The 57671-nt window shown below is 71.8% G+C and carries 53 protein-coding genes and 1 riboswitch (1 of these 54 cut by a window edge); of the genes, 39 read left to right on the forward strand and 14 right to left on the reverse strand.

The features are described 5' to 3' along the window. A protein-coding gene (locus OG580_RS30360; RefSeq protein ID WP_267046835.1) for a DJ-1/PfpI family protein crosses the window boundary here: on the forward strand, positions 1-93 show its end. 552 nt of this gene lie to the left of the window's left edge; only the last 93 of its 645 coding nucleotides appear in the window; its start codon lies off the left edge, out of view; it ends in the stop codon at positions 91-93. On the opposite strand, the gene OG580_RS30365 is transcribed toward OG580_RS30360, so the two are convergent. Then, positions 94-837: an enoyl-CoA hydratase/isomerase family protein gene (locus OG580_RS30365; protein ID WP_267046836.1), complete on the reverse strand. Its 744-nt coding sequence runs from the start codon at positions 835-837 to the stop codon at positions 94-96. It abuts the gene before it with no gap. Between the two features lie 318 nt (positions 838-1155). Between OG580_RS30365 and OG580_RS30370 the strand changes: the two genes are divergently transcribed. Continuing rightward, positions 1156-1677 (forward strand): ATP-binding protein, encoded by a 522-nt coding sequence (locus tag OG580_RS30370; protein WP_267048187.1) that lies wholly within the window; start codon positions 1156-1158, stop codon positions 1675-1677. On the opposite strand, the gene idi is transcribed toward OG580_RS30370, so the two are convergent. The 3 genes from idi to OG580_RS30385 all read right to left on the reverse strand — a co-directional run bounded on the left by idi (position 1643) and on the right by OG580_RS30385 (position 4816). After that, positions 1643-2263 carry an isopentenyl-diphosphate Delta-isomerase gene (idi, locus tag OG580_RS30375; protein WP_267046837.1) on the reverse strand — a complete coding sequence of 207 codons (621 nt, stop codon included), beginning with the start codon at positions 2261-2263 and terminating at the stop codon, positions 1643-1645. The genes OG580_RS30370 and idi overlap by 35 nt on opposite strands. Before the next feature lie 151 nt (positions 2264-2414). Beyond that, a complete protein-coding gene (locus OG580_RS30380) occupies positions 2415-3677 on the reverse strand; it encodes a bifunctional class I SAM-dependent methyltransferase/N-acetyltransferase (RefSeq protein ID WP_267046838.1) in 1263 nt (420 codons plus the stop codon). Between the two features lie 197 nt (positions 3678-3874). Then, entirely contained in the window at positions 3875-4816 is a 942-nt protein-coding gene (locus OG580_RS30385) for a cation diffusion facilitator family transporter (RefSeq protein WP_267046839.1), read from the reverse strand. A gap of 413 nt (positions 4817-5229) precedes the next feature. Here OG580_RS30385 and OG580_RS30390 point away from each other — a divergent pair, with 413 nt between their 5' ends. The 18 genes from OG580_RS30390 (at position 5230) to OG580_RS30475 (ending at position 24027) form a co-directional block, all read left to right on the forward strand. Continuing rightward, a complete protein-coding gene (locus OG580_RS30390; RefSeq protein WP_267048188.1) occupies positions 5230-7035 on the forward strand; it encodes a DUF5941 domain-containing protein in 1806 nt (601 codons plus the stop codon). After that, complete coding sequence (locus OG580_RS30395; RefSeq protein ID WP_267046840.1) at positions 7032-7769, forward strand: phosphocholine cytidylyltransferase family protein; 738 nt, start codon at positions 7032-7034, stop codon at positions 7767-7769. The genes OG580_RS30390 and OG580_RS30395 overlap by 4 nt, the downstream gene beginning before the upstream one ends. Continuing rightward, positions 7757-8818 (forward strand): iron-containing alcohol dehydrogenase family protein, encoded by a 1062-nt coding sequence (locus OG580_RS30400; protein WP_267046841.1) that lies wholly within the window; start codon positions 7757-7759, stop codon positions 8816-8818. Before OG580_RS30395 ends, OG580_RS30400 begins: the two co-directional genes overlap by 13 nt. Continuing rightward, the gene (locus OG580_RS30405) at positions 8796-9575 is read left to right on the forward strand and encodes a CDP-alcohol phosphatidyltransferase family protein (RefSeq protein ID WP_267046842.1); all 780 of its coding nucleotides are present in this window, start codon (positions 8796-8798) and stop codon (positions 9573-9575) included. The genes OG580_RS30400 and OG580_RS30405 overlap by 23 nt, the downstream gene beginning before the upstream one ends. A 47-nt stretch (positions 9576-9622) precedes the next feature. Beyond that, positions 9623-10468, forward strand: a complete 846-nt coding sequence (locus OG580_RS30410) for a glycosyltransferase (protein ID WP_267048189.1) — start codon at positions 9623-9625, stop codon at positions 10466-10468. A gap of 49 nt (positions 10469-10517) precedes the next feature. After that, on the forward strand, positions 10518-11447 hold the full coding sequence (locus OG580_RS30415) for an ABC transporter permease (RefSeq protein ID WP_267046843.1): 930 nt from the start codon (positions 10518-10520) through the stop codon (positions 11445-11447). Beyond that, positions 11440-12225, forward strand: a complete 786-nt coding sequence (locus tag OG580_RS30420) for an ABC transporter ATP-binding protein (protein WP_267046844.1) — start codon at positions 11440-11442, stop codon at positions 12223-12225. The genes OG580_RS30415 and OG580_RS30420 overlap by 8 nt, the downstream gene beginning before the upstream one ends. 180 nt (positions 12226-12405) lie before the next feature. Then, positions 12406-13068: a TetR/AcrR family transcriptional regulator gene (locus tag OG580_RS30425; RefSeq protein WP_267046845.1), complete on the forward strand. Its 663-nt coding sequence runs from the start codon at positions 12406-12408 to the stop codon at positions 13066-13068. A gap of 313 nt (positions 13069-13381) precedes the next feature. Beyond that, positions 13382-14293, forward strand: coding sequence for a squalene synthase HpnC (gene hpnC / locus OG580_RS30430; RefSeq protein ID WP_267046846.1), 912 nt, complete (start codon positions 13382-13384; stop codon positions 14291-14293). After that, entirely contained in the window at positions 14290-15240 is a 951-nt protein-coding gene (gene hpnD / locus OG580_RS30435) for a presqualene diphosphate synthase HpnD (protein WP_267046847.1), read from the forward strand. The genes hpnC and hpnD overlap by 4 nt, the downstream gene beginning before the upstream one ends. A 127-nt stretch (positions 15241-15367) precedes the next feature. After that, positions 15368-16768 (forward strand): hydroxysqualene dehydroxylase HpnE, encoded by a 1401-nt coding sequence (hpnE, locus tag OG580_RS30440; RefSeq protein WP_267046848.1) that lies wholly within the window; start codon positions 15368-15370, stop codon positions 16766-16768. Then, complete coding sequence (locus OG580_RS30445) at positions 16765-17865, forward strand: polyprenyl synthetase family protein (RefSeq protein ID WP_267046849.1); 1101 nt, start codon at positions 16765-16767, stop codon at positions 17863-17865. Before hpnE ends, OG580_RS30445 begins: the two co-directional genes overlap by 4 nt. Before the next feature lie 108 nt (positions 17866-17973). Further along, positions 17974-20001 (forward strand): squalene--hopene cyclase, encoded by a 2028-nt coding sequence (shc, locus tag OG580_RS30450; RefSeq protein WP_267046850.1) that lies wholly within the window; start codon positions 17974-17976, stop codon positions 19999-20001. Further along, the gene (locus tag OG580_RS30455) at positions 20001-20675 is read left to right on the forward strand and encodes a 1-hydroxy-2-methyl-2-butenyl 4-diphosphate reductase (RefSeq protein WP_267046851.1); all 675 of its coding nucleotides are present in this window, start codon (positions 20001-20003) and stop codon (positions 20673-20675) included. Before shc ends, OG580_RS30455 begins: the two co-directional genes overlap by 1 nt. A 7-nt stretch (positions 20676-20682) precedes the next feature. After that, a complete protein-coding gene (gene hpnH / locus OG580_RS30460; protein ID WP_267046852.1) occupies positions 20683-21705 on the forward strand; it encodes an adenosyl-hopene transferase HpnH in 1023 nt (340 codons plus the stop codon). A gap of 13 nt (positions 21706-21718) precedes the next feature. Then, positions 21719-23119 (forward strand): aspartate aminotransferase family protein, encoded by a 1401-nt coding sequence (locus tag OG580_RS30465; protein ID WP_267046853.1) that lies wholly within the window; start codon positions 21719-21721, stop codon positions 23117-23119. Between the two features lie 75 nt (positions 23120-23194). Beyond that, positions 23195-23824, forward strand: a complete 630-nt coding sequence (locus OG580_RS30470; RefSeq protein ID WP_267046854.1) for a helix-turn-helix domain-containing protein — start codon at positions 23195-23197, stop codon at positions 23822-23824. Positions 23825-23874: 50 nt separating this feature from the next. Then, on the forward strand, positions 23875-24027 hold the full coding sequence (locus OG580_RS30475; protein ID WP_267046855.1) for a DUF6126 family protein: 153 nt from the start codon (positions 23875-23877) through the stop codon (positions 24025-24027). Positions 24028-24121: 94 nt separating this feature from the next. Here OG580_RS30475 and OG580_RS30480 read toward each other — a convergent pair whose 3' ends face one another. Then, on the reverse strand, positions 24122-24943 hold the full coding sequence (locus tag OG580_RS30480) for a tyrosine-protein phosphatase (RefSeq protein ID WP_267046856.1): 822 nt from the start codon (positions 24941-24943) through the stop codon (positions 24122-24124). A 361-nt stretch (positions 24944-25304) separates the two neighbouring features. Next, a riboswitch (cyclic di-AMP (ydaO/yuaA leader) is annotated at positions 25305-25494 on the forward strand. Positions 25495-25498: 4 nt separating this feature from the next. Between OG580_RS30480 and OG580_RS30485 the strand changes: the two genes are divergently transcribed. Together OG580_RS30485 and OG580_RS30490 are read left to right on the forward strand one after the other, a co-directional pair. Continuing rightward, positions 25499-26521, forward strand: a complete 1023-nt coding sequence (locus OG580_RS30485; protein ID WP_267046857.1) for a LysM peptidoglycan-binding domain-containing M23 family metallopeptidase — start codon at positions 25499-25501, stop codon at positions 26519-26521. Between the two features lie 194 nt (positions 26522-26715). Further along, a complete protein-coding gene (locus tag OG580_RS30490; RefSeq protein WP_267046858.1) occupies positions 26716-27510 on the forward strand; it encodes an SGNH/GDSL hydrolase family protein in 795 nt (264 codons plus the stop codon). Here OG580_RS30490 and OG580_RS30495 read toward each other — a convergent pair. The 5 genes from OG580_RS30495 to OG580_RS30515 are packed head-to-tail and all read right to left on the reverse strand — an operon-like array spanning position 27497 to position 32738. After that, positions 27497-28411: an STM4011 family radical SAM protein gene (locus tag OG580_RS30495; RefSeq protein WP_267046859.1), complete on the reverse strand. Its 915-nt coding sequence runs from the start codon at positions 28409-28411 to the stop codon at positions 27497-27499. The genes OG580_RS30490 and OG580_RS30495 overlap by 14 nt on opposite strands. Positions 28412-28421: 10 nt before the next feature. Beyond that, complete coding sequence (locus OG580_RS30500) at positions 28422-29756, reverse strand: STM4012 family radical SAM protein (protein WP_267046860.1); 1335 nt, start codon at positions 29754-29756, stop codon at positions 28422-28424. Then, positions 29753-30574: an STM4013/SEN3800 family hydrolase gene (locus OG580_RS30505; RefSeq protein ID WP_267048190.1), complete on the reverse strand. Its 822-nt coding sequence runs from the start codon at positions 30572-30574 to the stop codon at positions 29753-29755. Before OG580_RS30505 ends, OG580_RS30500 begins: the two co-directional genes overlap by 4 nt. Positions 30575-30585: 11 nt before the next feature. Continuing rightward, the gene (locus OG580_RS30510) at positions 30586-31758 is read right to left on the reverse strand and encodes an STM4014 family protein (protein WP_267046861.1); all 1173 of its coding nucleotides are present in this window, start codon (positions 31756-31758) and stop codon (positions 30586-30588) included. Next, complete coding sequence (locus tag OG580_RS30515; RefSeq protein ID WP_267046862.1) at positions 31755-32738, reverse strand: STM4015 family protein; 984 nt, start codon at positions 32736-32738, stop codon at positions 31755-31757. The genes OG580_RS30510 and OG580_RS30515 overlap by 4 nt, the downstream gene beginning before the upstream one ends. A 188-nt stretch (positions 32739-32926) precedes the next feature. Between OG580_RS30515 and OG580_RS30520 the strand changes: the two genes are divergently transcribed. From OG580_RS30520 to OG580_RS30530, 3 genes are all read left to right on the forward strand, one after another. Beyond that, positions 32927-33253, forward strand: coding sequence for a hypothetical protein (locus OG580_RS30520; RefSeq protein WP_267046863.1), 327 nt, complete (start codon positions 32927-32929; stop codon positions 33251-33253). Positions 33254-33403: 150 nt separating this feature from the next. After that, positions 33404-34441 (forward strand): DUF6745 domain-containing protein, encoded by a 1038-nt coding sequence (locus tag OG580_RS30525; RefSeq protein ID WP_267046864.1) that lies wholly within the window; start codon positions 33404-33406, stop codon positions 34439-34441. Between the two features lie 141 nt (positions 34442-34582). Then, positions 34583-35347 carry an SIMPL domain-containing protein gene (locus tag OG580_RS30530; RefSeq protein ID WP_267046865.1) on the forward strand — a complete coding sequence of 255 codons (765 nt, stop codon included), beginning with the start codon at positions 34583-34585 and terminating at the stop codon, positions 35345-35347. 121 nt (positions 35348-35468) lie between these two features. Here the strand turns inward: OG580_RS30530 and OG580_RS30535 are convergent, their stop codons facing one another. Then, on the reverse strand, positions 35469-36122 hold the full coding sequence (locus OG580_RS30535) for a TetR/AcrR family transcriptional regulator (RefSeq protein ID WP_267046866.1): 654 nt from the start codon (positions 36120-36122) through the stop codon (positions 35469-35471). Positions 36123-36186: 64 nt separating this feature from the next. Continuing rightward, positions 36187-37365 carry a glutamate dehydrogenase gene (locus tag OG580_RS30540; RefSeq protein ID WP_267046867.1) on the reverse strand — a complete coding sequence of 393 codons (1179 nt, stop codon included), beginning with the start codon at positions 37363-37365 and terminating at the stop codon, positions 36187-36189. Positions 37366-37478: 113 nt separating this feature from the next. On the opposite strand from OG580_RS30540, the gene OG580_RS30545 reads away from it, so the two are divergent. Beyond that, on the forward strand, positions 37479-38678 hold the full coding sequence (locus OG580_RS30545; RefSeq protein WP_267046868.1) for an MBL fold metallo-hydrolase: 1200 nt from the start codon (positions 37479-37481) through the stop codon (positions 38676-38678). Positions 38679-39026: 348 nt separating this feature from the next. Further along, positions 39027-40193 carry an SGNH/GDSL hydrolase family protein gene (locus tag OG580_RS30550; RefSeq protein WP_267048191.1) on the forward strand — a complete coding sequence of 389 codons (1167 nt, stop codon included), beginning with the start codon at positions 39027-39029 and terminating at the stop codon, positions 40191-40193. A gap of 273 nt (positions 40194-40466) precedes the next feature. Here OG580_RS30550 and OG580_RS30555 read toward each other — a convergent pair whose 3' ends face one another. Then, the gene (locus OG580_RS30555) at positions 40467-41705 is read right to left on the reverse strand and encodes a serine hydrolase (protein WP_267046869.1); all 1239 of its coding nucleotides are present in this window, start codon (positions 41703-41705) and stop codon (positions 40467-40469) included. Between the two features lie 200 nt (positions 41706-41905). Here OG580_RS30555 and OG580_RS30560 point away from each other — a divergent pair, with 200 nt between their 5' ends. The 12 genes from OG580_RS30560 to OG580_RS30615 all read left to right on the forward strand — a co-directional run bounded on the left by OG580_RS30560 (position 41906) and on the right by OG580_RS30615 (position 56299). Next, positions 41906-43042 carry a sensor histidine kinase gene (locus OG580_RS30560; protein ID WP_267046870.1) on the forward strand — a complete coding sequence of 379 codons (1137 nt, stop codon included), beginning with the start codon at positions 41906-41908 and terminating at the stop codon, positions 43040-43042. Then, positions 43033-43698, forward strand: coding sequence for a response regulator transcription factor (locus tag OG580_RS30565; RefSeq protein ID WP_267046871.1), 666 nt, complete (start codon positions 43033-43035; stop codon positions 43696-43698). Before OG580_RS30560 ends, OG580_RS30565 begins: the two co-directional genes overlap by 10 nt. Positions 43699-43926: 228 nt before the next feature. Then, positions 43927-44259, forward strand: a complete 333-nt coding sequence (locus tag OG580_RS30570) for a hypothetical protein (protein ID WP_267046872.1) — start codon at positions 43927-43929, stop codon at positions 44257-44259. Next, positions 44256-46493: a SpoIIE family protein phosphatase gene (locus OG580_RS30575; RefSeq protein ID WP_267046873.1), complete on the forward strand. Its 2238-nt coding sequence runs from the start codon at positions 44256-44258 to the stop codon at positions 46491-46493. The genes OG580_RS30570 and OG580_RS30575 overlap by 4 nt, the downstream gene beginning before the upstream one ends. Before the next feature lie 199 nt (positions 46494-46692). Then, a complete protein-coding gene (locus OG580_RS30580; RefSeq protein ID WP_267046874.1) occupies positions 46693-47784 on the forward strand; it encodes a substrate-binding domain-containing protein in 1092 nt (363 codons plus the stop codon). A 135-nt stretch (positions 47785-47919) separates the two neighbouring features. Beyond that, the gene (locus OG580_RS30585) at positions 47920-49233 is read left to right on the forward strand and encodes an ABC transporter substrate-binding protein (protein ID WP_267046875.1); all 1314 of its coding nucleotides are present in this window, start codon (positions 47920-47922) and stop codon (positions 49231-49233) included. A gap of 104 nt (positions 49234-49337) precedes the next feature. Further along, positions 49338-50234, forward strand: a complete 897-nt coding sequence (locus OG580_RS30590; protein WP_267046876.1) for a carbohydrate ABC transporter permease — start codon at positions 49338-49340, stop codon at positions 50232-50234. Further along, complete coding sequence (locus tag OG580_RS30595) at positions 50231-51184, forward strand: carbohydrate ABC transporter permease (protein ID WP_267046877.1); 954 nt, start codon at positions 50231-50233, stop codon at positions 51182-51184. The genes OG580_RS30590 and OG580_RS30595 overlap by 4 nt, the downstream gene beginning before the upstream one ends. An 84-nt stretch (positions 51185-51268) precedes the next feature. Continuing rightward, a complete protein-coding gene (locus OG580_RS30600) occupies positions 51269-52240 on the forward strand; it encodes a hydroxyacid dehydrogenase (RefSeq protein WP_267048192.1) in 972 nt (323 codons plus the stop codon). A gap of 120 nt (positions 52241-52360) precedes the next feature. Further along, positions 52361-54385 (forward strand): PQQ-binding-like beta-propeller repeat protein, encoded by a 2025-nt coding sequence (locus OG580_RS30605; RefSeq protein ID WP_267046878.1) that lies wholly within the window; start codon positions 52361-52363, stop codon positions 54383-54385. A gap of 2 nt (positions 54386-54387) precedes the next feature. Continuing rightward, complete coding sequence (locus OG580_RS30610; protein WP_267046879.1) at positions 54388-55239, forward strand: heparin lyase I family protein; 852 nt, start codon at positions 54388-54390, stop codon at positions 55237-55239. A 127-nt stretch (positions 55240-55366) separates the two neighbouring features. Further along, positions 55367-56299, forward strand: a complete 933-nt coding sequence (locus OG580_RS30615; protein ID WP_267046880.1) for an ROK family protein — start codon at positions 55367-55369, stop codon at positions 56297-56299. Positions 56300-56402: 103 nt separating this feature from the next. Here the strand turns inward: OG580_RS30615 and OG580_RS30620 are convergent, their stop codons facing one another. Then, positions 56403-57587 (reverse strand): ROK family protein, encoded by a 1185-nt coding sequence (locus tag OG580_RS30620; protein WP_267046881.1) that lies wholly within the window; start codon positions 57585-57587, stop codon positions 56403-56405. Positions 57588-57671: the final 84 nt, after the last annotated feature.

Genomic DNA, 57671 nt, shown 5'->3' on the forward strand with positions numbered 1-57671 from the left:
CCGTACGACGCGGGCTCCCCGGAGAAGGCCCCGGCCGCGATCGTCGCGTACTGGCGAGACGGCGGCGACAAGGCCGCCGCGCAGGAGCGGTGATCAGAGCCCGTACGTGAAGCGGGGCGCGCGGCGCTCCAGGAAGGCGGCGACCCCCTCCGCGGTGTCGCCGCTGCCGCGCGCCTGCTCCGCCCAGTGGGCGTCCCGGTCCACGCGTCCGTCGGCGAACTCCTTGGCCGCCGCCTGGGTGAGCAGCGAGCGGGAGGTGAGGACCCGGCCGAACTCGGCCACGCGCTTGTCCAGTGCGCCCGCCGGGTGCACCTCGTCCACGAACCCGGTCCGCAGCGCCCGCTCGGAGTCCATCAACTCACCCGAGAACAACAGGTACTTGGCGGTGGAGGGGCCCACGAGCGCGGTCAGTCTGCGGGTCGACGAGGACGGATAGACGATGCCGAGCTTCGAGGGCGTGATCCCGAACCGGGCCCCTTCCTCGGCGAATCGCAGATCGCAGGCGCCGGCGAGCTGGCTGCCACCGCCGACGCAGAAGCCCCGGACGGCCGCGAGCGTCGGCTTCGGGAAGGCCGCGAGCGCCTCCTCCGCCCGTACCGCGAGACTCTGCTGCTCGTCGCCGGGCTCCCGCAGCGCCGAGATGTCCGCCCCGGCGCAGAAGGTGTCGCCCTCACCGGTCAGGACGAGGGCCCGCACCGCGCGGTCGGCGGCAAGCCGGTCCAGCACCCCGGGCAGCGCCCGCCACATGCCGACGCTCATCGCGTTGCGCTTCGCGGGGTTGGCGATGACGACGGTGGCGACCCCGTCCGTGACGCTGTGCTTCAGCTGCGGCTCCATGGGCCGGATGCTATCCGTCCTACCCGAACGTACGATCAGGAAGGGGCGCTCCGAGGAGGCTCCATACGGCGAAGGATCGTCGGTAGGGTGACGCCGCCGCTCCCCGTATCGAGGGGGCCGCCGGAGCCGTCGCCGGAGCCCCGGATCCGGACCTCTCGGAAAGCGCACGCGATCAGTCGAACAACTGACATTGGCATACCCACCCGATCAGAAGGTGGCCGATAAGTGTCGACTTCTGGTCAGTAGGCCGGTCTGCCCGCGCGCATTGCCAAGACTCGATCCGTGGCGAGAATCGAGCACGAGGGTGGGAACCGGACCGTGGACACCCACGGAGGTGTGCCCACCCGGTCACCGTCCTACGAAGGAGTCTGGCGCTTCACCGCACCCGCGGTAGACGTCTCCGTCCCGCAGGCCCGGCACGCCGTACGCGACCTGTTGGTCCGCCAGGGAGTCCCCGTCCATGAGGAGATCATGGACGGACTGCTGCTGATCGTCTCCGAGCTGGTCACCAACGCCGTGCGGCACGCGGCGCTGCTGTCGCCGGAGATAGCGGTGGAGGTCGCGATCGGTCCCGAGTGGATCCGGGTGTCGGTCGAGGACAACCACCCGTACCGCCCCAAGGCGTTGGAGGCGGACTACGGGCAGACCGGGGGGCGCGGGCTGCTCCTGGTCCGGGAGGTCGCCCAGGAGGCCGGCGGCACCTGCGACGTCGAGCACACGGCGAGCGGCGGGAAGATCATCTGGGCGGCGCTGCCCCTGGCCCCGATGGCACCGGGGCCGGGGGGCGCACCGCAGGAGGCGACGGTCACCAGCCCCCGGACGGACCCGTCAGCTCCCTGACGGCCGGACGCGCCGCGTCGAGCACCGTCATGAACCAGGCGGAGAACGGCGCGGCGGCGTGCCGCTCGGCCAGCTCGGCGGCGGTCACGAAGGCGGTGTCCTCGATCTCCTCCGGGTCCGGCCGCGGTTCGGCCTGCACCAGGCCGACGAAGAGGTGGTTGAACTCCTGCTCCACCAGGCCCGAGGCCGGGTCCGGATGGTTGTAGCGGACGGTGCCCGCCTCGGCGAGCAGCGTCGGGGAGACGCCGAGCTCCTCGAACGTCCGCCGTGCGGCGGCCGCGAACGGCGCCTCGCCCGGGTAGGGGTGGCCGCAGCAGGTGTTCGACCAGACGCCGGGGGAGTGGTACTTGCCGAGCGCCCGACGCTGGAGCAGCAGACGACCGGACTCGTCGAAGAGGAAGACGGAGAAGGCGCGGTGCAGCTGACCCGGCGCCTGGTGGGCGGCGAGCTTCTCCGCCGTGCCGATGGTCGTCCCGTCCTCGTCGACCAGTTCGAGCATGATCGGCGCCGGAACTCCGGACGGCTGGACACCGTTCGACGTGATCTCCGGCGAGATCTGAGCCGCGGTGGCTGGTGTGGTCGGCATACCCATCCTTCGCTTCGGTCCTCGCCCCGATGGGGCCACCCCAGTCTGCCGTACAAAAGCGGCTTGTCCGCACTTCGTCGGCCGGACGTCGCCGCTCCCGCCGCACCGGAGTACACCGGTGCGGCGGGAGCGGAGGGACCTCGGTGGGCCGTCAGACCCCGAAAGCCGCCGGATAGACGAGGGTGCCCGCGGGAACAGGCACGGAACCGTCCAGGACGAGCGCCATCATGGCCTCGTCCGGAACCTCGAAACCTGGCTTGATTCCATACTCGGACGCCCGTACGAACCCGAACCGCGGGTAGTACTCCGGATGGCCCAGGACGAGGACGAGCGGCTCCCCGCGGAGCCGGGCCGCGTCGAGCACCGCCCGGACGACCGCCTGTCCGGCACCCGTCCGCTGGTACTCCGGAGCGACCGAGACCGGCGCGAGCGCAGCCGCCGCTTCCCCGTTCACCCGGCAGCGGGTGATCAGGGCGTGCGCCGCGATCGTGCCGTCCGGGGCCTCCGCCACGTACGACAGGCCGGGCAGCCAGGCGTCGGCGTCCAGCCGGAGGTTGTCGACCAGATCGGCCTCCACCTCCGACGGGGTGTCCACCGACCCGAAGGCCGTCGACACGACCCGCCACACCGCCGGGGCGTCCTCGGCGGTCTCCCGGCGGACGTGCCAGCGCGGATCGGCGGGCCGCAGGACGAAACCGGCGTACCCGTAGTCGCCGCCGTGCTCGCGGCGCAGGGCGATCTCGGTGCGCGCCCCGGCCACGGCCTCGGCCATGCCCGGCACGGTGGTGTCCGCCGCCTCGGCGTGCGCGGCGAGCGGGACGTAGTACTCGTCCCAGTCGCTCTCCGGCTGCGGGACGGTCCCCAGGACGTGGTAGCCGGCGTCGACCGCCGCCGCCGCGTTCCCGGCGACGGTACGGAGCGAGTAGTGCTCCTCCCAGAAGGCGCGGGCCTCGGGGCCCGGCTCCGCGACGGTCCACACGCACTCGGTGAGCACGAGGGTGCCGCCGGGCGCGAGCAGCCTGCGCCACTCCGCCAGGGCCCGGTCGAAGCCGAGCACGAAGACCGAGCTCTCGGCCCAGACCAGGTCGAAGGAGCCGTCGGGGAACGGCAGTGCGCCCATGTCGGCGCGGAGGGTGTGGATCGAGCCGTCGAGCCCGCGCGCGGCCGCGGACTCCCGCAGCTCGGCGAGGAACGGCTCGTGGGTGTCGACGGCGGTCACCTCGGCGCCCGCCTCGGCGGCCAGGAGCAGCGCGGAACGGCCCGGGCCGCAGCCCAGGTCGAGCACGCGCGGACGCTCCGGAAGCCTGCCCGCGAGCGCGAGGAGCCGACGGGTGGTGGTGTCGGAACCGGGACCCTGCCGCGGGAGACCGTGGTGCAGGGCGAAGAAGGAGTCGTACAAAGCGTTGTCGGACAACGTGGGAAACCCTTGTGTGAGAGGGCCCCGGCCGACGACGTGACGTACCGGTGGGAAGACCGGGATCAGGTCAGCCGGTGACCCGGGAGCTGAAGCTGGACCGGGCGCTGCCGTAGTGGGCAGCCTCCATCGCGACGGTCATCAACCCAGCTCCTCTCCACACGTGTTCGTACGAGGACCCTAACAGGCCGGGCGTCTCAGAGGCAGAGCTTCGCCTCGTGCTGCGCGTGACCGGCCGGCTCCAGCTGGAAGGTGCAGTGCTCCACGTCGAAGTGTGAGCCCAGGCACCCCTGGAGGTCGTGCAGCATCTTCTCGTGCCCGACCGAGTCGAGCGCGCCCTGGTCCACCACCACATGGGCGGAGAGGACCGGCATCCCTGAGGTGATCGTCCAGGCGTGCAGGTCGTGGACGTCCTCGACGCCCGGCAGGGCCAGGATGTGGGCCCGTACCTCCGCCATGTCGACGCCCTTGGGCGCCGCCTCCAGGAGCACGTCCAGCGTCTCGCGCAGCAGCTTGATCGTGCGGGGCACGATCATCAGGCCGATCACGATCGAGGCGATCGGGTCGGCGTACTGCCAGCCCGTGGCCAGGATGATGCCGGCGGCGATGATCACCGTCACCGAGCCGAGCGCGTCCGCGAGGACCTCCAGATACGCCCCGCGCACGTTGAGGCTGTCCTTCTGGCCCCGTGCGAGCAGGGAGAGGGAGATCATGTTGGCCGCCAGGCCGACCACGGCGAAGGCGATCGTCAGGCCGCCCTTGGTCTCGGCCGGCTCGACGAACCGCTGGATCGCCTCGTACAGCACGTAACCGCCGACGACGAGCAGCAGGAGGCAGTTGGCGAGCGCCGCCAGGATCTCGGCGCGGGCGAAGCCGAAGGTGCGGTTCCCGGAGGGCGGCCGGTTGGCGAAGTGGATCGCGAGCAGCGCCATCGCGAGGCCGACCGCGTCGGTCGCCATGTGGGCCGCGTCGGCGATCAGCGCCAGCGAGTCGGCGACCACACCGCCGATGATCTCGATCACCATCACGGAGAGCGTGATGCCGAGCGCGATCCGCAGTCGGTTCTTGTACGCGGCCCCCGCGGTGCCCGTGGGGGGAGCTCCGCCGTGACTGTGCCCGTGGTCGTGTCCAGCCCCCATGAGATGGCCTCCCGATCGAGTCGTTCCGTCTGCCCCAGGTTGGCAAGTGAACTACGGGTGGGGGGTATGTGCAACACGGTACTGAACACCGTTGTCATATGCTCTGACCTGCGGTGATGTCATCGGCGCCGGCCATGGCGGGAATCGCTCGGCCAGGGCCCTCCGGGTGGTGCCGAACCGGGGTTCGTGGGGCGGACGGCCGATCGCCCATGATGATCTTCGCGGGAGCGGCGCACCCGCGAGGCCGCGGGTGGGCCCGGGGGAGTCCTACCTGCGAAGCCTCGGTGAACTCCCGCTCGGTTCATCCGATAGCCTCAGCCGACGTGCCGCCGCCCGGCGCCGGGCCGCACCGCCGCGCCCGGGGCCGCCTTGGTCCCGCCGGCCCCTCCGTCAGCTCCAAGGAGTGAGTTCGTCTGTCGACCGCCATCCTCACCGGCCCGCCGGCACCCGGATCCTCGCTCGACGGTGATCTCAGGTCGCTCGGCTTCGAGGTCCGGATCGCCTCCGGAGCCGAGGAGACCGGCGCCCTGCTGGCAGCCGTCCCCGCGGGCGAGCGCGTCGCGCTCGTCGACCCCCGGTTCGTCGGCCACCTGCACGCGCTGCGCCTCGCGCTCACCGATCCCCGCTTCCCGGCCGCGGCTGCGCCCGGCGCGCTCACCGCGCAGAGCGAGGCCCGCCCGGCGCTGACCCGCGCCCTGACCACTGTGACCGTGCCCGCCGGGACCTCCGGCGGAGCCGGCGACGACCTCACCGGCACGCTCGCCGACGCCCTCGACGCCGACGGCGTCGCCGTGCACCGGCCCCAGCTCGGCACCCTCGTCGCCACCGTGCCCACCGACGCCGAGGCCCGCCACGAGGCGCGCGCCGCCGTCGAGGCCGTCGACGACGAGGCCGTACGCCTCCGCTCGGCCGTCAAGGCGCACGACGGCTTCTTCACCACCTTCTTCATCAGCCCGTACTCGCGGTACATCGCCCGCTGGTGCGCGCGTCGCGGACTGACCCCCAACCAGGTCACCACCGCCTCGCTGCTCACCGCGCTGATCGCGGCCGGCTGCGCGGCCACCGGAGAGCGCGGCGGCTACATCGCGGCGGGCGTCCTCCTCCTCGTCTCCTTCGTCCTCGACTGCACCGACGGGCAGCTCGCCCGGTACGCGCTGAAGTACTCGACGATGGGCGCCTGGCTCGACGCCACCTTCGACCGGGCCAAGGAGTACGCCTTCTACGCGGGCCTCGCCCTCGGCGCCGCCCGCAACGGCGACGACGTCTGGGCCCTCGCGCTCGGCTCCATGATCCTCATGACCTGCCGGCACGTCGTGGACTTCTCGTTCAACGAGGCCAACCACGACGCCACGGCCAACACGAGCCCCACGGCGGCCCTCTCCGACCGGCTCGACAGCCTCGGCTGGACCGTCTGGGCCCGCCGCATGATCATCCTGCCGATCGGCGAGCGCTGGGCGATGATCGCCGTCCTCACCGCCGTCACCACTCCCCGGATCGTCTTCTGGGCGCTGATCATCGGCTGCTCGTTCGGAGCCTGCTACACCACGGCGGGCCGCGTCCTGCGCTCCCTGACCCGCAAGGCGAAGAGGACCGACCGGGCCGCCGAGGCGCTCGCGGAGCTGGCCGACTCGGGGCCGCTCGCCTCGTCGGTCGGGCGGCTGCGCTCCCCGAACGGCCGGGTCCACCCGTACGCCCCCCTCGCCACGGCGCTGGCGGCCGTCGCGTGGCTCGCCGCCGGCCTGGCCCAGGGCGATCCCCTGGCCGCCGTCGTCGGCGCCGTCGGCTACGTGGTCCTCTCCGGGTTCGCCGTCTCCCAGCCCCTCAAGGGTGCCCTCGACTGGCTCGTTCCCCCGCTCTTCCGCGCCGCCGAGTACACCACCGTCCTCGTGCTCGCCGCCCGCTCCGACGCCGCGCACGCCCTCCCGGCGGCGTTCGGGCTGGTCGCGGCGGTCGCCTACCATCACTACGACACGGTGTACCGCATCCGCGGCGGCACCGGCGCGCCGCCCGCGTGGCTGGCGCGCGTCACCGGCGGACACGAGGGGCGCACGCTCCTGGTGACCGTCCTCGCCGCCCTCCTGGCGGACCGCGGTGACGACTTCACGCCGGCACTGACCGCCCTCGCGGTAGCCGTCGCGCTCGTGGTGCTCGTGGAGTCCATCCGTTTCTGGGTCTCCTCCGGAGCACCCGCCGTTCACGACGAAGGAGAAACAGCATGATCGGCCTCGTACTCGCAGCCGGTGCCGGACGGCGTCTGCGCCCCTACACCGACACCCTTCCGAAGGCCCTCGTGCCCGTCGACGGCGAGACCACGATCCTCGACGGGACGCTGAAGAACTTCGCCGAGATCGGCCTCACCGAGGTCGCGATCGTCGTCGGCTACCGCAAGGAAGCCGTCTACGCCCGCAAGGAGGCCCTTGAGGCGAAGTACGGCCTCACCATCACCCTCGTCGACAACGACAAGGCCGAGGAGTGGAACAACGCCTACTCCCTGTGGTGCGCCCGTGAGGTCCTCAAGCGCGGTGTGATCCTCGCCAACGGCGACACCGTCCACCCGGTCTCCGTCGAGAAGACCCTCCTCGCCGCCCGCGGCGAGGGCCGGAAGATCATCCTCGCCCTCGACACGGTGAAGACCCTCGCCGACGAGGAGATGAAGGTCATCACGGCCGAGGACAAGGGCGTCCAGCGCATCACCAAGCTGATGGACCCGGCCACCGCCACCGGCGAGTACATCGGCGTCACCCTCATCGAGGCCGAGGCCGCCGAGGAGCTCGCCGACGCCCTCAAGGCCACCTTCGAGCGCGACCCCGACCTCTACTACGAGGACGGCTACCAGAAGCTTGTCGACGACGGCTTCACGATCGACGTGGCCCCCATCGGCGACGTCAAGTGGGTCGAGATCGACAACCACGACGACCTCGCGAAGGGCCGTGAGATCGCGTGCCAGTACTGACCCGGCTGATCCCGTCGCCGGTCGTCGTCGACATCCGCCGAGGAGCGCTGGAGGACCTCTCCACGCTCCTCGCGGACCAGCGGATCTCCAGCAACGGCAAGATCGCCGTCGCCATCAGCAGCGGCTCGGGCCTGAAGCTGCGTGACCGGTTCGCGCCCGAGCTGCCGGGCGCGGACTGGTACCCGGTCTCCGGTGGCACCATCGACGAGGCCGTGAAGCTCGCCGACGCCATGCGCGGCAAGCGGTACGACGCCGTGGTCGCCCTCGGCGGCGGCAAGATCATCGACGTGACGAAGTACGCGGCGGCCCGGGTCGGCCTGCCGTTGGTGGCCATCGCCACCAACCTGTCGCACGACGGCATCTGCTCGCCGGTCTCCACCCTGGACAACGACAACGGTCGCGGTTCCTACGGTGTGCCGACCCCGATCGCGCTGGTCATCGACCTCGACGTGATCCGGGACGCCCCGGTGCGCTTCGTCCGCTCCGGCATCGGCGACGCGATCTCGAACCTCTCCGCCATCGCGGACTGGGAGCTCTCCCACCGCGAGACCGGAGAGCCCGTCGACGGTCTCGCGGCCGCCATGGCCCGCAGCGCCGGTGAGGCCGTGCTCCGCCACCCCGGCGGGGTGGGCGACGACGACTTCCTCGTCACGCTCTCCGAGGGTCTGGTGATGTCCGGCATCGCCATGTCGATCAGCGGTGACACGCGCCCCTCCTCGGGCGCCTGCCACGAGATCAGCCACGCCTTCGACCTGCTGTTCCCGACGCGGGCGGCGAGCCACGGCGAGCAGTGCGGTCTCGGTGCGGCGTTCGCCATGCACCTGCGCGGCGCGGCCGCCGACTCCGCGCTGATGGTCGAGACCCTGCGCCGGCACGGGCTGCCCGTGCTGCCGGAGGAGATCGGTTTCAGCGTGGACGAGTTCGTCCAGGCGGTGACCTTCGCGCCGCAGACCCGGCCGGGCCGGTTCACCATCCTCGAACACCTCGACCTGTCCGACGACGAGATCAGGGACGCGTACGCCGACTATGCAAAAGCCATCGGTAGCTGAGCTCCGGCCGGTCGTTCACCCTCCGGGCGTGAAGGACCGCCGGAGCGGTGAGCACTGGGGTGGCCGCCTGTACATGCGGGAGATCTCGCTGCGGATCACCCGGCACCTGGTGACGACCCGGGTCACGCCCAACCAGCTGACCTACCTGATGACGGTCTGCGGCGTGCTCGCCGCTCCGGCCCTCCTCGTGCCGGGCATCACGGGCGCCGTCCTCGGCGTGGTGATGGTCCAGCTCTACCTGCTGCTCGACTGCGTCGACGGCGAGGTGGCCCGCTGGAAGAAGCAGTTCTCGCTCAGCGGCGTCTGGCTGGACCGGGTCGGCGCGTACCTGTGCGACGCGGCGGTCCTCGTCGGCTTCGGCCTGCGCGCGGCCGACCTGTGGGGCTCGGGGCAGATCGACTGGCTGTGGGCCTTCCTCGGCACGCTCGCCGCCCTCGGCGCCATCCTGATCAAGGCCGAGACCGACCTCGTCGGCGTCGCCCGGCACCAGGGCGGACTCCCGCCGGTCAAGGAGACGGCCTCCGAGCCGCGCTCCTCCGGTATGGCGCTGGCCCGCAGGGCCGCCGCCGCGCTCAAGTTCCACCGGCTGATCCTGGGGATCGAGGCCTCCTTCCTGATCCTGGGCCTCGCGATCCTGGACCAGGTCCGGGGCGACCTCTTCTTCTCCCGGATCGGTGTCGCCGTCCTCGCCGCCATCGCCCTGCTCCAGACCGTGCTGCACCTGGTGTCGATCCTGGTCTCCAGCAGGCTGAAGTGAGGCCGGCCGTGAGTTCTCCGCTCAAGGTGGGAGCCGTCGTCATCACGATGGGCAACCGCCCCGACGACCTGCGCGCGCTGATCGACTCGGTCGCCAAGCAGGAGGGCGAGCCGGTCGAGGTCGTCGTCGTCGGGCAGGGCACCCCGGTCACCGGGGTGCCCGACTGGGTGCGGACCGTCGACCTGCCGGAGAACGTCGGCATCCCCGCCGGCCGCAACATCGGCATCGAGGCCTTCGGACCCGGCGGCACCGACGTCGACGTCCTGCTCTTCCTCGACGACGACGGGCTCCTCGCGTACACGGACACCGCCGAACTCGTCCGCCAGGCCTTCACGGCCGATCCGCGCCTCGGCATCATCAGCTTCCGCATCGCCGATCCGGAGACCGGGACCACCCAGCGCCGGCACGTGCCGCGGCTGCGTGCCGCCGATCCGATGCGCTCCTCGCGGGTGACGACCTTCCTCGGCGGCGCCAACGCCGTCCGCACCAAGGTCTTCGCCGAAGTGGGCGTTCTCCCGGGCGAGTTCTTCTACGCGCACGAGGAGACCGACCTCGCCTGGCGCGCGCTCGACGCCGACTGGATGATCGACTACCGTTCCGACATGGTGCTGTTGCACCCCACTACCGCACCTTCCCGCCACGCCTCGTACCACTTCAACGTGGCCCGTAACCGAGTGTGGCTGGCACGTCGCAATCTGCCCGCGCCCCTGGTGCCGGTGTATCTCGGCGTCTGGCTGCTGCTCACCCTGGCGCGTCGGCCCTCACTCTCCGCGCTCAAGGTGTGGTCCGGCGGTTTCCGCGAGGGGTGGACGACTCCCTGCGGGCCGCGCCGTCCGATGAGGTGGAGTACGGTGTGGCGGCTGACCCGGCTGGGTCGCCCCCCAGTCGTCTGACATCGTGGTACCCGACGTGCCGCGCATCTTGAACACGAAAGTTTCGACTGTGAGTGACACACACCAGGGCGGGGCGGTCGCGACGAGCGCGCCCCCGTCCGTCGACGAGGGCCTGTCTCCGGCCGATCTGGCAGCGAAGTACGGTCTCTCGGTCAGCGGAGCCCGGCCCGGTCTGTTCGAGTACGTTCGCGAGCTGTGGAGCCGGCGCCACTTCATCCTGGCCTTCTCCTCGGCGAAGCTGACCGCCCAGTACAGCCAGGCCAAGCTGGGCCAGGTGTGGCAGGTGGCGACCCCCCTGCTCAACGCCCTGGTCTACTACCTGATCTTCGGGCTGATCCTCGGTGCCGGACAGGGGATGACCAAGGAGGTCTACATCCCCTTCCTGGTCACCGGCATCTTCGTGTTCACCTTCACCCAGAGCTCGGTCATGGCCGGCGTCAGGGCGATCTCGGGCAACCTCGGACTCGTCCGGGCCCTGCACTTCCCCCGCGCCACCCTCCCGATCTCCTTCTCGCTCCAGCAGCTCCAGCAGCTGCTGTTCTCGATGATCGTGCTCGTGGCGGTCGCGATGGCCTTCGGCAGCTACCCCTCGCTCCGCTGGCTGCTCGTGATCCCCGCGCTGTTCCTGCAGTTCGTGTTCAACGTGGGCCTCGCGATGATCATGGCCAGGATGGGCTCCAAGACGCCCGACCTCGCCCAGCTGATGCCCTTCGTCATGCGGACCTGGATGTACGCGTCGGGCGTCATGTTCTCGATCCCGGTGATGCTCGCCGACAAGCCGGCCTGGATCGCCGACATCCTCATGTACAACCCCGCGGCGGTCTACATGGACCTGATCCGCTTCGCCCTCATCGACGGCTACGGCGCGCAGAACCTGCCGGACCACGTCTGGTTCACCGCCCTCGGCTGGGCCCTGGCCCTCGGCATCGGCGGCTTCGTCTACTTCTGGAAGGCCGAGGAGAGGTACGGCCGTGGCTGACACGAACCCGGGCAACATCCCCACCGTCATCTGCGACGACGTCCACATCGTCTACCGGGTCCACACCGGTGGCGGAGGCAAGGGCAGCGCCACCGCGGCCCTCAGCCGGATCGTCGGCCGCGGCAAGGCCGAGGTCACCCGCGGCGTCCGCAAGGTCCACGCGGTCCGCGGCGTCACCTTCACCGCCTACCGGGGCGAGGCCATCGGCCTCATCGGCTCCAACGGCTCCGGCAAGTCCACGCTGCTGCGCGCCGTCGCCGGTCTGCTCCCCACCGAGAGCGGCAAGGTCTACACCGACGGCCAGCCCTCGCTCCTGGGTGTCAACGCGGCCCTCATGAACGACCTGACCGGCGAGCGCAACGTGATCCTCGGCGGCCTCGCCATGGGCATGAGCCGCGAGGAGGTGCGCTCCCGCTACGCGAACATCGTCGACTTCTCCGGCATCAACGAGAAGGGCGACTTCATCAGCCTGCCCATGCGCACGTACTCCTCCGGCATGGGTGCCCGGCTCCGCTTCGCGATCGCGGCCTCCAAGAACCACGACGTCCTCCTCATCGACGAGGCCCTCGCGACGGGAGACCGCAAGTTCCAGATCCGCTCCGAGGAGCGCATCCGCGAACTGCGCAAGGAGGCCGGCACGGTCTTCCTGGTCAGCCACAGCAACAAGTCCATCCGGGACACCTGCGACCGGGTGCTCTGGCTGGAGAAGGGGCAGCTCCTGATGGACGGCCCCACGGACGAGGTCCTCAAGGCGTACGAGCGGGAGACCGCCCGCTAGAAGGCGCACCGAGCCGTGCGGAACCCCTGTCGGAGTCACCCGGCGGGGGTTCTTCCGTCCCCGGTCACCCGTCCTCCACCACCGCCCTTGCCGGAAGACGCCGGGCAGCCGTCCTTCTTCCGCGCGCGTCGCGCCGCCACCTGGAATGTTCATGTGGTCAACATCGGGCAGGATGAGTCCATGGCAGCGATCTCGGGGGGAAAGACCTATCACCACGGCGACCTGCGCAACGCGCTGATCTGTGCCGCCGTCGATCTGGCCACCGACGGAGGCCCCGAGAGGGTCGTCCTCCGCGAGGCCGCCCGCAGGGTCGGCGTCTCGCCCACGGCGGCCTACCGCCACTTCGAGGGCCGCGGCGAACTGCTCCGTACCGTCAAGCTCCACGCCCAGCGCCTGCTCGCCGACTCCATGGAGCGGGCCGCCGCCCGGGAGCCCGGCGCCGACGACCCGGCCCTGGCGGCCGAGCGCAGACTCGTCGCCCTCTGCCGGGGATACGTCGGCTTCGCCGTGGAGCAGCCCGGCCTCTACAGGTCCGCGTTCTGCGTGCCCTGCCTTGCCGAGGTCGAGGACCGGCTCTCCGGGCGCCGGTCTCCCGAGCCGGAGATCCGCGCGTTCACCCTGCTCAAGGAGGCCCTTGAGGTCCTCTCCCGGGTCGGTGGCCATCGGCCGGACGGCTCCCGGCCCGGCTGCCGGCTCACCGCCGGGGCCGCCACGTGGTCGGCCGTGCACGGACTGTCACTCCTCCTGCTCGACGGCCCCCTTCGTCGCCTCCCCGCGCAGCGCAGGAACGACGTCGTCGAGTCCACCCTCGCCATGGTCGTCTCCGGCACGCGTGTCCTCTGACGCCCACGGCGCCTCGAACTCCCTTGCTGCGCACGAGGGTTGACGACCCGTACGGATGAAGTCCCGGAACCGCGCCACCCGGGAACGCCGACGCCCCTCGTACAACGTAAGCTGGACCGGTCTGTTTCGAGGCAAGTAGGGCGATACCCCACGGCCATCGGGTCGCCGGGAGACGGCCCGGCGGGCAGGGGTAGGCGGCGTGTCCGAAATAGGATGGATTGGATCGGCAGTGTAGAACGGGAGTCGTGACGGCCATGACGCAGAATCTCCAGCTCCACGAGGGTGTCGCCGTCCGCTCGTCGGGCAGCGCCCAGTGACGGGTACCCGGCAGGTGCGCCCCGACGCCTCCTCGCGCACCACACTCGGCAAGGCCGCGGACGAGAACTTCCCCGTGGCCCCCTTCTTCCTGCCCCGGGCCTGGCGCGACGACCTCATGGCCGTCTACGGCTACGCCCGCCTCGTCGACGACATCGGCGACGGCGACCTCGCCCCCGGTGGCGCCGACGCCCGACACCTCGGCATCACCCCCGAGGAGGCGGAGGACCGGCTCGCCCTCCTCGACGCCTTCGAGGCGGACCTCCGGCGCGTCTTCGACGGCACCCCCCGGCACCCCCTGCTGCGCGCGCTCCAGCCGACCGTCCGGCGCCGCGGCCTCACCCCGGAGCCCTTCCTCGGGCTGATCGCCGCCAACCGCCAGGACCAGCTGGTGCGGCGCTACGAGACGTACGACGACCTCCTCGCGTACTGCGAGCTCTCCGCCAACCCCGTCGGCCGCCTCGTCCTCGCCATCACCGGCACCGACACCCCCGAGCGGATCCGGCGCTCCGACGAGATCTGCACCGCCCTGCAGATCGTCGAGCACCTCCAGGACGTCGCCGAGGACCTCGGCCGCGACCGGATCTACCTGCCCGCCGAGGACCTCAAGCGCTTCCACGTCACCGAGGACGACCTCGCCCGGCCCACCGCGGGCGCCTCCGTACGCGCCCTCGTCGCCTTCGAGGCCGAGCGGGCCCGCGGGCTGCTGCACGCGGGACTCCCGCTCGTCGGCAGCGTCCACGGCCGGCTCCGCCTCCTCCTCGCCGGTTTCACCGCAGGGGGACTCGCGGCACTCGACGCGGTCGCCGCCGCCGGATTCGACGTCCTGCCCGGCCCGCCGAGGCCCACCAAGCCGAACCTGATGCGCCAGGCTGGAGCGGTTCTGCTCCGGGCGCGGAGAGAGGGGTGAGCGCGACCGTGGAGGGACAGTCCCAGCCGTCCGCACCGGTACAGGCCGCCTACAGCTACTGCGAGGCGGTCACCGGGCAGCAGGCCCGTAACTTCGCCTACGGGATCAGGCTGCTGCCGACCGAGAAGCGCCAGGCGATGTCCGCGCTGTACGCGTTCTCGCGGCGCGTCGACGACATCGGCGACGGCACACTCCCGCCCGAGGCCAAGTGGGAGCGGCTCGAAGCGACCCGCGCCCTGCTCGACCGGGTCCGCACGGGCGAGATCGACGAGGACGACACCGACCCCGTCGCCGTCGCCCTCGCCGATTCGGCCCGCCGCTTCCCGATCCCGCTCGGCGGGCTCGACGAGCTCATCGACGGCGTCCTCATGGACGTGCGCGGGGCCACCTACGAGAGCTGGGACGACCTCAAGGTCTACTGCCGCTGCGTCGCCGGCGCGATCGGCCGGCTCTCGCTCGGCGTCTTCGGCACCCAGCCCGGTGCCCAGGGCGCCGACCGGGCCCCCGAGTACGCCGACACGCTGGGCCTCGCGCTCCAACTCACCAACATCCTCAGGGACGTACGCGAGGACGCCGGGAACGGGCGTACCTACCTGCCCGCCGACGACCTCGCCAAGTTCGGCTGCGGGGACGGCTTCGGAAGCGAGACCCCGCCCCCCGGCGCCGACTTCGCCGGCCTCGTCCACTTCGAAGTCCGGCGGGCCCGCGCCCTCTTCGCCGAGGGCTACCGCCTCCTCCCCATGCTCGACCGGCGCAGCGGCGCGTGCGTCGCCGCCATGGCGGGCATCTACCGGCGGCTGCTCGACCGCATCGAGCGCGACCCCGAGGCCGTGCTGCGCGGCCGGGTCTCGCTGCCGGGCCGGGAGAAGGCGTACGTCGCGGTGCGCGGCCTCTCCGGGCTCGACACCCGCCACATCGCCCGACGTGGCGTCAGGGGGCGTTCCTGATGCGCCCGTACGCCCCCGTCCGCCGGGCAACCCCGTGCGCCGCCCCTGCGTCCCTGCCTGCGGCACCCCTGACGTCCGTGACCCCGCCCGCCGCGGTCCCGACCGATCCGACCCGAACGGAGGCCGCGTGACGACCGACGGAACCGAGCGCGACTCCCGGCAGCCCCACGTCGTCGTCGTCGGCGGCGGGCTCGCCGGGACCACGGCCGCGCTCCAGCTCGCCGACGCCGGGGTCCGCGTCACCCTGCTCGAAGGGCGGCCTCGCCTCGGCGGTCTCGCCTTCTCCTTCCGCCGCGGCGACCTCACCGTCGACAACGGCCAGCACGTCTACCTGCGCTGCTGCACCGCCTACCGCTGGTTCCTCGACCGGATCGACGGCGCCCGCCTCGCCCCCGTCCAGGACCGGCTCGACGTCCCCGTCCTCGACGTCGGACACCCTCGCGGACCCCGGCTCGGCCGGATCCGCCGCGACAACCTCCCCGTACCGCTGCACCTCGCGCGCAGCCTCGCCACGTACCCGCACCTCTCCCTCGCCGAGCGTGCCTCCGTGGGCCGGGCCGCGCTCGCCCTGAAGAAGCTCGATCCTGCCGACCCGGCGCTCGACGGCATCGACTTCGCCACCTGGCTCGGCCGGCACGGCCAGTCCCCACGGGCCATCGAGGCCCTCTGGGACCTGGTCGGCATCCCCACCCTCAACGCCCCCGCCCCGCAGGCCTCCATGGGGCTCGCCGCGATGGTCTTCAAGACCGGTCTCCTCTCCGAGCCGGGCGCCGCCGACATCGGCTGGGCCCACGTCCCGCTCGGTGAACTCCACGACACCAGGGCCGCGAAGGAGCTCGACGCCCTCGGCGTCCGCACCGCGCTGCGTACCAAGGCCGAGCGGATCTCCCGCACCGACGACGGGCGTTGGGCCGTCGACGTACCGGGCGAGACGATCACGGCGGACGCGGTCGTCCTCGCCGTACCGCAGCAGGAGACCCACGCCCTGCTGCCCGAAGACGCTCTCGACGACCCCGACCGGCTCCTCGACATCGCCACCGCGCCCATCCTCAACCTGCACGTCGTCTACGACCGCAAGGTGCTGAAGCAGCCCTTCTTCACCACGCTCGGCTCCCCGGTGCAGTGGGTCTTCGACCGGACCGACTCCTCGGGTCTGAAGGGCGGCGGCCAGTACCTCGCCGTCTCCCAGTCCGCCGCCCAGGACGAGATCGACGAGCCCGTCGCCGTGCTGCGCGAGCGCTACCTCCCCGAGCTGGAGCGGCTGCTGCCCGCCGCCCGCGGCGCCGGGATCCGCGACTTCTTCGTCACCAGGGAGCGGACGGCCACGTTCGCCCCCACCCCGGGCGTCGGCCGGCTCCGCCCCGGCGCCCGCACCCGGGCACCGGGCCTGTACCTGGCCGGATCCTGGACCGCCACCGGCTGGCCCGCGACCATGGAGGGCGCCGTCCGCAGCGGCTTCAGCGCAGCGGGCGCGGCGCTCTCCACCCTCGGCCGCCGTCATGACCATCCGCTGCAGGAGGCGGCATGACTGTGAGTACCGGAACAAGAGGAGAGACCGTGCCGACTGTGCCGCCGGGTAATCCGGCCGTCGACACCGCGGACGTGTCCGCACTGCTTGAACGGGGGCGGACCCTGTCCACCCCCGTACTGCGGGCGGCCGTCGACCGCCTCGCAGCGCCCATGGACACCGTGGCCGCCTACCACTTCGGCTGGATCGACGCCCACGGCAACCCCGCCGACGGCGACGGAGGCAAGGCGATCCGCCCCGCGCTCGCCCTGCTGTCGGCCGAGGCCGCCGGCGTCGCGCCCGAGGTCGGTATCCCCGGCGCCGTCGCCGTGGAGCTCGTCCACAACTTCTCGCTGCTCCACGACGACCTGATGGACGGCGACGAGCAGCGCCGTCACCGCGACACCGTCTGGAAGGTGCACGGCCCCGCGCAGGCCATCCTGGTCGGCGACGCCCTCTTCGCCCTCGCCAACGAGCTGCTGCTCGAACTCGGCACCGTCGAGGCCGGCCGCGCCACCCGTCGGCTGACCACGGCCACCCGCAAGCTCATCGACGGGCAGGCCCAGGACATCTCGTACGAGCACCGCGAGCGGGTCACCGTCGAGGAGTGCCTGGAGATGGAGGGCAACAAGACGGGGGCCCTGCTCGCCTGCGCCGTCTCCATCGGTGCGGTCCTCGGCGGGGCCGACGACCGCACCGCCGACAAGCTGGAGGAGTACGGCTACCACCTCGGCCTCGCCTTCCAGGCCGTCGACGACCTCCTCGGCATCTGGGGCGACCCGGAGGCCACCGGCAAGCAGACCTGGAGCGACCTGCGGCAGCGCAAGAAGTCCCTCCCGGTCGTCGCCGCCCTCGCCGCCGGGGGATCCGCCTCCGAGCGGCTCGGTGAGCTCCTCGCCGAGGACGCCAAGTCCAACGACTTCGACACCTTCTCCGAGGAGGAGTTCGCCTTCCGGGCCGCCCTCATCGAGGAGGCCGGAGGACGTGAGTGGACCTCCCAGGAGGCCCGCCGCCAGCACGCCGTCGCGATCGAGGCCCTGCACGAGGTGGACATGCCCGCCCGCGTGCGGGAACAGCTCACCGCGCTGGCCGACTTCGTGGTCGTACGGAAGAGATGATCACCATCACCCTGATATGAGTTCGCGGTCGCCGGCCGGTGCCATCCGGCGCCGGCCGACGGCAGACCCGCAGGAGCAGAAGTAACCGACTGCAACAAAGGGGAAGCCATGACAGCGACGACCGACGGAAGCTCCGGGGCCGTGGGCCCCCGGGCGGCCGCGGCCAGCACGACGCACGACACCGCGCCGGAGGGGTTCTCCACCGCGCCGGGGAAGCTCGACGAGGACGCCGCACGGGCCGCGGAACGCGCCGTCGAGCACCTGCTCGCCCGCCAGGACCCTGAGGGCTGGTGGAAGGGCGACCTGGAGACCAACGTCACCATGGACGCCGAGGACCTGCTCCTCCGCCAGTTCCTGGGCATCCTCGACGGCGACACCCTCAGGGCCGCGGCCCTCCACATCCGCCGCGAGCAGCGGGAGGACGGCGCCTGGGCCACCTTCTACGGCGGACCCGGCGAGGTCTCCGCCACCGTCGAGGCCTATGTGGCGCTGCGGCTCGCGGGAGACCCGCCCGAGGCCCCGCACATGGCCCGCGCCTCCGCCTGGGTCCGCGCGCGGGGCGGCATCGCCGCCGCCCGCGTCTTCACCCGGATCTGGCTGGCCCTCTTCGGCTGGTGGCGCTGGGAGGACCTGCCCGAGCTGCCCCCCGAGCTGCTCTTCCTGCCGAAGTGGTTCCCGCTCAACATCTACGACTTCGGCTGCTGGGCCCGGCAGACGATCGTGCCGCTCACCGTGGTCTCCGCGAAGCGCCCGGTCCGTCCGGCGCCCTTCCCCCTCGACGAGCTGCACACCGATCCGGCCCGGCCGAACCCGCCCCGGCCCGTCGCCCCGGCCACCGGCTGGGACGGGATCTTCCAGCGGCTCGACAAGGCGCTGCACGTCTACCACAGGGTCGCCCCGCGCGCCCTGCGCGGGAGCGCCATGAACGTGGCCGCCCGCTGGATCGTCGAGCGTCAGGAGAACGACGGCTGCTGGGGCGGCATCCAGCCTCCCGCCGTCTACTCCGTCATCGCCCTCCACCTCCTCGGCTACGACCTCCAGCACCCGGTCATGCGCGCCGGGCTGGAGTCGCTGGACCGCTTCGCCGTCTGGCGCGAGGACGGCTCCCGCATGATCGAGGCCTGCCAGTCACCGGTCTGGGACACCTGCCTCGCCACCATCGCGCTCGCCGACGCCGGGCTCCGCCCCGACCACCCGGCCCTGGTGAAGGCCGTCGACTGGATGCTGGACGAGGAGATCACCAAGGAGGGCGACTGGGCGGTGCGCCGCCCCGGACTCCCGCCGGGCGGCTGGGCGTTCGAGTTCCACAACGACAACTACCCCGACATCGACGACACCGCCGAGGTCCTCCTCGCCCTACGCCGGGTCGACCACCCCGACCCCGCCCGGGTCGAGGCGGCCATCGCCAGGGGCGCCCGCTGGACGCTCGGCATGCAGTCGCGGAACGGGGCCTGGGGCGCCTTCGACGCCGACAACACCAGCGTGTTGCCCAACAAGCTGCCGTTCTGCGACTTCGGCGAGGTGATCGACCCGCCCTCCGCCGACGTCACCGCCCACGTGGTGGAGATGCTCGCCTACGAGGGACAGGCCCGACACCCCAGAGCCCGCAGGGGAATCGAGTGGCTGCTGGCCCACCAGGAGCCGAACGGCGCCTGGTTCGGACGCTGGGGCGTCAACCACGTGTACGGGACGGGCTCGGTGATCCCGGCTCTGACCGCCGCCGGGCTGCCCGGCTCCCACCCGGCGATCCGCCGGGCCGTCGTCTGGCTGGGTTCCACGCAGAACGAGGACGGGGGCTGGGGCGAGGACCTCCGCTCGTACGAGGACGAGCAGTGGGTCGGGCGCGGTGCCTCCACCGCCTCCCAGACCGCCTGGGCCCTGATCGCCCTCCTCGCGGCCGGCGAGCGCGAGTCCGAGCCCGTCCGGCGGGGTGTCGCCTGGCTGGTGGAGACACAGCGCGAGGACGGCTCCTGGGACGAGCCGTACTTCACCGGCACCGGCTTCCCCTGGGACTTCTCCATCAACTACCACCTCTACCGCCAGGTGTTCCCGCTGACGGCGCTCGGGCGGTACGTGTACGGGGAGCCCCTGCCCCGTGCGGGCCGTGCCTCCGGCGCCGCCGGCGAGGAGGGGTGATGGGCCGCGAACCCGGCCCCGGTGCCGCCGCCCCGCCGCTGCTGATCGCCTGCGCGCTCGGCATCGAGCGGTTCGCCCTGCGCGGCGGGGCCCGCGACGGCGCCCCGGGGCCGGTGACCGTGCTGCGTACCGGCATGGGGCCGGACCGGGCCCGCCGGGCCGTCTCCCGGGCGCTCGGCGAGGAGGGATGGCGGGACGCCGCCGTCATCGCCTCCGGCTTCTGCGCCGGGCTCGCCCCGGGCATGCACCCCGGGGACCTGATCGTCGCCGAGGAGACCCGCGGTCCCGACGGCACGACCGTCTGCGTCGGCACCGATCTCCTGGTGAAGGCCCTGGTCAGGGCGGTGCCCGGGCGAGCCGTCCACACCGGGCCGCTGACCGGCTCCGATCACGTGGTGCGCGGCCCCGAGCGGGCCGCCCTGCGGGCCGACGGCGCGATCGCCGTCGACATGGAGTCGGCCGCGTCCCTCCGTACCGCGCGGACGTCCGGAGCGTACGGGGACGGGTCCGGCGGACGCCCGGTTGCGGCCGTCCGGGTGGTCGTGGACGCTCCAGAACATGAACTGGTCCGGATCGGCACGGTACGCGGGGGAATATCGGCCTTCCGTGTTCTCCGTGCCGTCCTTCCCGCTTTCTTCGAATGGCACCGTTCTTTGCTGCTCCCCAGGAGGTGAACGAGTTATGGCCATGCCGCTCCGTCAGTCCATCCGAGTCGGGACCTACCTCTTCGAACAGAAGCTCCGCAAGCGGGAGAAGTTCCCGCTGATCGTCGAGCTGGAGCCGCTTTACGCCTGCAACCTCGCGTGCGAGGGCTGCGGGAAGATCCAGCACCCGGCGGGTGTCCTCAAGCAGCGCATGCCGGTCGCGCAGGCGGTCGGAGCGGTCCTGGAGTCCGGCGCCCCCATGGTGTCCATCGCGGGCGGCGAGCCCTTGATGCACCCTCAGATCCACGAGATCGTGCGCCAGTTGGTGGCCAGGAGGAAGTACGTCTTCCTCTGCACCAACGCGATGCTGCTCCGCAAGAAGCTGGAGAAGTTCACGCCCTCGCCGTACTTCGCCTTCGCCGTGCACATCGACGGCCTGCGCGAGCGGCACGACGAGTCCGTCGCCAAGGAGGGTGTGTTCGACGAGGCGGTGGCGGCCATCAAGGAGGCCAAGCGGCGCGGCTTCCGCGTCACCACCAATTCGACCTTCTTCAACACCGACACCCCGCAGACCATCATCGAGGTGCTCAATTTCCTCAACGACGACCTCCAGGTCGACGAAATGATGATCTCGCCCGCCTACGCCTACGAGAAGGCCCCCGACCAGGAGCACTTCCTCGGCGTCGAGCAGACCCGCGAACTCTTCAAGAAGGCCTTCGCGGGCGGGAACAGGCGTCGCTGGCGCCTCAACCACTCCCCGCTCTTCCTGGACTTCCTGGAAGGAAAGGCCGATTTCCCGTGCACGGCCTGGGCCATTCCCAACTACTCGCTCTTCGGCTGGCAGCGCCCCTGCTATCTGATGAGCGACGGATACGTGCCCACGTACCGCGAACTCGTCGAGGACACCGACTGGGACAAGTACGGCCGCGGTAAGGACCCGCGCTGCGCCAACTGCATGGCGCACTGCGGGTACGAACCCACCGCCGTCCTCGCCACCATGGGGTCCCTCAAGGAATCCCTGCGCGCGATCAGGGAGACCGTCTCCGGGAACAGCTCGTGAGAGCGGGGGAACGATGAGCGAGGGCGCGACGAGCGGGGAGTTCGACCTGCGGGCGCTGCTCGCCGAGCGCGGCGGCGAGCGGTACGAGTTGCACGCCACGTACCTCAACCACCAGCTGCCGCGCATGCTCCGCACCATCGGCTTCGACAAGGTGTACGAGCGGGCGGAGGGCGCCCACTTCTGGGACGCCGACGGCGTCGACCACCTCGACATGCTCGCCGGCTTCGGCGTGATGGGCCTCGGACGGCACCACCCCGTCGTCCGCAAGGCCCTCCACGACGTCCTGGACGCCCAGCTCGCCGACCTCACCCGCTTCGACTGCCAGCCCCTGCCGGGACTGCTCGCCGAGCGGCTGCTCAGCCACAGCCCGCACCTCGACCGGGTCTTCTTCGGCAACAGCGGCACCGAGGCCGTGGAGACCGCCCTGAAGTTCGCCCGGTACGCCACCGGGCGGCCGAGGGTGCTCTACTGCGACCACGCCTTCCACGGACTCACCACCGGCTCCCTCTCCGTCAACGGGGAGCAGGGCTTCCGGGAGGGCTTCGACCCGCTGCTCCCGGACACCGCGATCGCCCTCGGCGACCTCGAAGCCCTGGAGCGGGAGCTGCGCCGGGGCGACGTGGCCGCCTTCGTCGTGGAGCCGATCCAGGGCAAGGGCGTCCACGAGGCGCCGCCCGGTTTCCTGCGCGCCGCCCAGGAGCTGCTGCACCGGCACGGCGCGCTGCTCATCGTGGACGAGGTGCAGACCGGCCTCGGCAGGACCGGCGACTTCTACGCGTACCAGCACGAGCCGGGGGTCGAACCGGACCTGGTCTGCGTCGCCAAGGCGCTCTCCGGCGGCTACGTGCCGGTCGGCGCCACCCTCGGCAAGGACTGGATCTTCAAGAAGGTCTACTCGTCGATGGACCGGGTCCTCGTCCACTCGGCGAGCTTCGGATCGAACGCGCAGGCCATGGCCGCCGGGCTCGCCGTCCTCTCGGTCATGGAGAGCGAGGACACGGTCGCCCATGTCCGGCGGACCGGCGGACTGCTCCGGTCCCGGCTGGAGGAGCTCGTACCCCGGTACGAGCTGCTGCACGAGGTCCGCGGGCGCGGGCTGATGATCGGGATCGAGTTCGGCCGGCCGTCCTCGCTGGGGCTGCGCGGCCGCTGGGCCATGCTCCAGGCGGCCCGCAAGGGGCTCTTCGCCCAGATGGTCGTCGTACCCCTGCTCCAGCGGCACCGGATCCTCACCCAGGTCTCCGGCGACCATCTGGAGGTGATCAAGCTGATCCCGCCGCTGGTGATCGACGAGGCGGACGTGGACCGGTTCGTCACCGCCTTCACGGCGGTCATGGACGAGGCCCACGGCGGCGGCGGGCTGATGTGGGACTTCGGGAAGACGCTGGTGAAGCAGGCCGTGGCGCAACGCTGACCCGTCCGGGCCCCGGATCTTTGCCTCTGAGGCAAGAAACTTGCCTCAGAGGCATGATCCTGGCGGAATGGACGCATGGACCACGTCCCCGGGGAAACCTCCCCGGACCCCGCCACCTCCGGCGTCCTGCCCGACGTCGCCCCGCAGCTGCGGGCCCTGCGCCGCCGCCGGGGGCTCACCCTGGAGGCCGCCGCCCAGCGGGCCGGCCTCTCGCCGGCCCACCTCTCCCGCCTGGAGACGGGGAACCGGCAACCCTCGCTGCCGATGCTGCTCGCCCTCGCCCGTATCTACGGTACGACGGTCTCCGAGCTCCTCGGCGAGACACCGCCCGAGCGCGACCCGGTCGTCCGGGCCGACCGCTCCGAGCCCGTCGAGGCCGACGGCTGGATCTACCGGCAGGCGGGCGGCGCCGGCCGGGCCCTGCAGTGCCTGCGCGTCCACGTGCCGTACGCCACCCGGGCCGACATCGTGCGCGTCCACCCCGGCGAGGAGTGGATCCACGTCCTGGAGGGCCGGGTGCGGCTCGCGCTCGGCGACGCCGTCCATGTCCTCGATCCCGGGGACAGCGCGCACTTCGACTCCCTCACCCCGCACCGCATCGGCGCCGCCACCTCCGGCGGGGCCGAGCTGCTCTTCGTCCACACCCTGATGCAGAGTCCCGTCGCCGAGCTGTGCCTCGGCGACGGAACCCCGCACCGGCGCTGAACCCGTGCGGCTGCTCCTCCGGAGCGGCCACTCCTTCGGAAAGGACCGATATGTCCGAGAAGCCCCGACTGGTCACCGGCGAAGAGCGCGGTGAGGGCAAGTTCCCCAAGGGGCTGGTGCTCCGCCTCTTCGCCTACCTGATCGCCGGTCACCTCTTCGCCGGATTCCTCTACCTGCTGTTCACGCTGGGCGGGCAGAGCTAGGGGGCGTCTTGCCGATCAGGCCGGGCTCGCGGGGCCTGATCGGCAAGAAACCCCCTAGTAGGGGGTCCCGTGAGGGTGGCCCCCGGTCTCACGGTCACGCCTCGGTGAGCAGGCGCTCCCGCAGTCGCTCGCGGGTCTCGGGAGCAAGCTTGAGCCCCTCCGTGAGGTACGTCTCCACCGAGCCCCAGGTCGCCTCGATCGTCTCCAGGGCGGCCCGCAGGTACTCCGCCCGCGCGTCGAAGAGCGGGCTCAGCAGCTCCATCACCTCGGGCGACATCGCGTCCGCGGAGGTGGAGCTGCGGCGCACCTTGTAGCGGCGGTGCGGGTCGTTCGACTTCACGTAGTCGGCCTCGATCGCCTCCCGCTCGACCCCGAGGGCGAGCAGCGTGATGGCGATGGAGAGGCCGGCCCGGTCCTTGCCCGCGGCGCAGTGCATCAGGGCCGGGACGCTCTCCTCCGCCATGGCGTGCAGGATCCGGCTGTGCTCCGAGGTCCGCTCGATCACCATCTTCCGGTACGAGTCGGACATTCGGGTCGCCGCCTTGTCGTCGCCCAGGATCTCCCGCAGCTGGGCGATGTCGCCGTCGCGCACCAGCTTCCAGAACTCCTTGCCGTCGGCCGGGTCGTTGAGCGGTATGTTCACGTTCCGCACGCCGGGGAGTTCGACGTCCGCGCCCTCGATCCTGACGTCGGCCTCGTTGCGGAAGTCGAAGACGGTGTGCAGGCCCAGCGAGGCGAGGAAGGCGGCGTCCGCCTCGGTCGCGTGGGCCAGGTGGCCGCTGCGGAAGAGGCGACCGGGCCGCACGGCGCGCCCGTCCGTCGTCGGCAGGCCGCCCACGTCCCGGAAGTTGCGGACCTCCGCCAGCTCGGGCTCGTTCGCTTCGGTGGGCGGGACCTGCGGCAGCTGCTGCGTCACGGATGCTCCTGGGTGTCGACGTTCGGGCGCCCGATGCGAGATCGGTTCCTAGGGCAATCATCCAGGTGGGGAGGGGGTAGCGCACCCCCTCGGACGGGAATGGGCGATCTGTCCGAAATGGGATGTTGGGTAGAACAAGCCCTGTTTGAGGGTGAGATGACGGGGTGCCGCGTGAGCAGGGTCATAGAGGTGACGGATCGTGGCTGACGGCCCGGAGCAAATCCCGTACGGAAAAAGGAAATCGAAGGACCGTCATCGACGGAGGGTGACCGGATTTCCGCCCGGAATTCGACCGAGGTAATGCCGGGCGATATTTACGGCTTGTTCGCTCCGACCCCACTCGTCTAGCGTCACCGTCAATCCGGTCGGACCGCCGAATCCTGCCACCGTCCGGAATCCGCACTCATCCCGAACGTGGCAGGAGCGGGGGACCCAGGAAGTACGCCGGTCCCGCGACGCAGGACGGCTTTGGGGTGAAGCCGCGTGAGAACGCGGCCGGGCATCTCCAGTCCGAACCCGACAGCTCACCTCGTAGGCGCCGGAGAGGAATTCGTCATGCCCGCGAACGGTAAGCACCGCCGCCCCAAGATCAACCCCATCACGCGTGGAATCGTCGCCGCCGGTACCGGAGGTGCCGTCGTCGCCCTTCCGCTCTTCGGTGCGACCGCCGCCCACGCCGTCGAGCCGGCCGCCCCGGCCGCCGTGTCGGGCCAGGTCGTGGCCGTCGCCGCTCAGGCGAAGGCCCCCGCCGCCCTCCAGGCCGCGCCCGCCGCCGCCGTGAAGGCCGCGCCGACGACGTACTCCGTCGTCAGCGGCGACTACCTGTCGAAGATCGCCACCGAGCACCACCTCTCGGGCGGCTGGCAGAAGCTGTACGAGGACAACCGCCAGGTCGTCGGTGAGAACCCCTCGCTGATCCTGCCCGGCATGAAGCTCACCCTCGGCGCCAAGAGCACCGCGGCCGCCACTCCGAAGAGCGCCGCGCCCAAGGCCGCCGCCCCGAAGAGCACGCCGAAGAGCAGCCCGAAGAGCAGCAAGAGCAGCTCCTCGCAGGGCTCCGGCGACGAGACCCGCGCCTCCCGCAGCAGCGAGCGCTCCTCCGCCCCGACCTCCACCGCCGCCCAGTCGGACGCGTCGACCTCGTCGCGCTCCACCGGCTCCTCCGCCTCCGCTTCCGGCTGGGTCTCCCCGGTCAGCGGCGGCATCTCCACCCCGTACCGCGCCTCCGGCTCCATGTGGTCCTCCGGCTACCACACCGGTGTCGACTTCATCGCCTCCTCCGGTACGACCGTCCGCGCCGTCGGCGCCGGCACCGTCGTCTCGGCCGGCTGGAGCGGCGCCTACGGCAACGAGGTCGTCATCCAGCACGCCGACGGCAGCTACTCGCAGTACGCGCACCTCTCCTCCCTCGCCATCTCCTCCGGCCAGTCCGTGAGCGGTGGCCAGCAGATCGGCCTCTCCGGCTCCACCGGCAACTCCACCGGACCGCACCTCCACTTCGAGATCCGCACCTCGCCGAGCTACGGCTCCGACGTGGACCCGCTCGCGTACCTGCGCCAGCACGGCGTCTCCATCTGAGACCCCTCGCTCGAACGACGGCCCGGCACTCCTGTGCCGGGCCGTCGGCGTTTCCTGCCGGGCCTTCGGCGTTCCTGACACATTCCGAGACCTATTCCGGCTTGGCGGAATCTTTATCGGTGGCATATCTCACGCTCCGTCAACCCTTCCTTACGGTCGCGTAGGTCACAGCCGAAAGGGAAGGATGTGCTCCCGTGGCAGACGATTCGAGATCAACAGACAAGAACGCATTCGGGTCGTACGCGGCGATCGGTGACAGCTTCACCGAGGGCGTCGGAGACCCCGGGCCCGACGGGACGTATGTCGGCTGGGCGGACCGTTTCGCGGTCCTGCTCGCCGACCAGCTGCCGGAGCACGACGCCTTCCGCTACGCCAACCTGGCCGTACGCGGGCGCCTTCTCGATCAGATCGTGGCGGAACAGGTCCCCCGGGCGAAGGAACTCGCCCCCGACCTGGTGACCTTCTGTGCCGGCGGCAACGACATCATCCGTCCCGGCACGGACCCCGACGACGTGGCCGAGCGCTTCGAGCGCGCCGTCGCGGACCTGACCTCCGCCGTCGGCACCGTGATGGTGACCACCGGCTTCGACACCCGTGACATCCCCGTGCTCCGGCACCTGCGCGGCAAGATCGCCACCTACACCGCCCACGTCCGGTCCATCGCGGACCGCTACGACTGCCCGGTGCTCGACCTGTGGTCCCTCAAGTCGGTCCAGGACCTGCAGGCCTGGGACGACGACCGGCTGCACCTCTCGCCCGACGGCCACACCCGGGTCGCCCTGCGCGCCGCGCAGGTCCTCGGCATGCCCGTGCCCGCGGACCCGGACCAGCCGTGGCCGCCGCGCCCCCCGCGCGGCACGCTGGAGGTGCGCCGCGACGACATCCACTGGGCCAAGGAGTACCTCGTGCCCTGGATCGGACGCAGGCTGCGGGGCGAGAGCTCGGGCGACCACGTCGAGGCCAAGCGCCCCGACCTCATGCCTCTCTGAGAGCCGCTCCGAGAGCGCTTCCGAGAGGTCTTCCGAGAGGTCTTCCGAGAGGCGACGGACCGCCGGCCGGGATCCGCTCCAGGACCCCGCCGGCGAACACGTCGTACAGCGGCAGCGTCTCCAGATGGACGTAGCCGATGTGACAGTCGCAGACGCCGAGGGGGCAGGCCCGGGGCCGGAGCGCGGCGCGGTACGAGCCGTCGTACAGGTTGCCCAGCTCGGCCTTGACGAAGTGGCAGCGCCGCACCGTCCCCTCGCCGTCCACCGAGATCACCGACTCGCCGGTACGGCACGGCAGCCCCGCCGAGCGGTGCGGCCGTCTGCTGTACGGGAAGAGCGGATCGATTCCCGTCCACTCCTCGGCCTCCGCGTCCGTGTACGTGTGCCCCTCGGCCGCGTTCACCCAGAGGTAGACGTGCGGCGGCAGGTCGGCGCGCAGCCGGCGGGCGTCCTCCCGGTGCTCGGGCAGGCCGACCACGCCGACGCTGAACCGGATGCCCCGGTCCGACAGCTCGCGGCACTTGCCGAGGAACCGCTCGTACGGCGTCTGGCCCGGGTGGTACGTGCACCAGAGGGCCACGCTCTCCGGGTCCGCCTCCGCCAGCCAGTCGGTGCGGCAGCTCAGATTGGTCTGGATCGCCACCCGCTCGACGTGCGGCAGCCGCGACAGGTCGACAAGCGCCCGCCGGTACCAGGAGCGCACCAGGCCCTCGCCCCACGGGGTGAAGAGGATCCGCAGCCGGTCGCCCGTCTGCCCGGCGGCCCACTCCGTGAACCGGTCGAGCGCGGCCCGGTCCGCTCGCAACTGCTCGCGGCTGTCCCGGCGCTTGGCGAAGGGACAGTAGGGGCAGTCGAAGTCACAGGAGGAGAGCGGCCCACGGTAGAGCAGGGTCAGATCCATGCCGCGCCCCCTACTTCGGCTCGTACGCGGCCATGGCGGCCCGCACACCAGAGGAGAACAGCTCCGGTCCGAGCCCGTCCGAGTACGCGAGCCCCTCCGGCGAGAGCCGCAGCAGCCCCGTGGGGGCGTCCCCGTCGAGCCAGCCGAAGGCTTCGAACCGGGCCAGCTCCGCCGGGAAGTCCGCGAAGGGCGAGGAGCCGAACCGCTCCTCGTACGCGTCGACCGACATGCCCTCGGCCTGGAGCAGGGACTGGAGCAGATGACGGCGGCGGGCCTCCCCGGCGTCGACCCACCGGCCCACCTCGGCCCGCGAGAAGTCCTGCGTCTCCGTGTAGGCGTCGATGATCGAGCGGATCTCCCGCATGTCGACCGCGTAGTCGAAGGAGTAGTGCAGTGCCGAGGTGTACGAGCGGGCCCCACAGCCCAGGCCGATCATCCCGTCCGTCTGGCACGCGTAGTCGTCCGGGCCGAGGGGAGCGGCGTCCGTCCGCCGGAACATCCGCATCGACACCTGCTCGTAGCCGTGCGCGCGGAGGTGGTCCCGGCCGTACCGGTAGAGGCCCAGCCGCTGCTCGTCCCACTCCCGGTCGGCGGCGGGGGAGAGCCGGCCGAGGCCGGTGAGCGGCCGCACGTACAGCGGGTAGAGGTACAGCTCCTCGGGCCGCCAGGCGAGGGCCGCGTCGAGCGAGGAGCGCCAGGACGCCTCCGTCTGCCCGTCGATCCCGTAGATCAGGTCGATGTTGAGGACCGGCACGCCGGTGTCCCGGATCCGGCCGAGCGCGGCCTCGACGTCGGCGCGGCGCTGCGGCCGCACGGCCGCCCGCGCCTCGGCCTCCACGAAGCTCTGCACCCCGATGCTGAGCCGGGTCGCGCCCCGCTCGGCGAGCAGCGCCAGCCGGTCGGCGGTCGCGGTCGCGGGCGAGGTCTCGACGGAGAGCGGCACGGCCCGCAGATCCACCCCCATCCGCTTCTCGGCGATGTCGCACAGCCGCTCCAGCTCGCCGGCGGTGAGGAAGGTGGGCGTGCCGCCGCCGAACGCGGCCGTGGCGAACCGCACCGGAGCACGGTCGCCGAGCGCCTCCCGGACCGCCGTCGCCTGGCGGTCGAGGGCGTCGAGGTAGCGGCCGGTCAGCTCGTCCGGGGCGCCGATGCGGGTGAAGAGGTTGCAGAAGCCGCAGCGGACCTCGCAGAACGGTATGTGCGCGTAGAGGGAGAGCGCGTCCTTCGGCTCCGCCGCCCAGAGGGCGCCGAGGGCGGGCCGGTCGGGGAGCGCGCGGTACGCCGTCTTGTGCGGGTAGGCGTAGACGTAGCTCCGGTACGGGCGTGGGGTGGTGGTCTCGTTCACGCCGACGCCTCCCGGTCCGGGCCCGCCAGGACGAACTGCGCGTACGGCACGGTCCACACGACCTCATGGCCGAGCCGGTGCCCGGTGTGGCCGTCCTCTCCGTACGCGGTGCCGTGATCCGAGCAGACGATCGCGAAGCAGGGGCGTCGGCTGCTCATCGCGGCGAAGAGCTGTCCGATGTGCCGGTCGACGTACTCGAGGGCCGCCGCGTGCGTGGCCCGGGAGTCCCCGGTCTCGCGGGTCGCCCCCGGCAGATGGAACCAGTTGGGCTGGTGCAGCGCGGACACGTTGACGAAGAGGAAGAGCCGCCGCTCGTGGGGGAGCGCGGCGACGACCTCCTCGGCACGGGTCACCTGGGACGCGAAGGAGGTCGGGGAGGCGACACCGAAGGACGGCTCCCAGTGGCTCTCCTGGAACAGGCCGGGAAGTACGGAGCCCAGGGGCGGCTGCTTGTTGAAGAACCCCACCCCGCCGACGCAGACGGTCCGGTAGCCCTCGCCCGCGAGCGCCGAGACGAGGTCCGGGGTGTCGTGGACGAAGGTGCCGTCCGCGGTCGACTCGCTGCCGGCGAAACGGGCCGCGAAGAGCCGGGGGTGCGGCCCCGGGGCGGCCGGGGTCGGCAGGAATCCGGCGAAGATCGCCTGGTGGGAGGCGTACGTGAAGCTGCCGGGCGCGTGCCGCCGCTCCCAGACGCCGCCGGGCAGGTGCCGGGCCAGGTTCGGGATGCGGCCCTCGGCCGCCAGCTCGACCGCCACGTCGTACCGCAGCGTGTCGAGGGTGACCAGGAGGAGGTCGTGGCTGCCGACGACCGCGTTCATGTCGGGCTGGTTCACGTGGTGCTCGTTCCTGTGGTGCGGGAGCTTGCGCTGGTGGGGCGGGTGGGGCTGGCGGGGCGGGTGACGGTGGCGGGGTACTGGGCGGCGACCTGTGCCGCGTACGTGTCGAGGCTCTCGGCGCCGCTGCCGGGCAGGCCCGTCAGACAGGGCAGGAGATCACCGAAGGCGTTGACCTCGCCCACCGCGAAGCGGCGCCAGCCGGTGGCGGGCAGCAGGTCGACGCCGACGCACCGGGTGCCGGGGAAGGCCGCGGCGGCCCGCTCGCACACGTCGAGCGCGTCCTCCCACCGCCCGCCGGCCGCGGCGATCGCGGCTCGTGCGGCGGTCAGATCTCCCCGGGCACCGCCCAGGTGCAGATTGGTCATGGGGGAGCGGCTGGTGCGGACGACGGCGTGGGTGGCCCGGCCGTCGATCACCACCACACGCAGGTCGGCGGCCCGGCCGCCCTGGGTGGCCTTCGGCAGCCAGCGCTCGACGTGCAGGCCGTCGGGGGCGAGAGCGTCCACGATCGCGGCGATCTCGTGCTCGGTCGTGTAGCGCCGGACCCGCAGGGAGTTGAAGAGGCGTCCGTCCGGGCGGCGTTCGACCGAGGTGGTGGCCTGGATCCTGCCCGCGCCGTTCGTCTCCACCGCGAGCACGCCCGAGGCGGAGGAGCCGTGCGCGAGCTTCACGAACACCCGGCGCAGCCCGGGTACGTCGAGCAGCGCACGGATGTCCGCCCAGCCGGCCACCGCCGGGGCGGTGGGTCCGGAGGTCGGCGACTCGGGCACCGGCACACCGGCCGCCCTCAGCCGGCCGTGGCTCAGCCGCTTGTCGAACAGGACCGCGAGCTCGGCGGGGTCGTTGACGAGCGTGGCCCCCGCCTCCCCGGCGGTCTCCGCGAGCCCCCCGACGGCCGTGGTGAACCGGGCGTACCAGCGGCCCGAACCCTCGACCCGGGCCGGGTCGTCGACCCCGCGCAGCAGGCGGTCGGCCTCCGGATCCTCGCCGGGTGAGTCGATCCGTACGGTCTCGCCCGCGGCGAACCGCGCCCGGCCGCGCAGCACGTCCGGCCAGGACACCACCCGCGCCCCGGGCAGCCCGGCGGTCCGCAGCGCGTCCTGGAAGAACGCGACGCGGCGGCCCGCCGGATCGCCGACGACGACGAGGCGCGGGCGGACGGTCATTCGGCTACCGCGACGTATCGGTGGAGCTCGCCGTCACCGTAGTCCTCCGGCTCCTGGGCGTCGTCGAGGACGACGGTCACGCCGTGCGGGGCGAGCGCGCCGCGGACCCGCTCACGCAGGGCCTCCGACAGGTAGTGGTGGGAGAGGTCGAGGTGGGTGAGGTGGGTGAGCGGCTGCCCGTCGAGCAGGGCCGCCGCGCCCACGTCCGTCAGGACGCCCATGGAGAGGTCGAGCCGCTCGATCCGGGCGACGACCGGGGCGCCGGCCACGGCCGTGGCGACGTCGTCCTGGATGACGCTGTTGCGCAGGCCCAGGCGGCGCAGGGCGGGGAAGCCCGTACCGGAGAGCAGGGGCGCCAGGTCCTCGACGGTGCTGTCGCCGCCGTAGGTGTCGGTGCCGAGCCAGAGTTCCAGGTTCGCCAGGGCGGGCAGCTCGCTGCCGACGATCCCGCGCACGACCTCGGCGGGCAGGCCGCCCGTCTCGACCACCAGGGTCTCCAGGCCGTCGTGCCGGATCGGGGGAAACGCCAGCTCCGTACCTCCGCGCACCCCGAACTCCCGCAGCGCGGGGTAGGCGGCGAGCAGCGGCGTCACATCGGACTGGACGATCCAGGAGATCTCGCAGTCCTCGCCCGTCATGTCCCCGAGGAACACCGCCCGCAGGTCCGTGAGCCGGTCACGGGCGGCGATCAGCGCCTCGACGACGGGGGCGGACGAGGTCTCGTACGCCTCGTCCCAGCCGCCGACGACCAGCGCGCGCACCCGCGCCGGGTCGATCGTCTTGAGGAACCGCTCGAAGAGCGGCTCCCAGAGCTCGTCCCCGGGCTCGCTGTACGTCGGGGCGGAGATCCGCCAGGCGACCGCGGAGGCGTCGGGAAGCGGGGTGGAGGCGGGCGCGTCCTCATCGGCGTCCGCACGGGCGCCCGGGAAGTCGAACACGGGAAGGCCGTGGAACTCGTGCTGGTATTTCCCGATGGTCATGACGGTGCTCCAGACAACGGACGACGTTGATCGGCTGATGCCAAGAGTTCTACCAAGTGGCACCGACAACGCCGTTCGGCGGGGCTGCCCGGGGCCCGTCCCGGGGCGCGCTCCCGGTGGTTGTCAGACCCTGCCTCTAGCGTCGTTCTCGTGTTCGGGCGACCGCGCCGAACGGGGAGGGGAGAGCCATGTACCGGCAGGGAGACGTGCTGATCGCGCCCGTCGAGGAGACGGCCGTACCGGCCCGCGCGAAGGCCTCGACGGGGGAGTCGAGGGACGCCAGGGGCCGCCTCGTCCTCGCGCTCGGCGAGGTGACCGGGCACGCCCACGCCGTCCCCGGACCGGGCCGGCTCGTGCGGGAGCCGGGCCCCCTCGGGCCGTTCCTGCTCGAACTGCCCGAGGGCGGCCGGGTGGTGCACGAGGAGCACGCGCCGATCGCGCTGCCCAAGGGCTGGTACCGGGTGGTGCGCCAGCGGGAGTACGTGCCCGGCGCCTATCGGATCGTCGCGGACTGAGGGGGCTGCAGGCGTGGCGGGGGGTCGCGGGCGCTGCGGGGGCTGCATGTGCGGAGGGGGCTGCGTGTGTCGAGGGGACTGCGTGTGTCGAGGGGACTGCGGGTGCCTGAGGGGGCTGCAGGCGTGAAAGGGACTGAGGAGTATGACGACATGGGGGACACCGGCATGAACCGCACCACCGCACAGGACAAGTGGCGGGCCGTCGCCTCGGCCACCGGGCCGGCCGACCGCGCCGCGGCCGAGGCCGGGATCCGGCTCGCCTACCGCACGGCGGGGCTCGCCGAGCCCGCGCGCGTGCTCTGGGCGGACTCGCCGCTCGCGGCCGTCGCGCTCGTACGGGGACTCACGGATCCGGGCCGTTCGGTACGGGACGCGGTGCGCACCCGGCCCTGGGCAGCGGAACGGCGCCGCCTTCACGACACGCTCGGCCCCGCCGGCTGGGCGGCGCACTGGCAGGCGACCGGCGCGGGGCTCTGGGACCTCACGCGGGCGCTCGCCGACCGCATCCGGGCCGGCGTGACGGAGGCCGTCACGGCCGGTTCCGGCGGGTCCGTCCGAGAGGAGACCGCCGTGCGGCTCGTCCTGCTCGACGCGGTCCTGGGGCAGCACGACGCCGCCTGGCTCGCCGCGTTCGACGGGCGGGGCGAGCGCCTCGCGGGGCTCGCGGCCGTCGCCGAACAGGCGGGCTGGTGGTGGCCGTACGAGAACGTCGCCGTGGTCGGTGAGCGTCCCGTGGAGCTCCACCGGGACGAGGCGGGACGACTCGACCGGGGCGACGGGCCGGCGCTCGCCTACTCCGACGGCTTCGCCCTCCACGCCTGGCGCGGGATGCCGGTGGCCGCCGCGTTCCTGGCAGGTCTCGCCGACCTCACCCCCGAGCGGATACGGGCGGAGGAGAACGCCGAACTGCGGCGCGTGATGCTGGAGTACTACGGCTACGACCGCTACCTCACCGCGTCGGGCGCCCGCCACGAGCACTGCGACGAGACGGGGGTCCTGTGGCGCGTCGAGCTGGCGGACGACGAGGACGTGGCGATGGTCGAGGTGGTCAACTCCACGCCCGAACCGGACGGCAGCCACCGCACGTACTGGCTCCGGGTCCCGCCCACGACCCGGACCGCGCGGGAGGGCGTCGCCTGGACCTTCGGGCTTGAATCCGACGCGTACGCGCCGCTCGTCCAGACCTGAGCGCGAGCGGGGAGCTCGGGACCGGCTGGTACGGAGAGGTGAAGGGGGCCGCAGGTCAGGAGTGGCGTACGGGAGGCGGGCGCGCCGGGTGCTGGGATGTGCCCGCCGGGCCTCCGGCACCCGCCCCCGAAGGGACCGCCTGTGACGACCCGCCAGCCCGCCCGCACCGCCCGACTCCTCGCCGCCACCGCCGTGCTCGGCGGGCTGCTCGTCGGCGCGGCCGCCCCCGCCCTGGCCGCCGCGCCCGAGCGGACTGCCCTCCGCGCCACGGCCCGGGAGGCCGCGCCCGCCACGGTCTCCGTCAACGGGAGCGGCCGCGCCGCCTCCGCACCGGACCTGGCGATCCTGTCCGTCGGGGTCGAGGCCACCCGCAAGACGGCGAAGGAGGCGATGGCGGCGCAGAACACCGCGGCCAAGGCGTTGCTGGACGTGCTGCACCAGCAGGGGATCGCCGACCGGGACATCCGGACCGACAGCCTCTCGCTCTCGCCGGTGTACACGCAGAACGCCCAGGGGGAGAGCAAGGTGACCGGGTACCAGGCCGGGCAGTCCTTCTCCGTGAAGGTGCGTGACCTCGACAGGACCGGGCAGGTCATCGGCGCCGTCAACGACGCCACCGGGGACGCGGGCAGGATCAACGGTGTCGTCTTCGACGTCGCCGACCCGTCGGCGCTGCGGGTGAAGGCACGTGAGGCCGCCTACCGCGACGCGTACGAGAAGGCCTCCCAGCACGCGCGCCTCAGCGGGCACCGGCTCGGCCGGCTGGTCTCGCTCAGCGAGGGCGACTCGATGCGCCCCGGCCCCGGCGGCGCCCCGGCGATGCCCGCGGACGAGCCGGGCGTCCCGATGGCCCCGGGCGAGATCGAGGAGCAGGTCACCGTCTCGGCGGTGTTCGAACTGCTCTGACATCGGACGAGGCCTGGCGGTCCGCCTGTCCGCCGGTCCGCCTGTCCGCCTGTCCGCCTGTCCGGCGGTCCGCCGGGTCTGGCGGCTCCGGCTCCGCCGCCCGCCGTCCCTCCCCTACGCCCTACGGGGCGTCCCCCTGGGCGTCGCCCCGTACGGCGTCCCCGGCGTCGGCCCCACCGTCCTCGGGCAGGCCCAGCTCACGGGCCAGCGCCGCGTCCGCCCAGCGCAGCAGCGCGGTGCGCGAGAGGGAGCCGGCGTACGCCGTCGTCTGGACCGCGAGGCCGTCGAGGAACGCGGTGAGCCGCCAGGCCGCCCCGGTCGGATCCGTACAGCGGAACTCCCCGGCCGCCGCGCCCTCCGCGATCACGCGGGCCAGCTCCGACTTCCACTCCCGGTCCAGGGACACGGCGACCCGGCGCAGCTCGGGGTCGCGCAGTGAGGCCGCCCACCCCTCGATCCACAGCCGCCAGCCCTTGGCCTGCCCGGTCGGGGCGTACCAGCGCACGGCGGCGCGCAGTCGGCGCACCGCCGTGGTGCGCCGCCCGAGCAGATTCCGCAGGCGGGCGAGGTCTTCCTCGGCCGCGTGCGAGAAGGCGGCGGCGACCAGCTGCTCCTTGGTCGAGAAGTGGTAGAGCACCAGCGCGTTGCTCACCCCGAGCGCGGAGGCCACGTCGGAGATCCGGACGGCGGCGACGCCCCGCGCCTCGATCTGTTCGACGGCGGCCCGCAGCAGCTCGTCCCGCCGCTCCGCCACGCTCAACCGCACTCTCGCCACGCCGGGAAGCCTACACAGCACATGACACGGTCATGATCGCCTGCGGCTCCGCAGTGTGGTCGGTTCAGTACCAGCCGTAGCGCTCGGCGATCAGCGGCAGCCGCTCCTCGACCAGTGCGTGCGCCGCGGCGCGCGGGCTCGTGCCGTCCGCCGCCGCCCGGTCGAGCATGCCGCCGACCAGCTCCCGCATCGATCCCCGTACCCGCTCGAAGGCCTGCTCGGCGTCGGCCTCGATGTCGCCGAAGAGCGTCCACCACCACCAGGCGTTGGTGCAGGAGTTCACGACCACGTCGGGCAGCACGGTCACTCCGCGCGCGGCGAGGGCCTCCTCGGCCTCCGGCAGGACCGGCATGTTGGCCGCCTCGGCGATCCAGCGGGCCGTGATCCGCTCCTGGTTCCCGGCGTCGATCGCGTACGAGACGGCCGCCGGCACCAGGACGTCCGCCTCGACCGCGAGCCAGGCGTCCCCCGGCTCCTCCCGGTCGCCGGGCCGCAGTGCCGCGCGGTCGACGGCGCCGTGGGCGTCGCGGGCGGCGAGCAGCGCCTCGACGTCGAGCCCGTCCGGGTTCACGATCGTGCCCCGGACGTCGGCGACGGCCACCACCCGCAGCCCGGCCCGCGCCAGGAACCGGGCCGTCGCCCCGCCCATCGTGCCGAGCCCCTGCACCGACACCCGGGTCCCGGCGTACCCCCGACCGGCCCGGTCGAGGGCGACGAGTACGGACTCGGCGACCCCGAGCCCGCCGACGAGCTCGTCGAGCCCGATGCCGTCCACCTCGACCGCGAACGCGTCCGCGAGCCGCTTCCGGGCCGTCGCCTCGTCGTCCAGGAGCGGGTACACGGCCTGGATGGAGGAGACGAGTCCGGCCTCGGCCGCGGCCCGGTCCACCAGGTCCTGGGTGAGTCCGAGGTCCTCCCCGGTGGTCCAGAAGCGCTCGATGTACGGACGCATGGCGCGCAGGTACCGCACGAGGACGCCGTACGCCTCGGGGGACCGGGGATCGCAGTCGATGCCGCCCTTGGCGCCGCCCAGCGGGACGTACCGGGCCGTCGGGTCGTAGTGCAGGGCCTCCTTCATGGTCATGCCACGGGCGAGCCCGGTGACCTCGGCCACCGTGCACCCCTCCCGCATCCGCAGGCCGCCGCTGGCCACCCCGCGCACGAGCCGGTCGACGACCAGATGGCCGCGGCGGCCGGTCACGTGGTCGGTCCAGTCGACGGACAGCAGGGGGGTGGGGCTCATCACGCGTCTCCTCGGGAGTATTACTGAACGGCGATTCAGTATGCCCGGTCTTCCCGACCGTCGGCGGCGCGGGCCGCCCATAATGGAACGACCCCCAGAGATCAGGAGGTCCTGTGACCGGTACCGGCTCCGACCGTTCGCCACGGGCCCGGCTGCGCGCGCTGCGCCCCGAGTCCTTCGGCGCGGATCCCGCGGGCGAGCGCCTCGCCCGCATCCATCGCTCGCCGAACTTCGCGGACGGGATCTTCCAGAACCCCGAACCCGCCAGACGCGGGCCCTCCGGCTCCACCCTGGAGTTCGCCAAGATCTACTTCGAACGGGAAGGACGCGCGCGCCGAGCCCCCACCGGCGCGATCCCCGTCCACCCCACCACCGTCGCCGACCTGGCCAAACCCCCGGCCACCGGGCTGCGCCTCACATGGATGGGGCACTCCGGCGTCCTCGCCGAGATCGACGGCCACCGGGTCCTCTTCGACCCGGTCTGGGGCGAGCGCTGCTCCCCGTTCCCCTTCGCCGGCCCCAAGCGACTCCACCCGGTGCCCGCGCCCCTCGCCGCGCTCGGCCCGGTCGACGTCGTCGTGATCTCGCACGATCACTACGACCACCTCGACCTGCCGACGATCAAGGCGCTCGCCACCACCGACACCGTCTTCGCGGTGCCGCTCGGCGTCGGCGCGCACCTGGAGCGCTGGGGCGTGTCCGCGTCCCGTCTGCGTGAGCTGGACTGGAACGAGTCCACCGAGATCGGCGGTCTACGGCTCACGGCGACCCCGGCCCGCCACTTCTGCGGCCGGGGCATTCGCAACCGGCAGCACACACTCTGGGCCTCCTGGGTCGTCCAGGGGCCGGAGCACCGGATCTTCCACAGCGGGGACACCGGTTACTTCTCCGGCTTCAAGGACATCGGCGCCGCGCACGGCCCCTTCGACGCCACCATGATCCAGATCGGCGCCTACTCGGAGTTCTGGACCGACATCCACATGACCCCCGAGGAGGGCGTTCGGGCCCATCTGGACCTCCAGGGCGGTGCCGCCGCCGGCGTGCTGCTGCCCATCCACTGGGGCACCTTCAGCCTGGCGTTCCACGCGTGGGCGGAGCCGGGGGAGTGGACGAGGGACGCGGCCGAGGAGGCCGGCCAGGCGGCGGCGTTCCCTCGGCCCGGCGAGCCCTTCGAGCCCGCGGGAAAGCTGCCGGACGAGTCGTGGTGGCGCGCGGTCTCCCGTCCGATCGCGCACCCGTGGCGTCGCCCACGACGTGCCGAGGCCGAGGTGGAGAAGCGCAGCGACGATCTCGACCTCGCGGGCGAGCGGTGACGTGGGGCACGGGGTTCCCCCGTGCACCGAGGCCTTCCCGGGTTGACAGGGCTCACTGAGCGATGGGCGGTCCTGCGCCACGGTGAAGCCCCTGGTGGACGGGATCTCGAACGGGATCCCCGTGTCCGCCGGGAGCTTCGCGTGCGTGCCTCCAAGCGCTCGGCCTCGCTCGGGCAGGGAGAGATCCGATGCGCTTGATCTCCAGCGACTCCCTGCCGCTTTCTGCCGGGCGGGCCGGATCCGACGGGAACGGCAGACACCCCCTAGGTTCTTGGAGAGGTCCCGATGGCTCCGGCTGGGCACCTACCAGGCCGGACGGGCCAGAGCCGAGGAGCGGTGACAGTGGCGATGCGGGAGTATCCGCTGGTGGGCGGACCGGTGGAGGTTCGGGGTGCGCTGGACCTGGAGAGGACGCCGGCGGGGGTGATGCCGCGCCGATTGCCGGCGTGGACCAAGGAGCAGTACCAGGACCCGTCGGTCTACGGGGGAACGGTGATGCCTTCGGGGGTGCGGCTGGTGTTCCGCACCGATGCGCGGGTGCTCGAGTTCGAGGTCCTCACCTCCACCGGGCAGCTCGACAGTGACCCCCGGCCTCGGCCGACCGGGATGCTGGAACTGACGGTGGACGGTGCTCTTGTCGGGCGCCGACGAGCGCCGTTGGGGCATGTGGTGCGCATGGCGCGCCCCGGGGCCGCGCAGCGACTGATACAGGGAAAGCCGGGAACGGCACGTTTCGCCGGGCTGCCGACCGGCATGAAGCACGTCGAGCTGTGGCTGCCGCAGCAGACCCCCACGGAGCTGGTGGCGCTCCGTGCCGACGGTGAGGTCCTGGCGCCCCTGCCCGACGGTCGGCCCCGCTGGGTGCACCACGGAAGCTCCATCAGCCACTGTCTCGAAGCGGACGGCCCCACCGGCACCTGGCCCGTGGTGGCGGCGGCGCTCGGGGGCGTGGAGGTGACCAACCTCAGCCAGCCGGGCAACGACATGCTGGACCCCTATGTCGCCCGGACGATCCGCGACATGCCGGCCGACCTGATCAGCCTCAAGACAGGCGTCAACATCGTGGGCCTGGCCACCTTCCGACTGCGGACGTTCGGCCCGGCGGTGCACGGATTCCTGGACACGATCCGGGACGGCCACCCGGACACGCCGCTGCTGGTGATCTCCCCGGTGAGCTGCCCGGCACTCGACGCGCGCCCCGGCCCGACCGCGGTGGGCCGGGACGGGAGGATCACAGCGCTGGGGGACCCGGCCGATGTGGCCCGTGGGGCCTTGTCGCTGCAGGTGGTCCGCGACGAGCTGGCAAGAATCGTGGCGGTCCGGCAGGCACGCGATCCTCACCTGCACCACCTCGACGGACGCGAACTGCTCGGCCCGGCCGATGTGGACGACCTCCCCGACGGCCTGCACCCCTCGGCCGCCGCGTACCGCCGGATGGGCGAACGCTTCGCCGCCCACGCCTTCGCCGACGAAGGCCCGTTCCGCGCCCGCTCGCACACGCAGCCGACCGACTAGTGTCCTGAGCCGCTGCATTCGTCGGCAGTACGAGGCGGGGGACCGGTCTCCGGACAAGTCCCCCGTACCGCCGGGAACGGGCCTGCTCCGCCTGCCGCGGGGGCGCTCCCCTCAGCCGCTCGTCGTCCCGCCGGTACGGCCCCGGTCTCCGGTAGCGGCAGCCTCTCTTGCCTCACGGGCTCTTGAACAACCGCCCGTGCCCGTCGGTGCCGCTGCAGGGAGCGGCTTGTGGCGGCCCGGAGCCGGCACGAACGCCCCGGGCGGTCACTTTCCCTATCTGTTGACGGAGGTGTCGCACAGCGCGCGGTCGACGAGTTCGCTGGCGGTCTTGTGCTGCTGGAGCGTCTTGTCGAAGTCGTTGAAGCTGGTGGTCATGGAGACGGTGACGGTGCGGCTGCCGTCGCCGGTGGCGCCGTTCAAGGTGATGTAGCCGGCTTCTCCGCCTTCGTGGCTCCAGTAGCTGCCGCCGCAGGTCAGGGGGCGGTTGACCAAGCCGAGGCCGTAGCGTCCGCCGGGCCAGATCGCCTCGAGCCGCTTGTCGACCGGGACGGTGTCCCGCATCTCGGCCATGCGCGCCTCGGACAGCAGCTTGCCGCCCAGCAGTCCCTGGAAGAAGCGGTTGACGTCCGCCGTGGTGGAGACATAGCCGCCGAGGTCGGGGACGATCTGTTCGGTGACGTCGGTCCGTTCGCCGGAGGCGAAGACCTGGTAGCCGTCGGCGTGCGGGCGACGAAGGGTGGGCGTGGTGCCCGGCAGGTAGGTGTGGTTCATACCGAGCGGTTTCAGGATCCGGCTCTCGACCTCCTCCTGCCATGGACGGCCGGTGGCCTTTTCGACGATCATGCCGAGGACGACGTAGCCGGTGTTCGAGTAGCCGAAGCCGGTGCCGGGCTGGAAGTCCGGGTGGTGCTTCATCGCCCGGGCGACGATCTGTTCGGGGGTGTAGGTGTCGTAGCGGTGCTGGTAGTACTCCTCCGGGGTGTCGAAGCCGGGAAGGTCGTCGTGGAGGCCGCTGGTGTTCTGCAGGAGCTGGCGGACGGTGATCTTCCGTCCGTCGTTGCCGTTGCCGTCGACCACTCCGGGCAGCCGGCGGTCTACCGTGTCGTCCAGTGACAGTCGGCCCTCGCCGACCAACTGCAGGACCACAGTGGCCATGAGTGCCTTGCCGGTGCTGGCTATCCGGAAGTAGCCGTCGCGGGGCACCGGGCGGTTCGTGCCCGCCACGGCGACGCCCGTGGCGGAGACCAGATCCCGGCCGGAGGCAGTGGTCACCCGCGCCTGGACGCCAGTGATCCCCAGCGCATGGAGGACAGAGGTGTCCCTGCGCAGGTCGTCCTGTCGGTAGCCGGGCGCGGACAGCGCGGCCGCGCTGTCCGGGGGTTGGGCAGCTGTGGCCACACCGGCTGTGCCGAGTGCGGCCGCCGCGACGGCCAGCCACCCTCGGCCGATGCGGATGTGACGCTGCTGGGACGGGCGGTGCTTCGGCGCGGAGGCCGGGGTTGCGGATCTCATGCATCCCACGCTAGGAAACGCCGAGTTGCGGGTCGCTACCACAGGCGGCCGTTCGAAACCTACAGCTGGCTGTAGCGCCGCGGGGGCGCCCGGGCACGTACCGTGGCGCGTCCGAAGGCCGCTCCCGGTCCCGTACGACAGACGAAGGCGAGCCAGTGCACGGTGTTGACGGCAAAGCTCGCGCACGGTTGCTCCAGGCCTTGGTCCAGTCCTTGATCCGGGCCAGGCGCAGCGGACGCTACCTGCTCGGCACCCTGATGACCGCGACGGTGACGCTCGTGGCGGCGCCACTGCTGTGCGTACCGTCGCTGGCAGCTCCCTGGGCGGAACGCCACCGCCGCCGCGCCGGGGCGCTGCTGGGCCGGCCGGTGGAGCCTCGCCCACGCTCCCTGCGCCGCGACCTTGGGTGGCTCGTGACCCAGGTGGCCACCGGCATGCCCGCGGGCATGCTCGCCCTGCTGTGCCTGGGCAACCTGCTCCTCATCCTCGGCATCACCGTGGGGTGGTGGGCCTTTCCCGCGTCGGATCCGGCACGGCTGCCGCTGCTCGGTGTCCGTATCGACAGCTGGGCCCTCGCGCTGACGATCAGTCCGGCACAATTCCTGCTCCTGGCGGCGCTGGCGACCATCGCCCTGCCACCGCTCGCCCGGGTGCACGCGCGGTGCTGCCTGGCAGTCCTGGCACCCACTCCCGCGGAACAACTGGCCACACGCGTCACCGAACTCACCCGGACGCGCACAGACGTCCTGCAGGCGCACGGCGCGGAACTCCGCCGGATCGAACGCGACCTGCACGACGGCACCCAGGCCCGGCTGGTGGCCATCGCCATGCGGCTTGCCGTGGCCGGGGAGAGCCTTCCCCACGACCCCGACACGGCCGCTGCGCTCGTACAGCAGACCCAGGCCGAGACCGAGGAGGCCATGACCGAGCTGCGCTCCGTCATCCGCACCATCTACCCTCCGGTCCTGGCCGACCAGGGCCTCGTCGGCGCGCTCCGCACCCTGGCCACCAGGGCCGGCGTGCCGACCCGCATCGACATCGGCCGGCTCGGTGAGGTCCCTGCCGCAGTCGAGGCGGTCGCCTACTTCGCCGTCACCGAGGCGCTGGCGAACATCGCCCGGCACAGCCGAGCCACCAAGGCCGCCGTCCATGTCACCCTCAACGGCGCGATGCTGTCCGCAGAGATCACCGACGACGGGACCGGCGGAGCGGACGCGTCCAGAGGCAGCGGCCTGGACGGAATTCGCCGCCGCGCCGCCGCCCTGGACGGCACCATGAAGATCAGCAGCCCGCCGGGCGGGCCGACCACCATCACCGTGGAGCTGCCGTGCGTGTAGTCATCGCCGAGGACAACGTCCTGCTGTCCTCCGGACTCGAACTCCTGCTGGGCTCCCAGGGCTTCGAGGTCGCCGCGATCACGGATGACGCCCCCGGCTTCCTCGCCGCCGTCGAGACCCACCGCCCGGACGTCACCATCGTGGACGTGCGGCTGCCCCCGACCTTCCGCGACGAGGGTATCCGCGCCGCCCTCCGGGCCCGCCGCGACCGCCCCGGACTTCCCGTCCTGGTCCTGTCCCAGTACGTCGAGCAGGAATACGCCGGCCGCCTCCTCTCGGACACCCGCGGCGGCATCGGCTATCTGCTCAAGGACCGGGTGAGCCGTATCGCAGAGTTCACCGACGCACTGCGCCGTGTGGCTGCCGGTGGCACCGCCATGGACCCCGAGGTCATCGCCCAGCTCCTCGCCGGCCGCGGCGATCCGGTCGACGCCCTCACTCCCCGTGAACGCGAGGTCCTGGCTCTGATGGCCGAAGGGCACGACAACGCCACGATCGCCCAGCGGCTTTTCGTCACCGGCAACGCCGTCCACAAACACATCGGCAGTGTCTTCCTCAAACTCGGCCTGTCGGTCGGCGACAGCGGCCACCGCCGGGTCCGCGCCGTCCTGGCCTACCTCCGCCGCCACGGCGGCACCGAAGCCGGCCCCTGTTGAGTGATCGACCGATTGATGAAACAAGATCGGTAAGCAGCAGAGTGCGGCCGGGTCGACGCCGGATCACGCGCCCGGCGGGCGCCTGGTCTTCCCCGTGTTCGCGGCCCTGGTGGAGTTCATCCGACGAACTCATCGTCCAGGGCACCATGAGCGTCTGGACGCCGCTTCCGCCGACCGCCGTTCGTCACGGCGCTGCTCGGCGCGACGGCGGTATTCGTGGCGCTGAACGTGACCCTCTTGCTCAACACCTTCTACCTCCAGCAGCACACCCGTGGCTGGACACCCCTCGCAACCGGCGCCGCGACCCTGCCCATGGCGCTCGGGGCCGGAGTGGCGGGGGCGATCACCTCCACCGCGCGCCAGGTCGGAGCGGCGGTCGGCATCGCCGTCGCCGGTGGCCTGATCGCGGGCGACGGCCCCGTCCGCCTCGCCGCCGAGACCCGTCCGGGTTGGCTGCTCGTGTCCGCCTGCGGACTCTTCCTCCTCGTCGTGGCCCGCGCCGCGGGGCCCCGGACCGCGCACCCCGCCCAGGGGGCGTCTTGCCGATCAGGCCGGGCATGACCTCTGCATCCTGCCTGGTACAGCCCTCGGGCTCTGCCAGGGCGCCACGGGTTTGCCGGGCTTACATTGCTGTAGTGGAGTCCGACGTCGATGTGATCCTTTCCAAGGCCGCTCGCGGTGTCGTGTCCCGGGCGGCCGAGCTGGCAGACCAGCTGTCGCAGCTCCTGAGCGTGAAGGTTCCCGAGCTCACGGAGTACGAGGACATCGTCACGCTGGGAGGGGCGAGCATCGCCGACAACATCGCGGTGTGGGGTGACGCCCTGGAGAACGGTCTCGACCTCACTCGGGTCGAGGCGCCGCTCTCCTTCGTGGAGTACGCCCGGAGGTTCGCCCGGGAAGGAGGGCGCATCAGCACCCTGCTGCGGACGTACCGGTACGGGCAGGCCGGCCTCCTGCGCGCGATGCTCGCGGAGATGAACCGGCTCACGAAGGACCCGGAGCTGATCAACGCGGCGACGGTCAAGCTGAGCGGGATGATCCTCTCGTTCATCGACCGCACCTCGGAGCAGGCGGTCGCGGCGTACCAGGAGGAGCGCGACCGCTGGGTGCAGAGGCGGTTGTCCCTGGTGAACGAGGCCAACGTGCGGGTGGGCACGACCCTGGACATCGCCGGCACCGCGGATGAGCTGGCCGCCGTCGGCACCGACTACTTCGCCGACCTCGTCGCCGTCGACCTGCTCGACTCCGCGCTCCTGGAGCGGGACGCCGAACCGGCCCCCGGACCTCCTACCCTCCACCGCGTCGCGCAACGGTCCGTCTGGGAAGGCTGTCCGGACTCCGTCGTCAAGACCGGTCAGTCGTACATCTGCCCGGAAGGGTCGGAGCCGGCGCAGGTCCTGGCCACGGGGCAGCCGTGGCGCCGGCGCCTCGATGGCTCGAAGCCCCCGGCATGGCTGACGCAGAGCCCCGATCACAGGGCCGTCGTCGCCGAGTACGGAATCCACTCCGTGCTGGTGCTGCCGCTGCAGGCCCGGGGGAAGACCCTCGGCCTCGCCCAGTTCTTCCGGCACCGCACGGCGGCCTCGTTCAGCGACGACGACCTGCTGCTCGCCCAGGAGATCACCAAGCGAACAGCCGTGTACATCGACAACGCGCGCCGCTACACCCACGAGCGTTCCACCGCGCTCACCCTGCAGCGCAGCCTGCTGCAACGGCACCCACCGGAGCAGTCCGCCGTGGAGGTCGCCTCCCGGTACCAGCCGGCCGGCTCCCACGCGGGGGTGGGCGGAGACTGGTACGACGTCATTCCGCTGTCCGGGGCCCGCGTCGCCCTCGTGGTCGGTGATGTGATCGGCCACGGCATCCACGCCTCCGCGACCATGGGACGGCTCCGGATGGCTGTCCGGACCCTCGCGGACGTCGACCTGCCCCCCGATGAGCTGCTCACCCACCTCGATGATGTCGTCGTCCGCCTCCAGCAGGAGGAGTCGCCGGCCGAGGACGAGATCAGCGCCACGTGCCTCTACGCCGTCTACGACCCGGTCTCCCGTGTCTGCTCGCTGGCCAGCGCCGGACACGCGCCACCACGTGTCGTCCTCCCCGCCGTGGCAGGCTCCGCACCCGCGGCGGCCGCTCCTCCCGATCTGCCGATCGGGCCGCCCCTGGGCCTCGGCGGACTTCCCTTCGAGACGGTTGAGCTGGAACTGCCGGAAGGCAGCCTGCTGGCCTTGTACACCGACGGCCTGACCGAGCACCGAAGCCGCACCACCGGCGACGAGATCGACGTACTGAGTCATGCCCTGACCCAACCCGCCACGTCCCTGGAACGGGTCTGCGACACCGTGCTCGGGGCACTCCTGCCCGACCTTCCCCAGGACGATGTCGCCCTCCTGCTGGCCCGCACCCGCGCTCTCGACGTCGGCCGGGTCGCCGCCTGGGACATCCCCTCCGACCCGGCGGCCGTGGCCGGGGCCCGGCGGAACGCCTCGGAGCAGCTGGCGGCCTGGGGACTGGAGGAGTGCGCGTTCATCACCGAGCTGATCGTCAGTGAGCTGGTCACCAACGCCATCCGTTATGGCCGACCGCCGGTCCGGCTCCGGCTCATTCACGACCGCAGCCTCGTCTGCGAGGTGTCCGACGCCAGCAGCACGGCACCTCACCTGCGCCGGGCCCGCCTCTTCGACGAGGGTGGCCGCGGCCTGATGCTGGTCGCGCAGTTGGCCCAGCGCTGGGGAACCCGGCACGGCAGGGAGGGCAAGATCATCTGGACGGAGCAGGATCTGCCCCGTCGCTGACGCGCCGCTTCGACCGGGCCGCCTACCGCTGAGCCGCGAAGCGGGTGCCGAGCAGATCCCCCGCGACATTCGCCGAGCGTGCCCTGGCCGATGGGGCATCGGCCCATGTCGACACCGACACGTGTCACGGCTTGGTTGATACCTTTCACTTGTCGAGTGAAAGCAAATGGCTTCGCTCGCGATGAGAGGGGGTGCGTGAGTGCTGGCTGAAGAGCGGCGTGAGGTCCTCGTTCGCCTGGTCGAGCGCCGGGGAGCGATCAAGGTGAAGGACGCGGCGGAGGAGATGGGGGTCTCCGCCGTCACCGTGCGCCAGGACGTCCGGGAGCTGGCGGGCCGGGGGCTGATCGTCCGCGTCCACGGCGGCGCCATGTCGCCGACCGCGGCGCAGGCGGCCGTCGTGGCCGCCCCTGCCGTCCCCCGGCCCGGGACGCGGCAGGGGGGTGCCTTCGGGCTGATCGTTCCACCGGGGGGCTACTACTACCCCGAGATCATCCGAGGAGTGCAGGATGCCGCGCGCACGCGGGGAGTGCGCATCGTGCTCGCGGTTTCCGGTGAGACGCTGGCGGACAATCAGGAGCAGGTGCGACGGCTGATCGCGGCGGGCGTCGACGGCCTGCTGCTGATGCCGCGTGCCGGACTCGAACCCGTGGGCCTGGCCGAAGAGTGGCTGGCCGGCCTGGAGATACCGGTCGTTCTCGTGGACCGCAGGGCAGGCTCGCAGGCCGGGCGGCTGGAGCAGGTCGCGTCGGACCACGCTTATGGAGCGGGCCTGGCGGTCCGTCACCTCGCCGAGCTGGGGCACGGGCGGATCGCCCTGGTCGCCCGGGCGGAGAGCCCCAACACCCCTTTGATTCACGAAGGTTATACGGCTGCCTGCCGGGCTCTCGGGCTGACGGCGGGTCCGGAATACGGCGTCGACCCGGCCGAAGGACCGGCGTCGGCCGCGTGGTTCGAGGAGCTGGCGCGAGCGGTCGAGGCGGGTGGGGTCCGGGCCGCCCTGGTCCACAACGATCTCGATGCCGTCGCCCTGGTCGGCTTCCTTCAGGCGCGCGGGCTGCGCGTTCCGGAGGATCTGGCGATCGTGACGTACGACGACGAGGTCGCCGAGCTGAGCGATGTGCCGCTCACGGCCGTGGCACCGCCCAAGCGGGCCGTGGGGGAGTGGGCGGTCGACCTGATGAGAAGGCGACTCGCCGATCCGGCCGCACCCCTGGCCGAGCTGCTGCTCCGCCCGGAGCTGCGCGTACGGGACTCCAGTGGAGCCTCTGCCGTAGCGGGTGAGCGCGCGTAGAACGCCGACGGGGAGGCGGCATCACATCGCATCGATTGGCTTCGTTATCTATCGAATGAAGCTTTGGGGATTGACGAAGCGAATGCACTGGCGAATGATTCCGGTCAACGCCCCAGCGAACGATCGGTGCACATCATGCTTCGCAGAACCTCGGCCGTCCTGGCCGGCTCCGTCACGGCTCTCGCCCTGCTTGCCACCGCCTGCGGTGGCGGAGCGGACCAGGGTGCTTCCTCGACCGAGGCGAAGAAGACCGGCGAGGTCACCTTCTGGTCCTTCCTCAAGGGCTCCGACAAGGTGGCCGAGGCCTTCAACGCCACCCACCCGGACATCAAGGTGACCTTCGAGACGGTCCCGTCGGGCCAGGAGTACTACTCCAAGCTCACCAACGCCGTGAAGGCCGGCACCGTGCCGGACGTCGCGGTGGTCGAGTACCCGCACCTGCCGGAGTTCGCGGCCCAGGGCAAGGTCGAGGACCTGAGCGGCACCCTCGGCCCGGTGGTGAAGGAGCGGTTCCCCGAAGCGGCGCGGCAGCTGGTCGACCTCGGCGGCAGGACCTGGGGCGTCCCGCGTGACGCGGCGCCGCTGATGATGATGTACCGCAAGGACTTCTTCAACCGGCACAAGATCGACGTCCCCACCACGTGGGACGCGTACCGGAACATGACCGAGCAGGTGAAGAAGGCCGACCCCGCCGCCCGCGGCGGTGTCCTCTACACCGACAATCCCGGGGTCCTGGAGGCGCTCTCCTGGCAGGCCGGCGGCCGGTGGTTCTCGACCGAGAAGGACTCCTGGAAGGTCACCGTCGACGACGGCCCGTCGAACAAGGTCGCCGCCTACTGGGGTGACCTCGCCCGCAAGGACCGGATCCGTTCGCTGAGCCAGCTGGACCCCTTCTGGACGAGCGTCCAGAAGAACCAGACCGTCGCCTATATCTGCGCCAGCTGGTGCGCCGGGGCGCTCCAGGCGACCGTCCCCGACCAGAAGGGCAAGTGGGCCGTGGCGCCCGTGCCCACCTGGGACGGCAAGCCGGCCTCGGGCATGTACGGAGGCTCGTCCTTCGTGATCCCGAAGGGGGCCGACAACAGCGGTGCCGCCGCCGAGTTCATCAAGTGGATCACCACCGACCCCGAGGGCATGAAGGCCTGGGTGTCCTCCGGCACCAGCAGCCTGTTTCCCGCCGATCCGAAGCTGGTCCCGGTCACGAAGGCGGCCTTCAAGACGGACTACTACGGCGGGCAGGACATCTACTCCCTCATGGCGCGGTCCTACGACGCCATCCTGCCGGGCTGGACCTGGGGCCCGGTCATGGGCGCCACCAACACCGCCATCGTCGACCAGCTCCCTAAGGTCGCCGGCGGCACGGTGACCCTGCCCGGTGTCCTCACCACCGCCGAGCAGGCCACGGTCGCGCAGATGAAGCAGCGCGGCCTGACGGTCACCGCCCCTTAAGGAGCCCGCAGCCCGGAGGGTCGGCCCCGCCCACGCGGCGGGCCGTCCCCGGCTCCCTCCCGCACCACGCTCTCCCCCCCCCGCCTCACCCAAGGAAGGCCGGTATGGCAAGCCCATCCGCCCGAGGTCAGCGCCGGACCGCCGCACTGCTCCTCACCCCGTTCCTCGGCCTGTTCGCGGCCGTCACCCTCGCCCCCCTGCTGTACGCGGCATGGCTGAGCCTGTTCACCACCCGCACCTCCGGCCTTGGGTTCGGCGGCACCGAAAACGTCTTCTCGGGGCTGGGCAACTACGCCCGCGCCCTGTCCGACGAGGCGTTCCGCGACGGGTTCCTCGTCATCGCCGTGTACTGCGCGGTCTACATCCCCGTGATGATCGGCGGATCGCTGGTCCTGGCCCTGCTGCTCGACTCGGGTCTGGCGAAGGCGCGGTCGTTCTTCCAGCTGGCGCTGTTCCTGCCGCACGCGGTGCCGGGGCTGATCGCCGCGCTGATCTGGGTGTACCTCTACACCCCCGGCCTGAGCCCGGTGATCGACTTCCTGGAGTCCGGCGGCATCGACGTCGACTTCCTGTCGGTCGACAACGCCGTGTTCTCCGCGGCCAACATCGCCGTGTGGGAGTGGATGGGCTACAACATGGTCATCTTCTACGCCGCTCTGCAGGCCGTGCCCCGCGAGACGCTCGACGCGGCGAAGGTCGACGGCGCCGGCGCCATACGTACGGCGCTGTCCATCAAGGTCCCGATGATCTACCCCGCGGTGGCCCTCGCCGTGCTGTTCACGGTCATCGGCTCGATCCAGCTGTTCACCGAACCGAAGGTCATCTACAACGCCTCCAGCGCGATCGGCAGCAGCTTCACCCCCAACATGTACGTCCAGACGGCCGCCTTCCAGAACAACGACTTCGGCCTGGCGGCAGCCGCCTCCCTGCTGATCGCCCTGTTCGCCGCCGTGCTGTCGTTCGCCGTCACCCGTATCTCACGCCGCGGGAGCACGTCGTGACCAAGTCCTCCACGCTCGACGCTCCGGCCCCCGCGCCCGTGACGCCGCCGTCGTCCGGCCGTCGCCCGGCGCTTCGTAGAGACAAGGGCCGCCCTGTGAAGTCACCGTCCGCCCTGCTGTCCAAGGCCGGGGTCACGGCGATGCTGGGCCTCGCCACCGTCTACACCCTGCTGCCGCTGACCTGGCTGCTGATGTCCTCGACCAAGAGCCGTGAGGACCTGTTCGGCACGAACGGTTTTGCGCTCGGCGAGGAGACCCGTCTCACCGAGAACCTCGGGCACCTGTTCACGGCGGACGGCGGCGTCTACCTGCGCTGGCTGATCAACACGGTGCTGTACGCCGGTGTCGGGGCGCTCCTGGCCTCGGTGTTCAGCGTCGCGGCCGGCTACGCGTTCGACAAGCTCTCGTTTCCCGGCAAGGAGCGCCTGTTCTCGCTGGTGCTGCTGGGCGTGATGGTGCCCGGTACGGCGATGGCGATCCCGCTGTACCTGCTCGCCGCGAAAGTCGGCCTCGTGAACACGTTCTGGGGCGTGTTCATCCCCGGCCTCGTCTTCCCGTTCGGCGTGTACCTGGCCCGGGTCTTCAGCGCGTCGTACGTGCCGGACGAGGTCCTGGAAGCGGCGCGGATGGACGGGGCCAGTGAGTTCCGGACCTTCTGCCGCATCGCGTTCCCGATGATCGCGCCCGGTTTCGTGACCATCTTCCTCTTCCAGTTCACCCAGATCTGGAACAGCTTCTTCCTCCCCCTGGTGATGCTCTCCGACCAGGACCTCTACCCGGTCAACCTCGGCCTGTACGTCTGGTACTCGTCCGCGCTCACCCAAGGCCATCCCGAGGACTACCTGCTCGCCGTCGTCGGCTCGCTCGTGGCCGTGGCCCCGCTGATCGCCGTCTTCCTGATGCTGCAGCGGTTCTGGAAGTCCGGCATGACCGCCGGCGCCGTCAAGTAGGTCGCCACCGTGAGGAATGCACCCATGCGCTCGAACCCGACCGCGAGCACGACCGCGACCGCTCGCCCCCGCGCCCTGTTCGCCATGGGGCGGCGCCACCGGGACGCGCTGTTCCCGCCCGCCGAGATCCGGCGCCTGGCGGCGTACGTCGACATCGACCCGGACCACGTCGCCGAGGACCTCACCGACGAGCCGGCCCTTGAGGACGTGGAGATCCTGATCACGTCCTGGGGCTGCCCCGTCCTCGACGAGGAGATCCTGGCACGGGCGCCGGCGCTGAAGGCGATCGTGCACGCGGCGGGCAGCGTCAAGCACCATGTGACGCAGGCCTGTTGGGACCGCGGACTGGTGGTCTCCTCGGCCGCCGCCGCCAACGCCGTCCCCGTCGCCGAGTACACGGTCGCCGCGATCCTCTTCGCCAACAAGCGGGTCCTGGACATCGGCGGCCTCTATCGCGACCACCGTGCCGCCCTCGACTGGTCCCAGCGGTTCCCCGGGTTCGGCAACTACCGCCGGACCGTGGGCCTGGTCGGCGCGTCCCTCGTGGGCCGCAAGGTCCTCGAACTGCTGCGGCCCTACGACCTCGACCTGCTGCTCGCCGACCCCCACGTCGACGCCGCGCAGGCCGCGGAGCTGGGCGCCCGGCACGTCGGCCTCGACGAACTCGTCGCCGGCTCGGACGTCGTCTCGCTGCACGCGCCGGCTCTGCCGGAGACCCACCACCTGCTGGACGCGCGCAGGCTGTCACTGATGCGGGACGGCGCCACGCTGATCAACACGGCACGGGGATCCCTCGTCGACACCGACGCCCTCACCGCCGAAGCCGTGACCGGTCGCATCCGTGCGGTCATCGACGTCACCGAGCCGGAGGTGCTCCCCGCCACCTCGCCGCTCTACTCCCTGCCCAACGTTCTCCTCACCCCGCACATCGCCGGATCGCTCGGCGGCGAACTCCACCGGATCACCAGCAGCGCCATCGACGAGGTCGAGCGCTACTGCGCCGGGGAGCCGTTCGCGCACGCCGTGCGCCACGCCGCCCTCGCGACGTCGGCCTGACACGTCCGGTCCCCGGACTCCGTCCGTCCGGGGACCGGCCGACCCCTGCCGTGAGCTCCCCACCACGGCTCTCGCTCCTCCCTCTCCGTGTCCCCGCACGACGACCCAAGGAGTCCCCCCATGCACCGTCCCTCGTCGATAGGCAGACGTCAGCTCCTCAAGGCAGGTGGCGCCGTCGGGCTCGCCGCCGCCACGGCCCAGCTGCTGACCGCACCGGCACAGGCCACGGCCACGGCCGACGGACCCTGCACCCGCATCACCGACCTCGGCCCCGGCATCGAGCAGTTCGCGCTCATGAGCGCGCTCCAGGTCGGTGACACCGTCTACATCGGGTCCCGCAACCTCGAACCGACCCGGGTGATCGCCTTCCACCTGCCGACCCGCAAGGTCGTGTCCCAGACCGTCCTCGGCGTGGGCCACTCGGTCCAGGCGCTCGCCGCCGACTCCACCGGCAGGTACCTGTACGCGGGCATCCTGACCAAGGGCGACGAGGGCAAGCCGAACATCTTCCGCTGGGACCTGACCACCCCGGACAAGCCCGCCGTGGGTGTCGGCCGGACCGAGGACCGCGACATCCGCGACCTCGCCGTCGCCCCGGACGGCACCGTGTACGCGGTGGGCGGGATCCCCGGGAAGGCGCCCGCGCTGTGGATGTACGACCCGGGCACCGGCGCGGTGACCAATCTCGGCATCCCCGACCCGAAGGCCACCCTGGCCAGGGCCGTCGCCGCCACGGACACCGCGGTCTTCTTCGGCGCCGGCAGCGTCCTGGCCGGCGGGGACGGAGCGAGCAAGGCCTCGCTGTACGCGTACGACCGGGCGGCGCGCACCTTCACCAACGTCACCCCGCCGGAGATGGAGAAGGACCCCAGCCTGCGCGACCTCGCGGTCTTCGGCGGCCGCCTCGCCGTCAGCACCTCGGGATCGACGGAGCCCGCCAAGCTCGCCGTCATGGACCTCGCCGACCTCTCCTCGTACACCGTGACGCCCACCACGGGCAAGGTGGTCAAGAACCTGGCCGCGCACGGCGACCTGATCCACTTCGCCACCGATGCGGGCCTGCACTCCTACTCGACGGTGAGCAAGGTCGTCGCCCCCGTCGCGTTCGACGGCGACCTCGGCGAGATCTGGGGCCTGGACCACGCCGGCGGCAAGCTGACCGTCGTCTCGGGTTACGGCTTCGTCGCGGAGATCGACACGTCCGCCGGTACGTCCGTCGTCACCGACCTCGGCCAGGCGGGCGCACCCGTCACTCCGCAGACCACGATGGGCATCGCCGCCGACCACCGGTTCGTCTACGTCGGCGGCAACAACGGCATCGCACGCCACGACCTGCGCAACGGCAAGGTGGTCAACCTCCGGGCACCCGGCGAGGCGAAGGACGCCCAGGTGCTGGACGGGGTGCTCTACACCGGCCAGTACAGCTCGCAGGGCATGTGGACGTACGACCCCACGCGCGACGAACAGCCCCACCAGCTCGCGGCGTTCCCGAGCGAACAGAACCGTCCGCTCGACGTCTGCCACGACCCCGTCAACGAGCTCCTGCTGGTCGGCGCGCAGTCCGACACCGAGGGCGGCGGCTCCCTGTGGACCTACTCCACGAAGACCGGCAAGAAGGCCGCCTACATCAACCCGGTCGACGCGACCCAGCTGGTGCGCGCCGTCGCCACCCGGGAAGGCGTCGCGTTCCTCGGCGGCGACAACCCCACCACGCAGGGGCCTCGTGGCACGATCGTCGCCTTCGACCCGGTCGCCGGGCGCGAGCTGTGGCGTATCGACCTCCCCGCGACCCTGACCACGGGCACGGCCGCACTGGCAGTGCACGGCAAGCACCTGTACGGACTCACGCGCAAGGGCGGCTTCTTCGTCGTCGACGTCACCATCCGCCGGGTGATCCACACCGCCGACCACCGCGCCCTCTGCCCCGGCTTCGCCGCCATGGTCACCAGCCGCGGCATCGTCTACGGCGTCTCCGACACCACCCTCTTCCGCTTCGACCCCAAGACGTTCGCCGTCAGCACCGTCGTCCCCGAGATCAACGGCGCCTGGTACAGCGGCCCGCACGTCAACGCCGACAGCCGGGGCCTGCTCTACACGATGCGCGGCCACCACCTCGTCCGCGTCGAAGACAGGCCGGTGATCTGATCATGAAGAAGTCGACGAAGCGGGCCGTCATCGCCGTGGCGGCGGCCGGGACGCTCACCCTCGCAGGCCTGGCCACCGCGCAGGCGGGGCAGGACGGCCCGAGCCGGGCTTCGGAGGGCTCGTGCGGCGGCACCGGCATTTCCTCGACCCTGCTGGACATCGAGTACACGAACGGTCAGCTGAACTCCGGCATTCCGAACCTGACCACGACGCACGCGACCGCGCCCGACGCGTCGTACGTCGTCCCTTCGGGAACCGACCACGCCGTCGCCCACAAGGTGACCCTGGGCGACCCCGGCTACGTCTCCGACGGCGCCCCGCGCAGCGAGAGCGCCACGAACGACGTCCACGAGGGCAAGTTCGTCGTGGGTGACGAGCAGCGGTACGAGTTCAGCGTGCTGCTGAAGGACTGGGAGACCTGGGAGTCCGGGGAGTCGGAGTCCGGGGACATCATCTTCCAGGGGAAGCACGCCGGCGGAAACCTTCCGTCCTTCTACCTCATGACCAAGCGGAACAGCATCGCCTTCCGCTCGCCGACGCTGAACCTCCAGTCCACCGTGGTCGGCGACTTCCGCCCCCACCTCGGCCAGTGGATGCACTTCCGCGTGGACGTGAAGTGGACGGACGACGACACCGGCTCCTACAAGGTCTCCACCCGTATGCCCGGCGAATCGGCTTACACGCTGCGGCAGACGTACGCGAACGTGAAGACCTTCCACCCCGTGAACCCGGCGGACTTCGGCTATCTCAAGTGGGGTCTCTACCGGCCCGGCCAGACGCTCGCGAAGGGAGACGTACCGACGCGGATCGTCCACCACGACGACATCCGCGTCCTGGATCTCTCCCAGGGATGAGCCCGCGGGGCGAGGCTCCTCCCTCCCCAGCGAGGAGGTCCTCGCCCCGTACAGCCGTGGTACGACGCGGCAAGAGACACGAACCAGTGGTCCGAACGACCTGGAAGTCACCAGTGAGAGTGCTCCCGTGAGACATGTCATCGCCCTCGATGTGGGCGGCACCGGAATGAAAGCGGCTCTGGTCGGGCTGGACGGGGCGCTGTTGTACGAGGCGCGGCGGGCCACCGGGCGCGAGCACGGGCCCGACGTGGTCGTGGAGTCGGTCCTCGGCTTCGCGCGGGAGCTGCGCGCCCACGGACGGACGCACTTCGGCACGGCGGCGGAGGCCGCGGGGATCGCCGTGCCCGGCGTCGTCGACGCGGAGCGCGGCGTCGCCGTCCACTGCGCCGATTTCGGCTGGCGGGACGTCCCGCTGCGGGGTCTGTTGAGGCACAGGCTCGGGCGGATCCCCGTCGCGCTCGGGCACGACGTGCGCACGGGCGGCCTCGCCGAGGGCCGCTTGGGGGCGGGCCGGGGTACCGGCCGGTTCCTGTACGTGTCGCTCGGCACCGGCATCGCCGGTGCGATCGGCATCGACGACGGCATCGAGACCGGGGCCGGCGGCCGCGCCGGCGAGCTCGGCCACATCGTCGTCCGCCCCGGCGGCCCCGTGTGCGGCTGCGGCCGACGCGGCTGCCTGGACGCGCTGGCCTCCGCCGCCGCGATCGGCCGCGCCTGGGCCGTGGCGAGCGGCGACCCCGCCGCGGACGCCGCCGCCTGCGCCAAGGCCGTCGAGGCGGGCGACGAGGTGGCGAACGGGGTGTGGCAGGCGGCGGTCGACGCCCTCGCCGACGGCCTGCTCACCGCGCTCACGGTCCTCGATCCCCGCGCACTGATCATCGGCGGCGGCCTCGCCGAGGCCGGAGAAACCCTGCTCGGACCCCTGCGTGCGGCCGTGGCGGAACGCATCACGTTCCAGAAGCTCCCCACCGTCGTCCCGGCGGACCTCGGGGACGTAGCCGTATGCCTGGGCGCCGGGCTCCTCGCCCGCGACCTGCTCACCACCGCGGCAGCCGTCTGAGGGCGGCCGCGAGGTCAGAGGACGCGGACGACGGCGATCCCCGTGAACGAGAGGCAGGTGGCCTGTGCGGAACCGTCCATGCGCCGCCGTTGCCGGCTCGGGCTCATCCTGCCGTGACGGTGCCGCGGGCGCCGGTGGCGTCCGCGTCGGAAGTGTCGGCGGTGTCGGCGGTGAAGAGCCGCGCCAGGACGGTGTAGGCGGCGCCGGAGGCGTGGCTGGAGGGGCCGGTCGCCGCGATCTCCAGGGCGGGCGGAGGGGTGGTGCCGTGGGCGTACTGCCGTCGGAACACCTCCTCCGTCCCGGCGGTGAGTGCCGGAACGTTCATCTCGGGGGTGAAGGCGACCACGACCCGCTCCGGGCCGAACATCTTGGCGGCGTTGGCCACGGCGGTGCCGAGGCTGTCGGCGGCGCTCGCGATGACGTCGTCGTCGCACCCGACGAGACTTCCCGGCTTCACGCCGCGCCTCTCCAGCTCCCGCTGGATACCCCAGTGACTGGCCCAGGTCTCCAGGCAGTCCTTGGCGCCGCAGTGGCAGGGCCGCCCGGCATCCGTGCCGACGCGGGAGTGGGCGAACCCCCCGGCGGTGCCGCTGAACCCACGGTGGATGCGTCCCTCGACCACGACGGACGCTCCCAGGCTCGCTCCCACGCTGAAGATCATGAGATTGCGGCCGGCGAGTCCGCCGTCGAAGAGCAGCAGGCCGGAAGCCACGGAGTTGACGTAGCTGTCGAGGACGACGGGAGTCTCCAGCAGCGCCGTCAACTGGCGCTGGAGCGGTACGTTCTCCCAGCCCATCGATCCGCTGTGCCGGACGATGCCGCTCTGCTGGTCGACCACGCCCGACACGGCGACGCCGACGCCGATGAGGGTCGAGGACGTCCTGCTCGCGGCGGCGATGGCCACCGCACGGGCGACGCTCTCGCCGACGTCCTGGGGGCGGGTGGAGGTCAGCGGCTCCTGGTGGGAGGCGACGACGTCTCCCCGCAGATCGACCAGCACCACGTAGGCGTCGGTGTCCGAGAGCCTGACGCCGGCGGCGAGCACCGCGTCGGTGCCCAGGTCGAGAAGTCGGGCGGGCCTCCCTCCGGTGCTGCGTACGGCGTCGGTCTCCGTGAGGAGTCCGGCGCCCAGCAGCCGGGAGGTGATGCCGGTGACGGTCGCCGGGCTCAGTCCGGTCTCGGTGGCGATCCTCGCCCTGGCCACCGGGCGGTGCGCACGGACGACGTCGAGAACCAGGGCTTCGTTGATCTCGCGGATCAGGGCTTTGCTCCCGGCGCGTGGCCTCATCGCTATCGGTTCCTTCTGGTGATCACTCGGCATGGGCAGGGTCTCCCACTTGGGGCGGGAAAGCCAGTCTACTTTATTCGGTCA

The sequence above is a fragment of the Streptomyces sp. NBC_00094 genome, assembly GCF_026343125.1.
GTDB lineage: Bacteria > Actinomycetota > Actinomycetes > Streptomycetales > Streptomycetaceae > Streptomyces.

Excerpts from the sequence above, each read along its gene's own strand:
- OG580_RS30575 (WP_267046873.1), top strand. The coding sequence starts at position 44,256 with ATGACCTCTGCATCCTGCCTGGTACAGCCCTCGGGCTCTGCCAGGGCG.
- OG580_RS30505 (WP_267048190.1), bottom strand. The coding sequence starts at position 30,574 with ATGAACGCGGTCGTCGGCAGCCACGACCTCCTCCTGGTCACCCTCGAC.
- OG580_RS30410 (WP_267048189.1), top strand. The coding sequence starts at position 9,623 with ATGGGCAACCGCCCCGACGACCTGCGCGCGCTGATCGACTCGGTCGCC.
- shc (WP_267046850.1), top strand. The coding sequence starts at position 17,974 with ATGACAGCGACGACCGACGGAAGCTCCGGGGCCGTGGGCCCCCGGGCG.
- OG580_RS30515 (WP_267046862.1), bottom strand. The coding sequence starts at position 32,738 with ATGACCATCGGGAAATACCAGCACGAGTTCCACGGCCTTCCCGTGTTC.
- hpnH (WP_267046852.1), top strand. The coding sequence starts at position 20,683 with ATGGCCATGCCGCTCCGTCAGTCCATCCGAGTCGGGACCTACCTCTTC.
- OG580_RS30600 (WP_267048192.1), top strand. The coding sequence starts at position 51,269 with ATGGGGCGGCGCCACCGGGACGCGCTGTTCCCGCCCGCCGAGATCCGG.
- OG580_RS30470 (WP_267046854.1), top strand. The coding sequence starts at position 23,195 with ATGGACCACGTCCCCGGGGAAACCTCCCCGGACCCCGCCACCTCCGGC.
- OG580_RS30590 (WP_267046876.1), top strand. The coding sequence starts at position 49,338 with ATGGCAAGCCCATCCGCCCGAGGTCAGCGCCGGACCGCCGCACTGCTC.
- OG580_RS30610 (WP_267046879.1), top strand. The coding sequence starts at position 54,388 with ATGAAGAAGTCGACGAAGCGGGCCGTCATCGCCGTGGCGGCGGCCGGG.
- OG580_RS30620 (WP_267046881.1), bottom strand. The coding sequence starts at position 57,587 with ATGAGGCCACGCGCCGGGAGCAAAGCCCTGATCCGCGAGATCAACGAA.
- OG580_RS30425 (WP_267046845.1), top strand. The coding sequence starts at position 12,406 with ATGGCAGCGATCTCGGGGGGAAAGACCTATCACCACGGCGACCTGCGC.
- OG580_RS30365 (WP_267046836.1), bottom strand. The coding sequence starts at position 837 with ATGGAGCCGCAGCTGAAGCACAGCGTCACGGACGGGGTCGCCACCGTC.
- OG580_RS30550 (WP_267048191.1), top strand. The coding sequence starts at position 39,027 with ATGCGGGAGTATCCGCTGGTGGGCGGACCGGTGGAGGTTCGGGGTGCG.
- OG580_RS30465 (WP_267046853.1), top strand. The coding sequence starts at position 21,719 with ATGAGCGAGGGCGCGACGAGCGGGGAGTTCGACCTGCGGGCGCTGCTC.
- OG580_RS30405 (WP_267046842.1), top strand. The coding sequence starts at position 8,796 with ATGCAAAAGCCATCGGTAGCTGAGCTCCGGCCGGTCGTTCACCCTCCG.
- OG580_RS30510 (WP_267046861.1), bottom strand. The coding sequence starts at position 31,758 with ATGACCGTCCGCCCGCGCCTCGTCGTCGTCGGCGATCCGGCGGGCCGC.
- OG580_RS30455 (WP_267046851.1), top strand. The coding sequence starts at position 20,001 with ATGGGCCGCGAACCCGGCCCCGGTGCCGCCGCCCCGCCGCTGCTGATC.
- OG580_RS30445 (WP_267046849.1), top strand. The coding sequence starts at position 16,765 with ATGACTGTGAGTACCGGAACAAGAGGAGAGACCGTGCCGACTGTGCCG.
- OG580_RS30495 (WP_267046859.1), bottom strand. The coding sequence starts at position 28,411 with ATGGATCTGACCCTGCTCTACCGTGGGCCGCTCTCCTCCTGTGACTTC.
- OG580_RS30385 (WP_267046839.1), bottom strand. The coding sequence starts at position 4,816 with ATGGGGGCTGGACACGACCACGGGCACAGTCACGGCGGAGCTCCCCCC.
- OG580_RS30520 (WP_267046863.1), top strand. The coding sequence starts at position 32,927 with ATGTACCGGCAGGGAGACGTGCTGATCGCGCCCGTCGAGGAGACGGCC.
- OG580_RS30525 (WP_267046864.1), top strand. The coding sequence starts at position 33,404 with ATGGGGGACACCGGCATGAACCGCACCACCGCACAGGACAAGTGGCGG.
- idi (WP_267046837.1), bottom strand. The coding sequence starts at position 2,263 with ATGCCGACCACACCAGCCACCGCGGCTCAGATCTCGCCGGAGATCACG.
- OG580_RS30585 (WP_267046875.1), top strand. The coding sequence starts at position 47,920 with ATGCTTCGCAGAACCTCGGCCGTCCTGGCCGGCTCCGTCACGGCTCTC.
- OG580_RS30475 (WP_267046855.1), top strand. The coding sequence starts at position 23,875 with ATGTCCGAGAAGCCCCGACTGGTCACCGGCGAAGAGCGCGGTGAGGGC.
- OG580_RS30485 (WP_267046857.1), top strand. The coding sequence starts at position 25,499 with ATGCCCGCGAACGGTAAGCACCGCCGCCCCAAGATCAACCCCATCACG.
- OG580_RS30540 (WP_267046867.1), bottom strand. The coding sequence starts at position 37,365 with ATGAGCCCCACCCCCCTGCTGTCCGTCGACTGGACCGACCACGTGACC.
- OG580_RS30555 (WP_267046869.1), bottom strand. The coding sequence starts at position 41,705 with ATGAGATCCGCAACCCCGGCCTCCGCGCCGAAGCACCGCCCGTCCCAG.
- OG580_RS30395 (WP_267046840.1), top strand. The coding sequence starts at position 7,032 with ATGATCGGCCTCGTACTCGCAGCCGGTGCCGGACGGCGTCTGCGCCCC.
- OG580_RS30605 (WP_267046878.1), top strand. The coding sequence starts at position 52,361 with ATGCACCGTCCCTCGTCGATAGGCAGACGTCAGCTCCTCAAGGCAGGT.